Annotated in this window: 54 protein-coding genes; 30 read left to right on the top strand and 24 right to left on the bottom strand. The window is 32.3% G+C overall.

What is annotated here, in order from left to right; all coding sequences use genetic code 11:
- Positions 1–142: 142 nt before the first annotated feature.
- Positions 143–2290, bottom strand: coding sequence for an endonuclease MutS2 (locus CHRY9293_RS09550; protein ID WP_162032769.1), 2148 nt, complete (start codon positions 2288–2290; stop codon positions 143–145).
- Between the two features lie 59 nt (positions 2291–2349).
- Between CHRY9293_RS09550 and CHRY9293_RS09555 the strand changes: the two genes are divergently transcribed.
- Together CHRY9293_RS09555 and CHRY9293_RS09560 are read left to right on the top strand one after the other, a co-directional pair.
- Positions 2350–2856, top strand: coding sequence for a GNAT family N-acetyltransferase (locus CHRY9293_RS09555; RefSeq protein ID WP_228455505.1), 507 nt, complete (start codon positions 2350–2352; stop codon positions 2854–2856).
- A gap of 112 nt (positions 2857–2968) precedes the next feature.
- Complete coding sequence (locus CHRY9293_RS09560; RefSeq protein ID WP_162032770.1) at positions 2969–3610, top strand: uracil-DNA glycosylase; 642 nt, start codon at positions 2969–2971, stop codon at positions 3608–3610.
- On the opposite strand, the gene CHRY9293_RS09565 is transcribed toward CHRY9293_RS09560, so the two are convergent.
- Positions 3597–4076 (bottom strand): hypothetical protein, encoded by a 480-nt coding sequence (locus CHRY9293_RS09565; RefSeq protein ID WP_162032771.1) that lies wholly within the window; start codon positions 4074–4076, stop codon positions 3597–3599. The two genes, CHRY9293_RS09560 and CHRY9293_RS09565, sit on opposite strands and share 14 nt — an antisense overlap.
- A gap of 2 nt (positions 4077–4078) precedes the next feature.
- On the bottom strand, positions 4079–4570 hold the full coding sequence (locus tag CHRY9293_RS09570; RefSeq protein WP_162032772.1) for a DUF456 domain-containing protein: 492 nt from the start codon (positions 4568–4570) through the stop codon (positions 4079–4081).
- Positions 4571–4704: 134 nt separating this feature from the next.
- Between CHRY9293_RS09570 and CHRY9293_RS09575 the strand changes: the two genes are divergently transcribed.
- The 11 genes from CHRY9293_RS09575 to gloA2 all read left to right on the top strand — a co-directional run bounded on the left by CHRY9293_RS09575 (position 4705) and on the right by gloA2 (position 15233).
- Complete coding sequence (locus CHRY9293_RS09575; RefSeq protein WP_162032773.1) at positions 4705–5970, top strand: mechanosensitive ion channel family protein; 1266 nt, start codon at positions 4705–4707, stop codon at positions 5968–5970.
- A gap of 313 nt (positions 5971–6283) precedes the next feature.
- Complete coding sequence (locus CHRY9293_RS09580; protein WP_162032774.1) at positions 6284–7003, top strand: pyridoxine 5'-phosphate synthase; 720 nt, start codon at positions 6284–6286, stop codon at positions 7001–7003.
- Positions 7004–7022: 19 nt separating this feature from the next.
- Positions 7023–7805: an alpha/beta fold hydrolase gene (locus CHRY9293_RS09585; protein ID WP_162032775.1), complete on the top strand. Its 783-nt coding sequence runs from the start codon at positions 7023–7025 to the stop codon at positions 7803–7805.
- Between the two features lie 109 nt (positions 7806–7914).
- Positions 7915–8133: a microviridin/marinostatin family tricyclic proteinase inhibitor gene (locus CHRY9293_RS09590; protein ID WP_228455506.1), complete on the top strand. Its 219-nt coding sequence runs from the start codon at positions 7915–7917 to the stop codon at positions 8131–8133.
- A gap of 210 nt (positions 8134–8343) precedes the next feature.
- Positions 8344–8571, top strand: coding sequence for a microviridin/marinostatin family tricyclic proteinase inhibitor (locus tag CHRY9293_RS09595; protein ID WP_162032776.1), 228 nt, complete (start codon positions 8344–8346; stop codon positions 8569–8571).
- 85 nt (positions 8572–8656) lie between these two features.
- Positions 8657–9613, top strand: a complete 957-nt coding sequence (locus tag CHRY9293_RS09600) for an MvdC/MvdD family ATP grasp protein (protein WP_162032777.1) — start codon at positions 8657–8659, stop codon at positions 9611–9613.
- Positions 9606–10610, top strand: a complete 1005-nt coding sequence (locus CHRY9293_RS09605; protein WP_162032778.1) for an MvdC/MvdD family ATP grasp protein — start codon at positions 9606–9608, stop codon at positions 10608–10610. The genes CHRY9293_RS09600 and CHRY9293_RS09605 overlap by 8 nt, the downstream gene beginning before the upstream one ends.
- A 220-nt stretch (positions 10611–10830) precedes the next feature.
- Positions 10831–11847, top strand: a complete 1017-nt coding sequence (locus CHRY9293_RS09610; protein WP_162032779.1) for an NAD-dependent epimerase/dehydratase family protein — start codon at positions 10831–10833, stop codon at positions 11845–11847.
- Positions 11844–13613: an AMP-dependent synthetase/ligase gene (locus tag CHRY9293_RS09615; protein ID WP_162032780.1), complete on the top strand. Its 1770-nt coding sequence runs from the start codon at positions 11844–11846 to the stop codon at positions 13611–13613. The genes CHRY9293_RS09610 and CHRY9293_RS09615 overlap by 4 nt, the downstream gene beginning before the upstream one ends.
- A gap of 57 nt (positions 13614–13670) precedes the next feature.
- Positions 13671–14729 (top strand): diphosphomevalonate/mevalonate 3,5-bisphosphate decarboxylase family protein, encoded by a 1059-nt coding sequence (locus CHRY9293_RS09620; RefSeq protein ID WP_162032781.1) that lies wholly within the window; start codon positions 13671–13673, stop codon positions 14727–14729.
- Positions 14730–14855: 126 nt separating this feature from the next.
- Positions 14856–15233, top strand: a complete 378-nt coding sequence (gene gloA2, locus CHRY9293_RS09625; protein ID WP_162032782.1) for an SMU1112c/YaeR family gloxylase I-like metalloprotein — start codon at positions 14856–14858, stop codon at positions 15231–15233.
- Between the two features lie 10 nt (positions 15234–15243).
- Here the strand turns inward: gloA2 and CHRY9293_RS09630 are convergent, their stop codons facing one another.
- Both CHRY9293_RS09630 and CHRY9293_RS09635 read right to left on the bottom strand, forming a co-directional pair.
- Positions 15244–15627, bottom strand: coding sequence for a DUF1634 domain-containing protein (locus CHRY9293_RS09630; RefSeq protein ID WP_162032783.1), 384 nt, complete (start codon positions 15625–15627; stop codon positions 15244–15246).
- Entirely contained in the window at positions 15627–16457 is an 831-nt protein-coding gene (locus tag CHRY9293_RS09635; protein ID WP_122546659.1) for a sulfite exporter TauE/SafE family protein, read from the bottom strand. Before CHRY9293_RS09635 ends, CHRY9293_RS09630 begins: the two co-directional genes overlap by 1 nt.
- A gap of 71 nt (positions 16458–16528) precedes the next feature.
- On the opposite strand from CHRY9293_RS09635, the gene CHRY9293_RS09640 reads away from it, so the two are divergent.
- On the top strand, positions 16529–17092 hold the full coding sequence (locus tag CHRY9293_RS09640; RefSeq protein WP_228455507.1) for a DUF1543 domain-containing protein: 564 nt from the start codon (positions 16529–16531) through the stop codon (positions 17090–17092).
- 107 nt (positions 17093–17199) lie between these two features.
- Complete coding sequence (locus CHRY9293_RS09645; protein WP_162032784.1) at positions 17200–18315, top strand: 5-(carboxyamino)imidazole ribonucleotide synthase; 1116 nt, start codon at positions 17200–17202, stop codon at positions 18313–18315.
- Between the two features lie 16 nt (positions 18316–18331).
- On the opposite strand, the gene CHRY9293_RS09650 is transcribed toward CHRY9293_RS09645, so the two are convergent.
- Positions 18332–19255, bottom strand: coding sequence for a DMT family transporter (locus CHRY9293_RS09650; protein WP_162032838.1), 924 nt, complete (start codon positions 19253–19255; stop codon positions 18332–18334).
- 132 nt (positions 19256–19387) lie between these two features.
- On the opposite strand from CHRY9293_RS09650, the gene purE reads away from it, so the two are divergent.
- Positions 19388–19891 carry a 5-(carboxyamino)imidazole ribonucleotide mutase gene (purE, locus tag CHRY9293_RS09655; protein ID WP_122546661.1) on the top strand — a complete coding sequence of 168 codons (504 nt, stop codon included), beginning with the start codon at positions 19388–19390 and terminating at the stop codon, positions 19889–19891.
- Positions 19892–20023: 132 nt separating this feature from the next.
- On the opposite strand, the gene ahcY is transcribed toward purE, so the two are convergent.
- Complete coding sequence (ahcY, locus tag CHRY9293_RS09660; RefSeq protein ID WP_122546662.1) at positions 20024–21337, bottom strand: adenosylhomocysteinase; 1314 nt, start codon at positions 21335–21337, stop codon at positions 20024–20026.
- 185 nt (positions 21338–21522) lie between these two features.
- Between ahcY and CHRY9293_RS09665 the strand changes: the two genes are divergently transcribed.
- The gene (locus tag CHRY9293_RS09665; RefSeq protein ID WP_162032785.1) at positions 21523–22137 is read left to right on the top strand and encodes a 4'-phosphopantetheinyl transferase family protein; all 615 of its coding nucleotides are present in this window, start codon (positions 21523–21525) and stop codon (positions 22135–22137) included.
- On the opposite strand, the gene CHRY9293_RS09670 is transcribed toward CHRY9293_RS09665, so the two are convergent.
- From CHRY9293_RS09670 to porU, 3 genes are all read right to left on the bottom strand, one after another.
- A complete protein-coding gene (locus tag CHRY9293_RS09670; protein WP_162032786.1) occupies positions 22118–24382 on the bottom strand; it encodes an FUSC family protein in 2265 nt (754 codons plus the stop codon). The genes CHRY9293_RS09665 and CHRY9293_RS09670 overlap by 20 nt on opposite strands.
- Before the next feature lie 76 nt (positions 24383–24458).
- Positions 24459–25622, bottom strand: coding sequence for a type IX secretion system outer membrane channel protein PorV (gene porV, locus CHRY9293_RS09675; RefSeq protein WP_162032787.1), 1164 nt, complete (start codon positions 25620–25622; stop codon positions 24459–24461).
- A 59-nt stretch (positions 25623–25681) separates the two neighbouring features.
- Entirely contained in the window at positions 25682–29590 is a 3909-nt protein-coding gene (gene porU, locus CHRY9293_RS09680; protein ID WP_162032788.1) for a type IX secretion system sortase PorU, read from the bottom strand.
- Between the two features lie 163 nt (positions 29591–29753).
- Between porU and gldJ the strand changes: the two genes are divergently transcribed.
- Together gldJ and CHRY9293_RS09690 are read left to right on the top strand one after the other, a co-directional pair.
- Positions 29754–31355, top strand: coding sequence for a gliding motility lipoprotein GldJ (gene gldJ, locus CHRY9293_RS09685; protein WP_122636016.1), 1602 nt, complete (start codon positions 29754–29756; stop codon positions 31353–31355).
- A gap of 63 nt (positions 31356–31418) precedes the next feature.
- The gene (locus CHRY9293_RS09690) at positions 31419–32690 is read left to right on the top strand and encodes a UDP-N-acetylmuramoyl-tripeptide--D-alanyl-D-alanine ligase (protein WP_162032789.1); all 1272 of its coding nucleotides are present in this window, start codon (positions 31419–31421) and stop codon (positions 32688–32690) included.
- Here CHRY9293_RS09690 and CHRY9293_RS09695 read toward each other — a convergent pair.
- Complete coding sequence (locus tag CHRY9293_RS09695) at positions 32687–33295, bottom strand: NUDIX hydrolase (protein ID WP_122546669.1); 609 nt, start codon at positions 33293–33295, stop codon at positions 32687–32689. The genes CHRY9293_RS09690 and CHRY9293_RS09695 overlap by 4 nt on opposite strands.
- A gap of 36 nt (positions 33296–33331) precedes the next feature.
- Here CHRY9293_RS09695 and CHRY9293_RS09700 point away from each other — a divergent pair, with 36 nt between their 5' ends.
- Positions 33332–33721 carry an SRPBCC family protein gene (locus tag CHRY9293_RS09700; protein ID WP_122546670.1) on the top strand — a complete coding sequence of 130 codons (390 nt, stop codon included), beginning with the start codon at positions 33332–33334 and terminating at the stop codon, positions 33719–33721.
- A gap of 24 nt (positions 33722–33745) precedes the next feature.
- Here CHRY9293_RS09700 and CHRY9293_RS09705 read toward each other — a convergent pair whose 3' ends face one another.
- From CHRY9293_RS09705 to CHRY9293_RS09715, 3 genes are read right to left on the bottom strand one after another with little or no spacing between them, the layout of a single operon-like run.
- On the bottom strand, positions 33746–34789 hold the full coding sequence (locus tag CHRY9293_RS09705; RefSeq protein ID WP_162032790.1) for an anhydro-N-acetylmuramic acid kinase: 1044 nt from the start codon (positions 34787–34789) through the stop codon (positions 33746–33748).
- A gap of 5 nt (positions 34790–34794) precedes the next feature.
- Positions 34795–35388: an LPS export ABC transporter periplasmic protein LptC gene (gene lptC / locus CHRY9293_RS09710; RefSeq protein WP_162032791.1), complete on the bottom strand. Its 594-nt coding sequence runs from the start codon at positions 35386–35388 to the stop codon at positions 34795–34797.
- Between the two features lie 2 nt (positions 35389–35390).
- Complete coding sequence (locus tag CHRY9293_RS09715; RefSeq protein WP_162032792.1) at positions 35391–36677, bottom strand: hypothetical protein; 1287 nt, start codon at positions 36675–36677, stop codon at positions 35391–35393.
- A gap of 288 nt (positions 36678–36965) precedes the next feature.
- Between CHRY9293_RS09715 and CHRY9293_RS09720 the strand changes: the two genes are divergently transcribed.
- Complete coding sequence (locus CHRY9293_RS09720; RefSeq protein WP_162032793.1) at positions 36966–38081, top strand: DNA polymerase III subunit; 1116 nt, start codon at positions 36966–36968, stop codon at positions 38079–38081.
- 58 nt (positions 38082–38139) lie between these two features.
- On the opposite strand, the gene CHRY9293_RS09725 is transcribed toward CHRY9293_RS09720, so the two are convergent.
- Complete coding sequence (locus tag CHRY9293_RS09725; protein WP_162032794.1) at positions 38140–38649, bottom strand: ankyrin repeat domain-containing protein; 510 nt, start codon at positions 38647–38649, stop codon at positions 38140–38142.
- Positions 38650–38653: 4 nt separating this feature from the next.
- Positions 38654–40177: a catalase gene (locus tag CHRY9293_RS09730; RefSeq protein ID WP_162032795.1), complete on the bottom strand. Its 1524-nt coding sequence runs from the start codon at positions 40175–40177 to the stop codon at positions 38654–38656.
- Between the two features lie 273 nt (positions 40178–40450).
- On the opposite strand from CHRY9293_RS09730, the gene CHRY9293_RS09735 reads away from it, so the two are divergent.
- From CHRY9293_RS09735 to CHRY9293_RS09760, 6 genes are read left to right on the top strand one after another with little or no spacing between them, the layout of a single operon-like run.
- Positions 40451–41077, top strand: coding sequence for a TetR/AcrR family transcriptional regulator (locus CHRY9293_RS09735; protein ID WP_162032796.1), 627 nt, complete (start codon positions 40451–40453; stop codon positions 41075–41077).
- Positions 41061–42374, top strand: a complete 1314-nt coding sequence (locus CHRY9293_RS09740) for a TolC family protein (RefSeq protein ID WP_162032797.1) — start codon at positions 41061–41063, stop codon at positions 42372–42374. Before CHRY9293_RS09735 ends, CHRY9293_RS09740 begins: the two co-directional genes overlap by 17 nt.
- A 22-nt stretch (positions 42375–42396) precedes the next feature.
- A complete protein-coding gene (locus CHRY9293_RS09745; protein ID WP_162032798.1) occupies positions 42397–43500 on the top strand; it encodes an HlyD family secretion protein in 1104 nt (367 codons plus the stop codon).
- A gap of 40 nt (positions 43501–43540) precedes the next feature.
- On the top strand, positions 43541–45118 hold the full coding sequence (locus CHRY9293_RS09750) for a DHA2 family efflux MFS transporter permease subunit (RefSeq protein WP_162032799.1): 1578 nt from the start codon (positions 43541–43543) through the stop codon (positions 45116–45118).
- A gap of 52 nt (positions 45119–45170) precedes the next feature.
- Positions 45171–45581, top strand: coding sequence for a nucleoside triphosphate pyrophosphohydrolase family protein (locus CHRY9293_RS09755; RefSeq protein WP_228455508.1), 411 nt, complete (start codon positions 45171–45173; stop codon positions 45579–45581).
- On the top strand, positions 45578–46129 hold the full coding sequence (locus CHRY9293_RS09760) for a DNA-3-methyladenine glycosylase I (RefSeq protein WP_162032800.1): 552 nt from the start codon (positions 45578–45580) through the stop codon (positions 46127–46129). The genes CHRY9293_RS09755 and CHRY9293_RS09760 overlap by 4 nt, the downstream gene beginning before the upstream one ends.
- Positions 46130–46132: 3 nt before the next feature.
- Here CHRY9293_RS09760 and CHRY9293_RS09765 read toward each other — a convergent pair whose 3' ends face one another.
- The 5 genes from CHRY9293_RS09765 to CHRY9293_RS09785 form a co-directional block, all read right to left on the bottom strand.
- Positions 46133–46639 carry a hypothetical protein gene (locus CHRY9293_RS09765; protein ID WP_162032801.1) on the bottom strand — a complete coding sequence of 169 codons (507 nt, stop codon included), beginning with the start codon at positions 46637–46639 and terminating at the stop codon, positions 46133–46135.
- A 47-nt stretch (positions 46640–46686) separates the two neighbouring features.
- Entirely contained in the window at positions 46687–47154 is a 468-nt protein-coding gene (locus CHRY9293_RS09770; RefSeq protein WP_162032802.1) for a DinB family protein, read from the bottom strand.
- An 8-nt stretch (positions 47155–47162) separates the two neighbouring features.
- A complete protein-coding gene (locus tag CHRY9293_RS09775) occupies positions 47163–47669 on the bottom strand; it encodes a DUF2199 domain-containing protein (protein WP_228455509.1) in 507 nt (168 codons plus the stop codon).
- 27 nt (positions 47670–47696) lie between these two features.
- Positions 47697–49283, bottom strand: a complete 1587-nt coding sequence (locus CHRY9293_RS09780; protein ID WP_162032803.1) for a patatin-like phospholipase family protein — start codon at positions 49281–49283, stop codon at positions 47697–47699.
- 145 nt (positions 49284–49428) lie between these two features.
- Positions 49429–50328, bottom strand: coding sequence for a magnesium transporter CorA family protein (locus CHRY9293_RS09785; RefSeq protein ID WP_162032804.1), 900 nt, complete (start codon positions 50326–50328; stop codon positions 49429–49431).
- A 73-nt stretch (positions 50329–50401) separates the two neighbouring features.
- Here CHRY9293_RS09785 and CHRY9293_RS09790 point away from each other — a divergent pair, with 73 nt between their 5' ends.
- Positions 50402–51424 carry a 3-oxoacyl-ACP synthase III family protein gene (locus CHRY9293_RS09790; protein WP_162032805.1) on the top strand — a complete coding sequence of 341 codons (1023 nt, stop codon included), beginning with the start codon at positions 50402–50404 and terminating at the stop codon, positions 51422–51424.
- Between the two features lie 65 nt (positions 51425–51489).
- Here the strand turns inward: CHRY9293_RS09790 and CHRY9293_RS09795 are convergent, their stop codons facing one another.
- Entirely contained in the window at positions 51490–52650 is a 1161-nt protein-coding gene (locus CHRY9293_RS09795) for a thioredoxin family protein (RefSeq protein ID WP_162032806.1), read from the bottom strand.
- Positions 52651–52916: 266 nt separating this feature from the next.
- On the opposite strand from CHRY9293_RS09795, the gene CHRY9293_RS09800 reads away from it, so the two are divergent.
- Positions 52917–54512 carry a helix-turn-helix domain-containing protein gene (locus tag CHRY9293_RS09800; RefSeq protein ID WP_162032807.1) on the top strand — a complete coding sequence of 532 codons (1596 nt, stop codon included), beginning with the start codon at positions 52917–52919 and terminating at the stop codon, positions 54510–54512.
- Between the two features lie 326 nt (positions 54513–54838).
- Here the strand turns inward: CHRY9293_RS09800 and CHRY9293_RS09805 are convergent, their stop codons facing one another.
- Positions 54839–55048 carry a hypothetical protein gene (locus tag CHRY9293_RS09805; protein ID WP_162032808.1) on the bottom strand — a complete coding sequence of 70 codons (210 nt, stop codon included), beginning with the start codon at positions 55046–55048 and terminating at the stop codon, positions 54839–54841.
- Between the two features lie 130 nt (positions 55049–55178).
- Positions 55179–56804, bottom strand: a complete 1626-nt coding sequence (pruA, locus tag CHRY9293_RS09810; RefSeq protein WP_162032809.1) for an L-glutamate gamma-semialdehyde dehydrogenase — start codon at positions 56802–56804, stop codon at positions 55179–55181.
- Positions 56805–57199: 395 nt separating this feature from the next.
- Between pruA and CHRY9293_RS09815 the strand changes: the two genes are divergently transcribed.
- Positions 57200–57562 (top strand): hypothetical protein, encoded by a 363-nt coding sequence (locus CHRY9293_RS09815; protein ID WP_162032810.1) that lies wholly within the window; start codon positions 57200–57202, stop codon positions 57560–57562.
- The last annotated feature ends 109 nt before the right edge of the window (positions 57563–57671 follow it).

A 57671-nucleotide genomic window follows, 5' to 3' on the forward strand; every position in this document is an offset into this window, starting at 1 on the left:
TTGTCAATCATAACTATGTAATGGTTAAAAATAATAAAAAGTGAGTTCCGAAAAATTTCTTGAGCTGTAAGAGCTCTAAATTTTCCAGAATAACTTTTTAACTTACACAGTTAGTGAGACACTACCTTATAGGTATAAAGAATTATATTCTTTCTAATTCATCAGCGTCAATGGTCGTTTTGAATGTTCCGTAATTAACAATTACTTTATTTCTGGAAATCTTTTCAATTGTTCCCACACTGGTACTTCCAGATATACGAACGCGTTGTCCCACTTTCATCCAAAGAGAACGTTCTTCTTTACGTTTTTCTTCCAGTTTTTCATTGGTTTCTGCTATTTTTTCAATAACCTCCTCTTTTTTCAATTGTTGAGTAATCTTTCGCTTGACAACCTGAAGTCGTTTACTCTCGTCTTTATCGGCTCCAATTTTTCTGAATTTTTCTTGTTCTAATAATTTCACGAAATCTTTTACAACATCCTTTCTTGATTTCCCTTTGGTATAACTTTCGATAAAAGTTTCAATCTTATTTCCAAATTGAAGTTTACGGTGTTCTTCTTCATATAGTTTTTGGAAATTATATAATTTTTGTTGAAGTTGATCATTCAATTTTTGAAGATTTTCACGTTTATCTTCAACGGATTCTTTTCTTTCTACAAGATCAGATTTTAGTTTTTCAACTTCAAATTTTTCTTGTTGCAGCTTTACAATTGTTTTGTCAAGATTTACAATATCATGTTCTACTTTTTTCTTCGCAGAATGAATAATAAATCTCGGAATTTTATTTTTTTCTGCTACTTCAAAAGTGAATGAACTTCCTGCTTGGCCTACTTCTAATTTATACATAGGCTCCAATGTTTCTTCATTAAACAACATGGCTGCATTTTGAGCATTCGGAAGTTGTTCTACCACTAATTTTATATTGGTATAATGGGTAGTGATAATAGCAAAACTTTTTTTATCATAGAAAAATTCAAGAAAACTTTCGGCCAATGCACCTCCTAATTCCGGATCTGATCCGGTACCAAATTCATCAATCAGAAGAAGTGTATTGGCGTCAGATTCGCGAATAATTCCCGACATTTTTTTTAATCGAGATGAGTAGGTGGAAAGATGATTTTCAATAGATTGATTATCACCAATATCTGTCATTATTTTGTCAAAGAAAAACATTTCCGATTTGGGATGAGTAGGTACTAAAATTCCACTTTGAATCATTAATTGAAGTAGGCCAACTGTTTTTAATGTAATAGATTTTCCTCCTGCATTAGGGCCTGAAATACAGATGATTCTGTTGTGATCTGTTAAAGTAAGGGTTTGGGAGAAAATTGTTTTATTTTCCGCTTTATTTCTAAGCCATAGCAAAGGATGAAATGCTTCTTTTAATCTTAATGTTTTATGGCGATTAATTTTTGGTAATACACCATTAATCAATTCTGCAAATTTTGCTTTAGCTCGTGTAAAATCAAGATCAAAAATATATACTTGATATCTCCAAAGTTGAGGCTGAAATTCTGATAATTCTGCAGTAAGTTGTCTTAATATCTTATCAATTTCTTTTTTTTCCTCTTCTTCATTTTCCCGAAGTTTGAAATAATGCTTTACCACACTATCGGGCTGGATGTAAGTGATAGAACCTGTTTTTGAAAGGCCTAAAACTCGACCGGCAACTCTTTTTTTAAATCCTGATTTTACGGCTAAAACTCTTTGATCATCAATAATTGTTTCTCGAATATCGTCCAAAAAATCACTTTGGCTATAAGTAGTTAAGGCACGATTGAAATTTTCTTGAATCGCTTTTTTAGCATGCTGTATTTCAGTTCTTAATGTTTTTAAAACAGATGAAGCCTCACTTTTTACTTCACCAAAACGATTAAAGACTCTATCTATTTTATCAATGATTTCTTTTTTGAATTCCAAAATAGAAACTTCCTCCATCAAAGTCGGGAAAGTTTCCGGCATGGTAGGAAAAAATTTTTGTAGCTTTCCTATCTGTTCTGTAATGGTTTTGATTTTGATGAAAGCATTGTTTTCAAGACGATAATTTTCGATGAGCATCAATTTCAATTCACTTTCAATATCCTCATACTCATCAAAGGGGATCGCATTTGAACTTTCAAAACTTGATAAATATTCAGAAGTTTTTTTCAATGAAAGCTCTGCTTCGTCAATTTCCATTGGCCGAAGTTGAAGAATTTTCTCTCTTGTTTTTGGAGAATAGGCAAAGGGCGAAATCTCCGCTAATAATTGCGGAAACTCTAATTCGTTTAAATCTTCTTTATTTATATACACACTGCAAATTTAGTGAGAAAATGTGATTATTATGTATATTTGAGATATTTACAAAAATTATGATTGAAACTAGGCGTCTCATATTAAAAGAAATCAATGAAAGTCATGTTGAAGATATTCTAAAAATTAGGAGTAATGAAGTAATTAATCAATTTGTAAAAAGAAATTCTCCAAAAACAAATTATGATGCATTGGAATTTATCTTACAGATTAAGAAAAGAACGCAAAATGAGGAAACATTCTATTGGGGGATTTCTTGCAAAACTTTACCCCATATTATCGGAACCATTTGTTTGTGGAATTTTTCTGAAGATAGAAAAACGGCGGAAATGGGCTATGAATTACTCCCTCAATATCATAGAAAAGGAATTATGTCAGAGGCTATGAAATCAGTTTTAAATTTTAGTTTTAATACTTTACATTTGCAAGAAATTTTAGCTATTACAAATAAGTTCAATGAAAATTCTAAAGGTCTTCTTGTAAAACATAATTTTGTTTTACAAAACAATATAAAAGATGAAGGCTTTCCTGAAAATATTGTTTTTAGCTTGAAGAAAGAACATTAGTTTTATAATTTTTCCAAAAGAATAGCTAATAAAGTTGAGCATTAATGCAACTTATTAGTCTATTTCTAAATGATAAAACGAAATAAAATTTTAATTATATACCATCAAACCCATGACCTGGACGGAAATTTTAGCTCCAATAAAAAATACAGAATACTTTACTAACCTTTGGGAAAAGGTGAAAAAAGAATATGCAACTACTAAAGTTTTCCCGCCTAAAAATCAAATTTTTAGAGCTTTAGAAATTACTCCTTTTGAAGATATAGAAGTTGTAATTATTGGTCAAGACCCTTATCATAATGATTACCAAGCTAACGGTTTGTGTTTTTCTGTTTCTGAACAGGTGACAGCACCGCCTTCTCTTAAAAATATTTTCATAGAGTTAAAAGATGATTTGGGGATTGTAAGAACGTCAAAAGAGCTGGATGATTGGGGAAAGCAAGGAGTTCTTATGCTGAATGCTACCCTTACTGTTCGGGCACATTCTCCAAATTCTCATAAAGATTTGGGATGGGAAAAATTTACAGATTTTATCATTAAGGAAGTCTCAGATAAAAAAGAAAATGTTGTTTTCGTATTGTGGGGAGCTTTTGCACAGAAAAAATCGGAACTTATTGATGCCAATAAACATTTTATTTTAAAGTCCGCACATCCATCTCCGTTTTCTGTTCACAGAGGCTTTTTTGGAAGTAAGCCTTTTTCAAAAATTAATGCATATTTAGAATCAAAAGGAAAAAAGACTATTTCGTGGTAGGACTGTTTTCATCTTTATTGATAGTAATTCCGATTTTATATTGACCCTTTAATGATTTTACAGGATTTTGTGAGCTTGGATAAGGAGCCACTTCATGTAGTGATATGGAGTACCCATTGAATTCAGCAGAGTTATGATAGTTTTTTCCATCATTATTCGTCGTGGCAAGGGATATAGTTATAGGTCTTGTAGCTAGGCCCATTACTTCAATTTGTGCAATGGCAACACCAGCCCAAATGCAATTGACATCTTTGGGACATCGACTATCTTCACTAATACCTTTGAAAGTGACATTCATTTCATATTCTTTTAGGAATTTATTTTCTCCTTCCTTAAAATAAATGATATTTTCCTTTGTGCTGGATTCCATATTTTTTGTACGAAGGTCTGTCGCAGTACTTTTTTGAGCATTACAATTGAGAAGAAATAATAGACCCAAAGAAACTATAATGATCTTGTATTGCATATTTATATAATTTTAAGCATATCTAATATTACTACCAAAAACATAGCCACTCCTACAACGAGACTGAAACCTGTGCCATAAATAAATCCAATGAAAGCTCCTTTTGTTGATTTCAGTGCTTTATTCATGTCTTTACTGTCATGGAGTAGTTCACCAATAAAAACCCCGGCAAACATTCCTATCAAAAATCCTAAAGGAATAGGTAAAAACATTCCAATAATAGTTCCCACAATTGATCCTATGCTTCCCCATCGGGTTCCTCCGTATTTTCGGTTGGTTTTTGCGGGAATTACATAATTCAGCACTGCGGAAATGACGGTAAGAATTCCGAATGCCCAAACGTATATAATAGGAAGATCCGAGTCCGTTCCGAATTTATAAATAAGCAGACCACAAATACTTAATAATAATCCTGGTAGAATAGGTAAAAATGTTCCTAGAATTCCAAGAAATAGTAAAATAAGACAAAGTATATAAATGAGTGTCGTATCCATTATATTAAAATATAAATGCAAGATATAAAAAAGAATGTTTGATATGATATCTTATTCATTTTAATATGATAATTATTGACAAATTATGATGATAGCTTTCCATAAGTTGTTTGTAATTTTATAAATTTGCTGTAATGAATGATCAAATAACAGATACAAAAAATTTTTTCCAAGAGTTAAGTGAGCAACTATATATTTATATTAGTGGAATATCGCCGACGGGTCTAGACTGGATTTTTCATATTATAGTAAAATTACTTTTACTGGGGATTGTTTTTCTGGTGTTGGATCTTACGTTTAAATTTACTATTAATTATATTTTTCGTTTTTTCCAGAGTGAAGAAAAATATCCCATAATAAAATCTATTTATAATTCTAAAATTAGCAATTCAATTGCTCATTTTACCGCTTTATTATTTATTGGAGGGATACATGAATCTATATTTGTAGGAGCTTTACCCAAAACAACTGTATTTATTGTAAGAGCCGTTAATTTGGGCCTTGTCTTAATTCTCGCCGGAATGCTATATCGTACTTTAACCGCTTTTAGAAATTATTTTACTATTAAGCAGGATTTTTATAAAATCATGGCGTTAAATGCAATTTCAGAAACGGTGAAAATCTTAGGGGTTTTTATATTTTCTATTGTCGGAATTTGTGTCATATTTGGTATTAAAGGAACCACGATAGTTGGAAGTTTAGGAGCAATTACTGCTGTTTTGGTATTGGTTTTCCGTGATACTATTTTAGGTTTTGTAACAGGTATACACGTAGCAACTTCAAAAAATATGAAAGTAGGGGATTGGGTAAGTATTCCTAAATATAGTATTGAAGGAAATATTGCTGATATTAGTCTTTTGACGACGAAAATACATAATTTCGATAAGACTATTTCTACCATTCCTACTTATGATCTACTCACTACAGAAATTAAGAATATGCAGGTAATGTCTGAGTCCAACACACGAAGAATCAAAAAATCTATTTACTTCAATATCAATTCTTTTAAATTTCTAAGTGATGAGGATATTGAAAGATTAAAGGATATTAATTTAATTTCTGAGTATCTTAATAGGAAAAGTACGGAAATACGGAAAGAAAAAGAAAGTCTTAGTCATAGTGATAAAATGATTAATGGAAGGCAGCTTACCAATATTGGGGTTTTTAGATATTATGCTCAAAAGTATATCGAAAACGATCCTGATGTTGATGAAAATGGTGCAAAAATGGTTCGGCAGTTAGAGATTACGCCACAAGGTTTACCTTTGGAAATATACTGTTTTGCTAACGATTCCAAATGGGAAAACTTTGAACAAATTCAAGCAGATATTTTTGATCATCTATTAGTGGCCTCTAAAGAATTTGATTTACAGGTCATGCAGGTAAGTGTGAAAATCTAGTATAAGAATTTACTTTAATCAATATTACAGGAATGTAATAAGTGGTGATAATAGAATTAAATTATTTAATGCTTCTCTACAGTTTTTTGAACTGGTTTTCTAAAACTTGGGTAATAGGGTGGACTAGATCGCTAGAGGTAAAAAAGATGATTTTAGTATTTGGGATTTGGATTTTATCTATAGCTTTGTACCTGTATAATGATCAAACTGGACTGATGGTGCTTTTTGTTTTAAGCATGATGCATGTACTTGCTGAGTTTCCACTCAATGCTTTATCCATCAAGATGATATTTCAAAAAATTATTAAAAAAGAATGACAAAATTAAGCGTAAATATTAATAAAATTGCCACTTTAAGAAATGCGAGAGGTGGTGAAACGCCAAGTGTAACAGAAGCAGCAATAAAAATTCAGAAATTTGGCGGGCAGGGCATTACGATTCATCCTAGACCCGATGAAAGACATATTACAAGGAAAGATGTGTATGATCTTAAACCGTTGGTAACGACAGAATACAATATTGAAGGGAATCCACATAGACCATTTATTGATATGGTTTTAGAAGTTAAGCCGGAACAGGTTACGTTAGTGCCGGATGCTGACGATGCTATTACTTCTAATGCAGGTTGGGATACAAAGAAACATTTCGATTTTCTTACTGAAGTTATCCAAGAGTTTAAAAAAGCCGGAATCCGTACGTCTATATTTCTTGATCCTAAACCAGAACTTATTGAGTCAGCTGCTAAAACTGGGGCTGATAGAATAGAATTATATACAGAAGCATATGCTAAAGATTATACTTTAAATAAAGAGAAAGCCATACAACCCTATTATGAAACAGCATTAGTGGCTGCTGATTTTGGATTGGGACTCAATGCTGGACATGATTTAAGTTTGGATAATTTAAAATATTTTTCGGATACGATTCCTAATTTATTGGAAGTATCTATTGGTCATGCTCTTGTTTCGGAAGCCTTGTATATGGGGCTAGAAAATACTGTTCAAGCCTATTTGAAGAGATTGGCAAAGTGGTAATGTTATAATCAAGAATTGTATGGAAATTTTAAACTCAAAAATATTTGGCGAAAATTTATCGTCTACTCCTTTATTGGTATTTCATGGATTATTTGGTATGCTTGATAATTGGAGCACTTTTGGAAAAGACTTAGGGGAGAAGCTTCCTGTCCATCTCATTGATCTTAGAAATCATGGAAGGAGTTTTCACTCTGATAGTATGACGCATGATGATCTTGCTAATGACATTGCTGATTATATGAATCATTATGGGATTGAGAAAGCACATGTGTTAGGCCATTCTTTGGGAGGAAAAGCGGTTATGCAGTTTGCAATACAATATCCGGAAAAAGTAGATAAGCTTATTGTAGTTGATATTTCACCCAAAGCATATCCACCTCATCACCAAGGGATTATTAAGGCTTTAGAAGAGGTTGACTTTAATGTTGTTAACTCAAGGAATGAAGTAGAAGCAGTCTTAAGTCAATATATTCCGGAAAAATCTGTTATTCAGTTTTTGACAAAAAATTTATATTGGGATGATGATAAAAAGCTGGCATGGAGATTTAATCTTAAAACCTTGTCTGAAAAATATAATGAATTTGTATCTAATGCAATAAAGTTTGGGATTTTTGAAGGAGAAACTTTATTTATTGCCGGAGAAAAATCAAATTATATTTTACCACAGGATGAATTTGCGATCAAGCAACAATTTCCAAAAGCAAAAATCATAATAATAACAAAAGCAGGGCATTGGGTTCAAGCAGAAAATCCTATAGAGTTTATGGGGGTGGTAACGAAATTTCTGTTCCCTAATTCATAGGCTTAACTAATTCTTTTTTTTCAAAAAGAAAAACTTTTTATAATATATCACTATGTGTTGAATTTTTTTTGTACTTTCGCTGAGTCAAATTATTAAAATTTTTTTTATTATGAAAAAGAATTCAGGAAAAAAACCATTCTTTGCATCACTTTTAGAGAAACAAATCCAGGAGCCTAAAAACATAACAGGAGGTTCTGGTTCTCCTTCTACAGCATCACCTACAGATGCTGAATCTTCAAAATTACTTAACAGTATAACACGTCCCGGAAGTGACCATGTGACGTTAAAATATCCTTCAGATGGGGATGAAGACGTAAATGTAATGTAAATTTAAAAATAATCACTGCTTTTATATTCAAATCTTGAGACTTCCTTAGAAGTATTGATTATTGACTGAAATCAGATGTCGTGACGTTTCTACCAAAGATATCATCGCGACATCTTTTATTTTATCATAAAAATCTTAGTGATAGAAGGTATGCTCAAAATACCTCGAAAATGATGAGGTACAAGAATTAGATTCTTTATAATTTAAAATATGAAACTAAAAAACTCACACAAAACTCCTTTTTTTGCAACACTCTTAGAAAAACAATGTAAAGATTCCGAAACAATAAAAGGAGGTATCAATACTTCAACTCCCGAAAGAGATTTTGTTACGACTGAAATTGTAGAAACAATGGTTATTCAGGAAAAAATACTCGATTATACTATGAAATTTCCGTCTGATGGAGATGATGAAGCTTCTTTTAGTATTAGAGCATAATAGGCTAATGACTTAGCAAAAAATAGTAATGAAATTTCAGAGGAGGCTTACACTATAAGTTTCCTTTTTTAATAAATTAGTAATAATGATTCTTTGCATCACTCATTCTCAAGATTTTTATAACATCGATATATTTTTTAAATACCTGCAATCTAAAAATATTCCTTATTTCAGATTAAATTCTGATCATTTAAATCATTTATATAAAATTAGTATCAATGAAAATTCATTTGAATTGACAGATGATCAGGGAAATTCTGTACATTCGGATGATATTCAAGGAATATGGCATCGTAAAGCTTGGGAAATAACTATTCCTGAAGAGCTAGATGATGAATATAAAAAAATATTTCTTAATGAATACCGAAATCTTCGTTATAATATTTTAACCATTCTAGAGCATGTTCCATGGATTAACGCTTATGAAAATGAGAGAAAAATTGACGGAAATAAAATGCTACAGCTCAAAATTGCCAAAAAAAATAATCTCTCCATTCCTGAAACAATATTTTCAAATGAAGAGGAAAAGATTAAGACCTTTTTTAATGAATATGGTAAGGGAAAAGTCATTGCTAAACTCCACGGAGTCATGGCAAAAACAATGAATGGAGAAAATCTTTTCTCTACCACTATAATTGATGAAAGCACTTTAGAGCATATTTCAGACATTATATATTGTCCTATGATTTTCCAACCTTACATTCATAAAGAATATGAATTAAGGATAGTATATGTAGATGGAGAGTTTTTTACCGGAAGGATTAACAATAAAGAAAATGCAGATTGGCGTATTGCACAAGGAGATTATTTTTGGGAAGAATATGAGCTGCCTGAAAATGTGAAGGTAAGCTTAGATGCTATGATGAAGGAAATGGGATTGTATATGGGGGCTATTGATATGATAAAAGGAGAGGACGGGAATTATTATTTTTTGGAAGTCAATCCACAAGGAGAGTGGGGAATGCTACAGAAAGACTTGAATTTTCCTATTGCAGAAAGTATTGCAGATCATCTTATAAAAAGAATAAATACCAATGAATAAAATTTTAATTATTACGCATACAAAAGATAACTTTTCAATTGAAAAAGTAACTGAATATATAGAAAAAAATAGCTGTGAAGTAATTCGCTTCGATGTGGATTTATATCCTTTAGAAAATAAACTATCAACTGTTTTCCAAGATGGAAGTTGGATTAGCTTTCTAGAGACCTCCGAAAAAAAGTATCGATTAGATGATATTAAAGCAGTTTGGTACAGAAGAGCATATAATATGGGAAAGGGTTTAAAAGATGAATTAGATCCTAAATTTTATGGTGCAGCAATGGGAGAGGTTCGCAATACCCTTTTTGGTTTTTTAGAATCCATAGACGCTTACTCTTTAGGTAAGCCAAGTATATATCGAAGATTAGATAGTAAAGAAGAGCAGCTTAAAATAGCTGAAAAAATAGGATTTAACATTCCTGAAACATGTATTACCAATAGCCCGGAAATAGCTCGAAAATTTATAGTAAAGCATCAAAATGTTATAGGGAAAATGCAAACAGGTTTTGCTATCTATGAGGATGGAGTGGAAAATGTAGTTTTTACTAATGTTATTGATGAAGGAAAATTACAGGAATTAGATTCTTTAGTATATTGTCCGATGCAATTTCAAAGAAGAATTACGAAGAAAAAGGAATTAAGGGTGACAGTGGTTGGTCAGGATATTTATGCATTTGAAATTGATTCACAACAATCTGAAGAGGCATCTATAGATTGGAGAAAAGATGGGGTAAATCTTCTTGATAAATGGGTAAGAACAGAACTTCCTGCAGATATAGAAGAGAAAATAGAAGAATTATTAGATGTTTATAATGTAGATTATGGAGCAATCGATATTATAGTGTCTCCGGAAGATGAATATTACTTTATTGAAATCAACGCAGCAGGGGAGTTTTTCTGGTTAGATAACCTTACTCCAGATCATCTTATTTCTAAAAGTATTGCCGATATTTTATGTAATAAAGTACCCAGGAGAGATAATATGGTATTTGCTTAAAGAATGTTCGGGAAATTGTTTTTAAAACCTTTCATTGGAAAGGTTTTTGTTCTTATAATGGGCAATGAAATGAATATAATATAATTGAAATAAAATTGAGTTATGCATTAAAAGTCGCAAATTTGCATGACGTAATTTTTATGGTGTACTTATGAGAATGTAAATTGCCAGATAAAGAATATTATTATAATTTAGTCAACAACCAAATAAAGGATAATATATGGTTTTTGTAACAGGAGCGACCGGAATTTTGGGTAGAGTGATTGTTTTGGAACTTCTTAAAAGAGGTAAAAAAGTATATGCAGCCAAAAGAGCGGGAAGGAATTTGTATGATGTAAAAAATTCATATAAATTTTATACGGAGAATTCGAATGATTTCTTTAATAAAATAGAATGGGTAGATATAGATTTTGATGATATTAATTCATTACGAGATATTTTAAATAAAGGAATTGAGGAGGTCTACCATTGTGCTGCCAAAGTAAGCTTTGATCCTAAGGATGAAAAGGAAATGTATCAGACTAATTTGAAAGGTACAGAAAATTTATTATATGCTTGCGAAGAAGCAGGTATTAAAAAATTTCTCCACGTAAGTTCTATTGCTGTTCTAGATAATTTCAACGAGCATGGTGAGCTTGATGAAGAGTCTGATTTTAATCCTAAATGGGAACATTCTGCCTATTCCATTACAAAACATTTGTCTGAGATGGAAGTATGGAGAGCATCTGCAGAGGGATTAAATGTGGTGATCTTGAATCCGGGAATCATTATAGGAACAGGAAATTGGAACCAGAGCAGTGGTGAGATTTTTTCTACTTTTGAGAGAAATAGGGTTACCTTTTCTGGAGGTTCTGCCTATGTAGATGTAAGAGATGTGGCGAAAATCGCTATCGAACTCATGGAAAATAATATTTTTGGAGAACGTTTTATTATTGTTTCTGAGAATAAGAAATATTCTGAAATAGGAAAGCGGATTAGAAAAAAGCTAAAACTAACAGAAGCAATGATTCTTTCTGAAAAACAACTTAATATAGGATTGATTGCCAATAGACTTTTTGGATGGCTTATTCCTAAATTAAGAATGATCACAAAGTCTAATATAAGATCTATATCTTCTTTTAATATTATTTCTAATCAGAAAATTAAAGAAAAATTGAATTATCAATTCATTCCAATCAAAGAAAGTATTGATTTTCATCTTAATAATTATATTAACGATAAAAAGTTGAAAAAATGAATTTGGCAGAGGCTATTATCAGTAAAAATGTAGAAAAACATGCCATAAAATCAGCAATTGGTTTTAATAAAAAAGGAGAAACCTGGAAAGAATTGAGTTGGAAAAAATTTGGAGATATAGTTTTTAAAACAGCCAATGCACTTAAGAATATAGGGATTCAAGAAAATGATAAAGTCGCAATTTATTCGGATAATTCTTCTGAATGGATGATTTTTGACTTAGCTTCGTTGTCTTTAGGTGCAATTTCGGTTCCTATTTATTCAACTAATAATGGGGAACAGGCAGAATATATCATTAATGACTCCAATGCAAAGGTAATTTTAGTAGGTAATCAGTATCAATACGATAGTTGCCTTGAAATAATAAAAAAAGGAAATACTCAGCTTCATACTATCATTGTTTCCAAAAAAGCAGTTTGGATTAATAAAGAATTGAACAGCTTTTATCTTGAAGATTTTATTGCAAAGGCCTCTTCAAAATTAGATATTTGTAAAAAAGAATATGATGATATTGCTACCCTAATTTATACTTCCGGAACAACGGGAACACCAAAAGGGGTTATGTTAACTCATGGAAACTTTCTTAACGCGTTTGAAGCCCATTTTGAGTTTTTTCCCTTTGAAAAATTTGAAGAGGAACTTTCCTTAGCCTTTTTACCTTTAAGCCATGTGTTTGAAAGAAGCTGGAGCCTATTTTGTTTATACGGTGGAGCAAGGGTCTATTTTCTTGAAGATCCTAAAGATATAGTAAAAACCTTAAGTGAGGTAAAACCCACTATGATGTGTGCAGTTCCAAGATTTTTTCAAAAAGTATATGCAGGGGTATTGCAAAAAGCGGAAGAAGGATCACCTGTTAAAAAGAAAATATTTGATTGGGCATTGGAAATAGGATGGAAAGTTGCAGAATTAAAAAGAAATGAAAAGGTAATTCCTTTTAGTTTACGATTAAAAAATTCTGTTGCAGACATGTTGGTCTTCAGTAAGATAAAAGAAAGATTGGGCGGCAGGCTTTGGTTTTTACCTTGTGGGGGTGCTTCTTTATCTCCTGAAGTAACTCGATTTTTTGATTCTGTTGGAATTCATATTACGGTTGGGTATGGTCTCACGGAAACAACGGCCACTTTAACACTTTTCCCTTTAACCCATTTTGAGCATGGAAGTAGCGGACAACCTTTGCCTGGTGTTGAGGTTCGTATTGGAGAAAATGATGAAATCCAAGTAAAAGGAAATAGTATTATGAAAGGATATTATAACAAAATGGAGGAAACCCAAAAAGTTTTTACAGAAGATGGCTGGTTTAAAACGGGAGATGCTGGTAAATTTGACGATAAAGGAAACTTAATCATTACGGATCGGATTAAAGATTTGATGAAAACATCCAATGGGAAATACATTGCACCGCAACAAATTGAAAATATTTTAACCAATAATAATTATATTCAACAAATTGTATTAATAGCAGAAGGGAGACAATTTGTATCCGCATTAATTGTTCCTAATTTTGAATTTTTACACGATTTTATTACGAAAAATAATATTTCTTTTACCAATTGGGAGGAAACTGTAAAAAACGAGAAGATCATTAAATTGTATAAAGAAAAAATCAATGAATTACAAAGTCATTTGGCTGAGTTTGAAAAAGTGAAAAAGTTTACCTTAATGCCTTCTGAATTTGATATCAATACAGGTGAAATTACGCCAACATTAAAGGTTAAAAGAAATGTGGTTCTAAAAAAATATGAAAATATCATAGAGAAGATGTATTAAAAACTAGATTATCTTTTATAGCAATCAACATTAAGTTTTATCATTGCAAATTAAATTATGACAACACAGGAATTTCTAGGAAAAGAAAATTATAATATCAGTTCACAAACGGTTGCATCAAGTTGTCCTTCCAATATTGCTTTAATCAAGTATTGGGGGAAGTATGAAGATCAAATTCCGGCCAATCCAAGTATAAGCTATACTTTACATAATTGTAAGACCAATACCAGTATGGAGTTTTTAGCTAATGAACCCTTTTCTGTACAGACATTTCTGACAGGAATTGAAGAAGTGAAATTTGCCGAAAAAATTGAGAAATTTTTTAAAAATATTGAAAAATATCTTCCTTGGATATTGAAGGGAAAATACATTATCAAAACAGAAAATACATTTCCTCATAGCTCAGGAATTGCTAGTTCGGCTTCTGGATTTGGGGCGATAGCGAAATGTCTTATGGAATTGGAGGTAATCTTTACCGGCGAAAAATCAGAAACTGAATGGGTGAAGAAAGTTTCATTCTTAGCAAGGCTTGGTAGTGGGAGTGCATGTAGGAGTGTATATAATGGAATGGTGGTTTGGGGAGAATGCGATGAGGTTGAAGGAAGTTCAGACTTATTTGCTATTCAGTATCCTAATTCGGAAATTCATCAGGTTTTCAAAGATTTTAATGACTGGGTATTATTAATTCATGAAGGTCAGAAAAGTGTTTCTTCAACAGTTGGACACGGTTTAATGAAAACAAATCCTTATGCGGAAAGACGATTTCAAGAGGCTAAAGAAAACTTTGTCCCATTGAAAGAAATTCTTAAAAAAGGAGATTTAGAAGGTTTTATTAAACTAGTTGAGCATGAAGCGCTTACATTGCATGCAATGATGATGATGAGTGATCCTGCATTTATTCTAATGAAAACGGGTACATTAGAGGTGATCAATAAGATCTGGGATTTCAGAAAAGAAACAAGCTTACCTCTATTCTTTACTCTGGATGCTGGGGCGAATGTTCATCTGTTATTCCCAAATAATGGGGAAGAAGAAAAAATTAAATCCTTCATTGAGATGGAATTATTACAGTATACTCAAAAAAATGGAGTTGTTAAAGATATAATGGTATTTTAATTATTTATATACAAGAAAGCGAGCCTATTAGCTCGTTTTTTTATGATATGATTTAAAAAATTAGAAGAATAACCTGATTAAAGAAACATATCGGGACTCTCTATAATAACCAAAAATAATTTACAAATGAAAATTCACCATATTGCTATAATTTGCTCAGATTATGAAGTTTCTAAAAAATTCTATACCGAAGTTTTAGGACTCACTATTCTCCGGGAAGTATACCGCGAAGAAAGAAAATCATATAAACTTGATCTTGCTATTGGAGATCATTATGTAATAGAGTTATTTTCATTTCCAGATCCTCCTAAAAGACCCTCCAGACCTGAAGCATGTGGGCTAAGACATTTGGCGTTTGCTGTAGATAATATATCTCAGAAAAGAGCAGATTTGATTGATAAAGGAATAGAATGTGAAGAAATCCGAATAGATGAGTTTACAGAAAAAGAGTTCTTTTTCCTACAAGATCCGGATCAATTGCCTTTAGAATTTTATGAAATCTAGGAGAAATTAATTAATGTGCATACCCAGTAAAGAAGCTTATGGCCATAATAACCAAAACAATAGATGAAATAACAACATATACGTAGTCTTTTTCTTTTAAATATCCTACTAAAGCGAAAATGATCCGCATTAAGGGAGTGAAAATTAAAAGAAGAATTCCTAATTGAATAATAGCCATTCCTTCACCTTTGCATAATGAATTCCAGAAATGTCCCCATACTTTTTCAGAAGATGAACCGATATTCAGTAAGGAGTATTTTTTAGGCATTTTAAAACCTTCTAAGAATAATTTAATAAATCCTATCAGGGAAGTTGTAACAGATAAAACAACTCCTAATCTTAAGAGATTTCCCACGGAACGATTCAAATCAACATCTGTGAAGTTCTTTTTCATTATCTGAAACTTTTATTAATACCGTTATACATCATATAAATTGATAGAATAGTGATGACAATTGCAAAGAAGGTCTTCAATTTCTTTGTTTTAGAAACCATTAATGTTTTAGAACCAATGAAACTTCCTACCACAACTCCTATTAATACCGGAGCCACAATTACTGGAATAATTTCACCTCTTTGAAAATAGATTAAGGCACTTGCTACTGCGGTTACCCCGATCATGAAATTACTTGTTGTTGTTGAAACTTTAAAAGGCAGTTTCATCATATTGTCCATTGCGAGTACCTTCAATGCTCCAGAGCCAATTCCTAATAATCCGGACATAGCACCAGCAAACATCATCATTAAAAAGCCAGGTACAGTATTTCTTGCAGAATAACTTTTCAATACTCCTTTATCAGGAAAGGTTCCATATAATTTAAGTTTATCTTCAAGACTTCCTTTGATAAGCGGTTCTTGATGGTCTGGCTTTCCTTTAAGGTTTAAGATAACTGTTAAAAGAAGGATACTGGCAAAAATAATTCCGATAGTGTTGGGGTTAAGCATTCCCGAAACCAATGCTCCCATAATAGCACCGGCGGTGGTACCAATTTCTAAAAACATTCCAATTCTCATATTGGTAAAGCCCTCTTTAACAAAAGCTACTGCCGCTCCAGACGAAGTTCCAATTACTGAAATTAATGAGGCACCAATAGCATAATGCATAGGAACACCAAAGCCTAATGTTAATAAAGGAATGATAATAACGCCCCCTCCCAAACCAGTAAGTGAACCTAGAAGTCCTGCCGATATAGCTCCAAGGAAGAGAATAATGATTTCTGACATGATACAAATATAAAACTATTGTGTTAGTTGGCCAAACGTTGAAAAATATAAATTTACCGTATTTTTGTATTATGAAAAATGAAGTGAAATTATTTTATATTGTTCTCGGTGCAACCCCTAAAGGCAGAAATATCGAACAACACGATGTTTTCTTTGGAATTGCAGAAAACCTTAAAGACTTAGTTCCGGATATAAAAAATTTTTGGAAAGAAGCTGAAGAAAAGATTCATATCGATTGTCATCAAGAAGTAAAATTTGCTGATGGGTATGAAGTGAAAATTGTAGAAAAAGGGAATGGATCTTCTGAAAACCAATTATACTTTATTAATTTAGGAGGGTATAAGAAGGGTTTTTTTAAGGAGTTTCATGAACAACATTTGATGGTTGGTAAATCGATGGGGGAAATCATTAAAAAGGCAAAAGAGACTGCGTTTTATAAGACAATGGGGTTTGATAGTGCAGTAAGCCATATTGATGATAAGCATGGAGTAGATATTGACGATATATTTAATGTAAATGATATTTTACCTAAGCACATGAAAGAAAAGTATTCTATTATTTTGGAAAAAACGGATGTGGTAACTCCGAATAGTCCAATGGGGTTAGGATATTTAAAACTTGATAAAATACAATAAATAGGGAAAGGCTGGTCAGGTATGACTTTACTTTAATGGTATTGCAAACTTGGCGGGTTTATATTTTATTATTGAAGTATAAAAAAAGTAAATCTAAAAAATAAAAAATGAAAATAGGAATTTTAGGAGGTGGTCAATTGGGAAGAATGCTGATTCAGAATGCATTGAAATATGATGACGAGTTTTATACCTTAGATCCTGCTGCTGATGCACCTTGTCATAATATTTCACACTTTACTCAAGGGAGCTTTAATGATTATGAGACCGTTTTACATTTTGGTAAAGATAAAGATGTAGTAACAATAGAGATAGAGCATGTAAATGCGGATGCTTTGGCAGAACTTGAAACCAGCGGTATTAAAGTTGTTCCTAATTCTAAAATTGTAAAAGTTATTCAACAAAAAATTCTTCAAAAAGAATTTTATCAAAAGAATGATATACCCAGTCCTGAATTCCAGGCAGTTTGGAATAATGATGAGGAAATTACTATGCCTACTCCTTTTGTTCAAAAAATGAATACAGGAGGATATGATGGCAAGGGTGTACAAGTGATTAAAACTCCTGAAGATTTACAAAATATATGGAAAGAACCTTCTGTAATTGAAAAATTGGTTGATATAGAAAAAGAATTATCCGTGATTGTTGCAAGAAATGAAAATGGTGAAACAAAAACATTTCCGGTTACTGAAATGGTGGCAGATCCTAAATTAAACCTGTTAGATTTTAATATTTGCCCGGTAATGATTACGGATGATACACAACGACAGATTGATTCTATTACTGAGAAATTTTTAAATGCTATCCATTCTCCCGGACTTTTTGCTATTGAATTATTTTTAGATACAGCAGGAAAAATATGGGTTAATGAAACAGCTCCAAGATTACATAATTCCGGACATCAAAGCCAAGAAGGAAATAGTAATTCACAATTTGAACAAATGTATAGAGTGGTGAAAAATTTACCTCTAGCAGATACAGATCCTTTGACGTATAGTGGAATGCTAAATTTGGTTGGTGCTGATGGATATACAGGAAAAGTATTGTATGAAGGGATGGAAGAGGTTCTTAAGTTACCGAAAACGTATGTCCATCTTTATGGAAAGACGGAAACAAAGCCTGGAAGAAAAATGGGGCATATTAATGTACTTGCAGATTCTAGAGAAGAATTACTGGAAAAGTTAGTGAAAGTAAAAAGTATGGTAAGCGTAAAAGCTTATATATAATTTAAAGACCGGTTTATTATAGACCGGTTTTTTCATTTCTTACTTTTTGGCTTTTAAACATTTCTTTATTATAATTGATAATAAATACTCCTAAGATAATTAAAAAAGCTGCCATAATAAACTTAAAGGTAATTTCTTCATTTAGAATTAGCCAGCTTAATAAAATAGAAATGATGGTATTGACATAAATGAGAATAGAAATTTGAACTGGAGAAACTTTAGTAAGAGCATAATAAAATGCTAAAAATGTAATTACAGAACCAAAAATAGCCAAGTAAAACACTGCAGAGATACTTCTAATATTCCAGTTTTCAAAATTATAATTTTCAGCAAATAAGAATGCGAAAATAATCTGTACAATTCCAGCAAAAGCAAATTGATAGAAAAGGTTTAGGATTATATTATCACTTTTAATATTTAATTTTTTAGTATAAATTGTACCTGCTGCCCAACCTATGATTGCAATGAGTAAATAAAAAATTCCTGTTGCATAGTCTGGATTTTTTAGGTCAACAAGTCCATCTCCAAAAATAATAAGAATACCACTAAAGCAAAGACCAACTCCAACTAAAGCTTTTGCACTGAACTTTTGGATTCCAAGCGCAACACTTCCTAAAAATACAAGAATAGGAGAACAGGATGTAATTAATGATGCTAAGCTACTTGTGACATGTTCTTCTGCAACCGTTGTCATTCCATTGGCTGTAATTAGCATTAAAGAAGAAATCACCATTTGATAGGTTAAATTTTTTCGCCCAATCCATTTGAATTGCTTTTTATAAATAAGTATCAGAAGCATTATAATGGCAGCAAGAGATTGACGGATTCCTGCAACAAACCATCCAGGCATGGTTTCTACAGCAATTCTTATTGATAAAAAGGTAGTTCCCCAAACAATGGCAACAGTGAGAATTGCTAATATAAGTTTATAATCTTTCAACATTTATCCTAAGCGATATTAATATAACGATACTGATTTTTGAGCAAAAGTAATAGTATTTTTTTGTTTTTTCACATTTTTGTATTTTACCTTTTTAATTTTTTATCTTTGAGGAGCTAATAAAATAAGAAGATGGTAGGAATTATTATGGGAAGTCAAAGTGACTTGCCAATTATGGAACAAGCCGCAAATTTTTTAAAAAGTTTAGATATTTCTTATGAGTTGACCGTGGTTTCTGCACATAGAACTCCCGAGAGAATGTTTGATTATGCTAAAATAGCGAAAGATAGAGGTTTGAAGGTCATTATTGCAGGAGCAGGAGGGGCAGCACACCTGCCGGGAATGGTGGCAAGTTGTACAACATTGCCTGTCATTGGTGTTCCGATTTTATCAAGCAACTCTATTGATGGCTGGGATTCTGTTCTTTCCATTCTTCAAATGCCTGGTGGAATTCCTGTAGCAACAGTTGCCTTAAACGGAGCCTTGAATGCCGGAATTTTAGCCGCAAAAATTTTGGGAAGTCATGAACCTAAGGTGGCTCATCAACTCCAGAAATATCAAGATTCTTTAAAAGATAAGGTATTAGGAACAGTTGATGATATCAAAGCGAAGCATCCTAATGGATATGATCAATAAAAAATAGTAGAGCCTTACAAAATCAGTAAGGCTTTTTTATGATCATCAAATGAAGATTTTATTTCTAGAAGACATACTTAATAAAAAACTCTCCAAATTTTGGAGAGTTTTGATATTTAATAGTAATAAATATTAGTATCTGTAGTATTCAGGTTTGTAAGGACCATCAACCGTTACTCCAATATATTTTGCCTGTTCATCGGTAAGAGTTTCCAACTCTACACCTAATTTTTTTAAGTGTAATGCTGCTACTTTTTCATCCAAATGCTTAGGTAAGGTATATACCTTATTTTCATATTTGTTGGAATTTTTCCAAAGTTCGATTTGTGCCAACGTTTGGTTAGAGAAAGAGTTTGACATTACGAAACTTGGATGTCCAGTAGCACAGCCTAAGTTAACTAATCTCCCCTCTGCTAAGATGATGATTTCGTTTCCATCTACATTATAAACGTCTACTTGAGGTTTAACTTCATATTTAGTGGCCCCATAGTTTTCGTTTAACCATGCCATATCAATTTCATTATCGAAGTGCCCAATATTACAAACGATCGTTTTATCTTTCATTTTTCTGAAGTGAGAACCTTGAACGATATTAAAATTACCCGTTGTTGTAATGATAATATCCGCATTTTCAATTACACTATCAAGTTTTTTAACCTCGTAACCTTCCATTGCAGCTTGTAATGCACAAATTGGGTCAATTTCTGTAACAGTAACAATTGAACCAGCACCTCTGAAAGAAGCTGCAGTACCTTTACCAACATCTCCAAAACCACATACTACGACTCTTTTTCCCGCTAACATTAAATCAGTTGCTCTTCTGATAGCATCTACTGCAGATTCTCTACATCCATATTTGTTATCAAATTTAGATTTAGTAACAGAATCATTTACATTGATTGCCGGCATTACTAATGTACCATTTTGCATTCTTTCGTAAAGTCTGTGAACACCTGTAGTCGTTTCTTCAGAAAGTCCTTTAATATCTTTTGTTAATTCCGGATATTTATCAAAAACCATATTGGTAAGATCACCACCATCATCTAAAATCATATTGAGTGGTTTTCTGTCTTCACCGAAGAACAGAGTTTGTTCAATACACCAGTCAAACTCCTCAGCGTTCATACCTTTCCAAGCATATACTGGAATTCCTGCAGCAGCGATTGCAGCAGCAGCATGATCTTGTGTAGAGAATATATTACAAGAAGACCAAGTTACCTCAGCACCTAAAGCTACTAAAGTTTCAATAAGCACAGCTGTTTGGATAGTCATATGAAGACATCCTGCGATTCTTGCACCTTTTAGTGGTTGAGAAGGACCATATTCTTCACGGATGGCCATTAATCCTGGCATTTCTGCTTCCGCAAGAGTAATTTCTTTTCTGCCCCATTCTGCTAGGGAAATATCCTTAACTTTATAAGGAATGTATTGTGTTGTAGTACTCATATGTAATGAATAAGTTTAAATTCAGTTAATGAAACACAAAATTACAATTAATAATTAAGATAAAAAAACCAGACTTTAAGTTCCTTTATATAGCTTGATACATCAGTATATATGTTACTTAAAGCATACTATATTGGGGTTTTAAAATAAATATCTTTTTACTACTTTTAGGGAATAAAAAAACAATGCCCCTTTACCGAGATTTTTCTGATGAAACTGCCACAATTCTTGTCTGGAAATATGATGAGGATGAAGATTTGAATATAGATGACCTTTTAGAACCTGAAAATGCAGAGAAAGTAAAAGATTACCATCCTAAAAAACTATTGGAAGTATTAATGGTAAGAAGGCTTCTGAAAGATTTAAAACCGAATTCTAAAATTTTATATAAAGAGAGAGAACCTTTTCTATGTCCCAAAGACGCAGAAATTTCAATCACTCATTCTTTTCCATTTGCAGCGATTGCCATTTCCAAAAATAAAATTGGAATTGATATCGAAAAATTTAATCCTAAAATCATGAGGGTTATTGATAAATTCACCTATGAAAATGAACGGGGGTTTATTCCCAAAGAGAAAGCCGATACTTTTTATACGATTATCTGGAGTGTAAAAGAAAGTATGTATAAGATTCATCATTCTAAATACTGGTCACTAAAAAAAAATTATGAAGTAAAACCTTTTGAATTAAAGCATTTACATCATATACAATGTCGCGTTTATGATGAGGTTTTTTCAGATGAATTTAAAGCCAGAGTGGAATTTTTTGATGATTATTGTTTTACGATTGTAGAGGAGTAGATGTTGTTTCATTTCTATATTTTTCAATGACCTTTTTTTGTTCTTTAGCTACATCATAGATAAGCTCTAATACATCGTGTATGTTTTTTAATTCTGTTAAATGAGATATTTTATCGGGATCTCGTCTGTCTAAGACCTCATTTTCTTCAATTTCATTTTTTCTTTGAAGAAGAAGTTCTTCTAACTCATCATCTGGTTTCAATCGACTATCCATTCTTAATGTCTCAGTTACTTTTTCTCCATTCAAAAGAGCTGATATTTGGTGCATTTCTGCTTCAATTTTTTTACTCCAGCTTTCTACATCTATTTCTGGATATTTTTCATTTTTTTTCACATATTGAGAAAGAGACGCTGTATATGCTGTCATTAGATGAGATGTGGCAACAAACTGATGGATTACTTCCAATTTTTTCTGTTGGTTTTTAGGTTCGGAAAGCATCCTTTGAAAATTATCAGAAAGATTGGCTAAAGCAATGATGGCATTTTTACGTTTTATTTTATAATCTTCAATCGTAAAACCTGCATCCAAAAATTTGGAAATGACACTTTCAAAGTATTGAAGGTTGGATTCTGCCGATTTTTTCATAAGATCCAAATTTTGTGTATGTTCCCAAACAGGAAGAATAAGATAGGATACAGTAAAGGCAATAATTCCTGCAATTATGGTATCGAAAATTCGATCTTTAAAAATGACATCAATATTTCCGGGGCTTAAAAAATTAAAGCTTAAAAAAATATAGATGGTCATAAACAAAACAGCCCAAAAATAGCGTCCTTTTAGTAAGCTAAAGCATAAAATCATGCTGAATAGAAGTATGCTAAATAATAGACTATTTATATGGATAAAATATAATATAACATAGGCAATGATAGCGCCACTAACAGTTCCGTAAAGACGTAATAAATTTCGTTGTTTCGTAATAGAGTAGGCGGGTTTTAAAATGGCTACAACCGTAATTAATATCCAATATGTATGACCAATGCCTAAGAAATGGAATAATGAAAATAAGTAACCTATTAATAAAGCTATAGTTATTCTTACAGCATGACGGAAATGTAGAGAAGAGAAAGAGAGATTGTTGCGAAGAACCTGAACATTCATTTTTTCCTCAGTTGGCATGAATTTTTTCAAATCCAATGCTGTTGAAAGACTTTTTGCCAATTTTACATTTTGCGTAAATATTTTATAAATATCATTGACTTCTTTAGTAATTTCATTAATACGCATTAAAATCTGTCGGAGAATCATGAAATTTTCCAGATTGTTAGGCGTTATTTGCTTGTTTCGAAGATCGAAATAATAAGCATTTACACTTGCTAGCTCCGATTCGAGGTTAAATAAAGGCTTTGCCTTAGTTCCAATTTGAAGAGAGATCCCAATATTGGTAATTTCTTCGGCCAGTACATTTAAATAGTCATGAATTTTTACCAAAATAGTACTATTTTCAAAACTTTGCTGAAGCTTTTGATAGTCACTTTCGGAGGTCATTAATTTTTCATGAAGGTCCATTGAATTAAGAAACATCAACATGAGAAGGCGACTTGTCGTAGTGGACTCATTTACAATTGTACGGGTCTTAAGAACAGTTTCTCTAGTTTCTTCTTGCAGGTTTTTAATTTCAATTTGCTTTGCAATAACTTGGGACGTTAGTTTAGCAAAATCTGGATTTTTCTGATAATAATTGGCTTTGATTTTTAAGAATTCAGCAAGTTGGAGATAATTTTCTCCAATCATTTGACTTGAAAGTTTATAAGGTTGGATGGTGGTTACAACTAAAAAAATTAATAGAAACCATGCACAACCAGAAGCAAAGATGAGTAAACTTTTTAAAATATTATCCCCTGTAAGATGGCCGTCAATAAAAATAGCCAGAACAACTAAGGATAAAGAACCTACTGCAGCAAGTCTTTGTCCATATACTCCGATTAAGGAGAAAAACATTCCAAAAATAATAATTTCCGCAACGACCAAGCTTTTAATATTCATTACCATACTCGCAATAAGAGCAATGAGAATGAAACAAATAATAGCAAATGCTAATGCATTTCTTCTTCGAATGAAAGGTCCTGGTTGATCCGTAAGAGCTACAAATGCAGTTCCTAAAGGAAAAAGAAAATATTCTTTTAGAAGACCGAAATGAGCGAGAACTAAACACGGCAAAACAGTAGCCAGTGTAATTCTGATAGCAGAATATACGTACTGACTTGTTATAAACTTTTTAAATTCTGCAGAATAGTTCTTCATATTACAAAAATAATTATTGGCAACAAAAAAAGCCTCATAAAAATGAGACTTTTATAAACTTATTTTGTATTTACTTTTAGTAATCAACATTAGAAGTATCTTCACCGATGTTCCATGTCAAGCCAAAACGTAAGGTATTATCCAACGCAGTATTAATTTTTGACATATTAATCAAATAAGAGATATCAAGTCCAAAAGAACGGTATTTTAAACCAACACCGGCAGTCGCAAATTGTCTTGCTCCCTGCACTTCACTTTCATGGAAATATCCACCTCTTACAGAGAAAGCATTGTCATATGAATATTCTACTGCCCCACTATACATGATACTGTTAGGGTTTTTGAATGACTTTCCTATTCCGGACATTACCCCTACATTAGGGACAGCATAAATCGGATTTCTTGTATTAGGATCTGTACCTACAAGTTCGGATCCGGGAACTAATAGTTTAGAACCTTCAACACTTATCCCAACTCTGTTCATATCATCAAGATACATATCGTAACCAACACCTAATCTTGCCATTGTAGGAAGATAAGATCGTGATTCTTCATTTCCTGTATAGTCTAGTTTAGGACCAAGATTTTGGATCGCAAAACCAGCATTAACTTTACCATCATATCCTCCAAAACTAGAGAATCTTGGAGAAGTATAGTATCCTGAAACGTCTACCGCAAAAGAGTTTGCTGCTTTAAGAGTAGTATCTGTATTAAATCCACCGGCTAAATCAGAACGGATAAATCTACCTGTAACTGCCATGGAATATGAATCTGAAAGTTTAAGTCCGTAGGCAACATCAATGGAGAATTCGTTTGGTTTTGATGTTCCCATTGAAGTTACTTCATTACCTACTAATTGGGTAAGGTCTACTTCTCCCATATTGAAATAATAAATACTCGCAGAGATGGTGGATCTTTCTTCCTGTCCTAAGAATTTATGGAACGCTCCATATAATAAAAATACGTCATTGGTAAGCTTACCCATATAAGGTGTATAGTTAACCCCTAATGAAGAGCTTGTTTTGCTGAAAGGATATTTTGCAGCATTCCAGAATTGAGAAAATGCATCCGGAGAAGTAACAACTCCTTGGTCTCCCATACCTCCGGCTCTTGCGTCTGGCGCAATTCTTAAAAAAGGAGCCCCGGTTAATACAGGCCTTACGAGGCTTAGATCTTGGGAATATCCCAGAAAGCTAGCCCCCAACCCAATTCCAAAAAGCAGTTTAGTAGTTAATTTCATATGTTGTCTTTTATATATTGTCAGTTTTTTATTAATACTATTGACTTTTTATTTTAAAACTATTTTAAAAGCACCATTTTTTCTACTGCAGTGGCGCTACCTTTGCATTTTTCTTGATTTTGACTTTTTGCAAATATCTTAAAAATATATGTACCTTTTGCAACCGTTGAGCCAAAATCATCTTTTCCATCCCATTCTATAGCCTGACGAGGCGTTCGGAAACCTTGGAGAAAGGGCTCAGCAATAACTGCTTGAGATATTGTTTTTACTAATTTTCCTGTTATGGTATATATCTGAACATTTACATCAAGTATATCATCACAATTATGTTCAAATTGAACATACGTTTTGTTGGTAAAAGGATTAGGCCAATTTAATGGTCTGTTAATGATCAGATGTTGGTCTGCTTCATCCTTAACCTCAAAATTTAACGTAGCAGTTGTAGAATTATTGTTTATATCCCAAACTTTAAATGAAAGTTGATGTTGCCCGATTGCTAAATTTCTGAAAGGATAGGTTACGTTTCCTTTTTGATAATCTGCTAATGAAGGGTTTAGACATCCATTTCCTTCTCCAGAAGAATAAAAATCATTTAGAACAATTGTGTTGATAATCTGACCGTCCAAATAAGTGGTAATATCATGACCAATACCGGATCCTGTAGAATTAATACCTGTATCATCCGTTATACAAGCAAGTAAAATAGGACTCTGGTTGGTAATACCTCCATCTGCAAAATTAGTATTGTTCATATAGAGTTTTACTTTTGGAGGTTCATTATCATTAAGACCATTTGGATTGATATCTCCAACTTGTACTGCCTGATTATTGAATACATCCATAGATTTGTTGTCTGCATATCCTAAAATTCTACCTTGTCCTACCGCATAATTGATATCTTTAGGGACATAGAATTCTACTGTGAAAACTCCGTTTACAGCAGTTCCTGAAGCTTTTACAATAGCACTGCCTTCTTCCGTATAATTAAGTACTGTGAGATCTCCGTCATTATTTAACGTTTTTTTGTTTAATCTTTTATCAAAAATATTAATAACAACTCTTCCATTAAAACTAGTATTGACCGTTCCATTAGGATTATTAATATGTCCGGTTACTTTAATAAAATCCAATCCTCTAATTAATCCTGGTACAGGAGTCTCTATATTATCAATGACCAATAACCTTTGAGGTCTACTCATTTTCATTGCCGGATCACCCAGAAAGTTAACCTTCATATGGTTGGTGTTGGCTCCTTTCAGTTTTTTTGCATTTAAATGAGCATTCCCCAGTGTTTCAAAATCATCACCTACTAACTTGAATATTTCTTGGGTATACAGATTGGTAAAATCAATACCATATCCAATTCCGACCGCGCGGCTAGAAGTGATCATGGTTGCGACTCCTCCTTGTTTCAGTTTGATGAATTGTTCACCGGCTGAAAAGGTACTCGGTTCATCCCATAAGGTGAATTCACATGTAATAGTAGATACAAAAGGAAATCTGCTATATACATTCGAGAAATTATTTGAATTTTGAATTTCATCTATTGTTAACACTCTTTCTTGTGCCCATCCATTGATTCCTCCATGTCCAAAATAGAAAAGATACAAACTATTACCAATATCATTTGAAATAGCTTGATTTACTTGGGGATACCTTTGTCCACCAGCTGTACTTTGTGCCTGGAAAGCATCAAGGTATAACTTTCTTACATTGTATTCTTTAAGTTGCGTCCCTGATTCAAAAACATTAACTAAAGAATTGTTCATAGTGGTATGGAAAGGAACAGGTGTACTGAATGTATTTTCATCATGATCGTCATCTACAACGAAATCAAGCTTCATACGCCATTCACCAAAAGGAGTGGATTGACCAGGTAAACTATTATAGTATGCCAATACTTTATCCATCATATTCATTGCTTCGGAAACATTGGCTGCGGGAATCCTACCTACAGGTAAATCAGGAAGGTTACCAAGAATACTTTGAGAGGTTTGTAGCTTTGTCATAACGATATAGTCGTCTGTGACATAAGAATTTATAAAGTCAGCAGAATTTTCACTCTCATAGCTTGAAACAACATTAGAATTATTGGAAATCCTATTTTTGTAATCGTAAGATGCATCTCCTAATATGAATACATATTTAAGACTACCAAGAGGTGTATTGAGCTTAGTGACAAAATCTCTTATAGCTGTAAGATCTTTACTACCACTTCCAAATTCATTGTAAATTTTTTCAGTGTCAACAATTTGTACATTATAATTGTTTTTGGTTTGATGATAATTGGCTATTCTTTGTGCTTGTCCCATCATTTCAGGAACAGTAATAATTAAATAATTTACGTTTTGTAAACCAGATAAATCTTGATTATTAATTCTACCCACAAATTGTGGTGAAAATGCTGCATCATTTCTGAAGGCAACAAATTCATTATTAAAATTTTGATCTGCCGCAAAATATCCAAAATTGAAAGTCGCATTTCCAGTGGCTTTATTTACTCTTCCAGTGGCATTGGTGATATCAGTTACATCCCATACTTGTTCCATATTGGAAGCATTTGAAATACTGAATCCATAGTTGGTATTACTACCACTTACTAGAGAAAAATCTCTGAAATTCATTTGAGATCCATTGAAAGAAAGATTCTCTTTATATTGTACTTCTACATAATCTAGATAAAAAGATCCATTAGGATTCAATGAAATATTAGGATTGTATTTAAATGTAATTTGATTGCCACTTAAATTGGATATGTTGCCAAAATATTTGGCGGGATAAAAATCATAAATAATATTTTGACCATTAGCCGGAATAGGTATAGTGGACAGATTCTGATTGTTAATCGTAAAACTTAGCGTATTCTGTTGTGAAGTATAGCCTATAGCTTGTGTTCTGTATTTTATGATATCTGTTCCTTGAATGGGAGACCTCGTATTGAAGGTAACTGTTTTCTCGGTAGTAAAGGGGCTATCTTCTACCCATATTCTTCCCGTCTTCATTAAGTTTTTTTGATCATTGTTGATGACTTGGTAATCATCATATCGGGTGATTAATGGGGTAGATGGTAAATCTACATTCATGGGTTGTACTCTTTTTCCCGCTCCTTTATCAAAATTTATAAAATAGTAGGAATAATCATCATAGATATTTTTCAAATTATTACTATTATCTCCACGAGTTTCAATTCTTTTGAATCCATTTCCATTGGAAAGGTCATATAAATTATATCCATTGGGTCCTTGAGCATAAAATAAAGCATAATCATTATCATTCCATACTCCATCATCTTCACCTATAACTTGGATGGAATTTTCCTGTAAGGCACTATATTTTGCATCTTGATTATTTTCAGAAAGCATCAGGCCTCCATTTCCATAAATTCTGAAATTTTTTGGATTTACAGATGATGGATTGATTCCATTATCCTTTAAAAACTGTGTTGTTATTTTAAAAATACCGGATTTATCAACTTTGATTTTATAGAAAGTACCACTTGATAAAGGATTATTAGTTGTACCTACTTTAGCGGCCATTCGAGCACTATTATTAGAAACTGATGTTTCGGAAATTTCAAATGAGGAAAGACGTTGGGCTTTACCTTTTACATTTTTAAATAAAGATACCATAATGCTTGCATATCTTTCACCGTTAATGTAATAGTAAGTAACGTTGGTTACATCATTTTCTTGTAGCAGACCATTATCCAGTTCAAAAAGGTCTTTGTTGGAAATACTTTCCCATACAGGATTGGATATTTTTAATTGCTTTTCTCCAATTTTTTGTTGGACTGTGATAAAAATGTTATTTTGACCGTAGGAAAATCCTTCATTTTTGAAATTAGGAAGATTTAATTTGGTACTGCCAAAGTCCTGAATTTTGGATCCATTCCACTCAACGGTGATACGTTGTGCCCAAATGGTTGATACGAAGATTGTTAGAAATAGAAGCGTTATTTTTCGTTTCATATTTAATATTGAAATTTCTGAATTACAAAATAAATGAAAATTTATAATTAAATTGTGATACAATAAAATTAATTTGTTACCGTTTTTCAAAAAAAATCAAATCTTTATTTGATTTATTGAATAATTTATTTTTCTTTGTACTTTGAAAATATTTATATCGACTATGAAAAAACTAAAGTTGTTTTCATTAATAGCATTAAGTTCTACACTTGCATTAACCAGCTGTGGAGGGTCAGGTACCAGAAAAGGAGGTGGTACTAAAAAATTTGTCAGTAAGACAGGTTGGAAACCAAACGAAAAACAAGGTTGGTTTTTTGCAGGAAAGCAACAAAAGCAGAAAGGTTGGCCGGGGATGGTATATGTAGAAGGTGGGACTTTTACAATGGGATTAGTGAAAGATGATGTAATGCACGATTGGAATAACTCTCCTCGCAGAATGCAGGTAAGTTCTTTCTTTATCGGTGAAACTGAGATTACTAATTATGAATACCGTGAATACCTGACATGGTTGAAATATGTATTTCCTCCAAGTGATCCTAGTTTTAGAGAAATCTATAACGGTGCATTACCAGATACCTTATTATGGGATAACAAGCTATCTAGAAACGATTATAATGAAACGTATTTCCGGTCTCCTGAATTTGACTACTATCCTGTAGTTGGGGTTTCATGGACACAAGCTAATAGATATTGCGAATGGTTAACTGACAGAGCTAATGAAAAGGCTTTGATGCAATCAGGAGTTATCGCAAAGGATCTATATATGAATGAATCAAATAATCAAGGAGGTACAGCCTTCAATATGGATAAATTCAAATCTAACGATCCGGAGATACAAGGATATATTAACGAAAAAAGAATGCAGCAAAAAATTGGTATGAAAACAACCAATCAAAGACTTCTTGCTGCAAACAGAGCGCCTAATGCTGCTATGGTTCAGAAATTTCGACTTCCTACTGAAGTAGAATGGGAATATGCGGCTTTAGGAATGGCGAAAAATAGAGAGTATAACCAATATTTAGGTAAAAAGCCTGAAATTGAAAGATTAAGAGGTACTAAAGGAAGAGATAAAGGAATGTTCCTTGAAAACTTCAAAATGGGAAGAGGAGATTATTCCGGGCTTCCAGGTTGGAAGAATGATGGTTCTGCAAGAACTTCAGATGTAAGAGACTATCCATCTAACGATTTAGGAATCTATGGAATGTATGGAAATGTTGCAGAATGGACAGCAGATGTGTACAGACCTATCATTGATGAAGACTTTAGTGATTTCAATTATTATAGAGGGAATATGCCTCAGGCTATTGTGAAAAATGGAGATGGTACCTATAAAATGATTGATGATAGTAACATTAAGTATGATACTTTGGCTGATGGAAGATTGGTATACAAGAACTTACCTGGTCAATTTGAAAGAGAGACTATAGCAGATTATAGAAACTATAGAGATGGAGATAGACAATCTTCATTGGATAGCTATAGAGGTTCAGACTCTGCAGCGGCTTACAATATGTATAACTCTCCACAAACTCGGTTTATCGTAGATGCAGGAGGTAGAGTAGTTTTACAAAAAGACTCTAAAGAAAGAACATCTTCAATTACTAATGAAATTAGAGTTGTTAAAGGAGGTTCTTGGCAAGATACGGCTTATTGGTTAGATCCGGGACAAAGAAGATATAAAGGTCAAGGAAAAGCTGCTGGATGGATTGGGTTCCGTGTGGCGCAAGATGCTAGAGCAAACGATAAAAATAGAACAAGAAGATAATATTTCTCAAAAATATTTATAAAAAACCTTCCAAAATTTTGGAAGGTTTTTTATTTTTGAATTATGAATATAGAACAATTTTATCCATTATTTTTACAATCAAATAAGGTAACTATTGATAGTCGAAAAATAGAAAAAAATGATATCTTTTTTGCTTTTTCTGGCGATAATTTTAATGCGGCTACATTAGCTGAAAAAGCCATTAATGAGGGGGCTTTGGCTGTGATAGTGGAACAGCAAATTTTTGAAAATAATGATAAGAATATATTCTACGTTCAGTCTACATTAACTTTTCTCCAGGAGCTCGCTATTTATCATAGAAAACAAATCAATATTCCTATAATTGGACTCACAGGAAGTAATGGAAAGACGACGACAAAAGAACTTATCCATGTTGTCCTTTCAAAAAAATTCAATGTACAATACACTTTGGGAAACCTCAATAACCATATTGGAGTTCCTTTAACTATATTATCGATTAAGAAGGAGCATGAGATGGCAGTTATTGAAATGGGAGCCAATCATCAAAAGGAAATTGAATTTCTGTGTACTATTTCTCAACCAGATATTGGATATATTACCAATTTTGGAAAAGCGCATTTAGAAGGTTTTGGAGGCTTTGAAGGAGTTATTAAAGGAAAATCTGAATTGTATGATTATTTAAAACAGCACCATAAAACTATTCTTGTCAACGAGAACGATGCGATTCAGGTAGAGAAAATTCAAGATTATTCACCTGTTATTTCCTTTGGTAAGGAATCTTCGGATTATCAATTTATACCTTTCACAAAAGAACATTTTGTAGGGATATTATATGACAATACTAACGTTTTATCAAAACTTACAGGAGAATATAATTTCACCAATCTTTGTGCTGCAGTGAGTCTGGGACTATACTTCAATATTGATTTTGAAAAAATAAAACAGGCGATTGAAGAGTATACTCCGACTAATATGCGTTCACAAATTGTTCAAAAAGAAGACAAAATACTCGTTTTGGATACATATAATGCTAATCCTAGCTCAATGGCGGCTTCCTTGAAAAATTTTATTACTTTTAACGGAAGCAAGACGATCATAATTGGAGATATGCTGGAGCTAGGGGAGGAGAGTATGAAGGAGCACCAAAATATTTTAAAAATGGCCCAAGATCTGGGATTTAATGAAATAATTACGGTAGGTCAACATTTCAAAAAAGTTAACCTATTGAAAGGGGCTTTTGAAAACACAGGCGAATTAATAGAATATTTAAAACTGAATAAAATTCAATCTGAAAATATCCTACTTAAGGCTTCAAGGGGTGTTTCTTTGGAAAAATTAATAGATTTTATCTAGTTTTTTGTATTCCAAAAATCATTTATAATGAGTTTAATATTTTTGAAGGTGCTTGGGAAAACTTCATTTTCAATTTGATGTTTATTTTTCCAAGCTACTTCAGTAATGCCTTCTTCTATTTGTGGTTTAGAGGTGTCTTTTCCATTGAAATTCATCTCAAACCAATAAGTGCATTTTAATATCTTTTCTCCATTCCTTTCCACATAAATGTGATAGGTGGTATTAATAAATGTAAGTAATTCAACATTTTTAAGCCCTGTTTCCTCTTCTATTTCTCTAATAGCGGACTCTTCACGAGATTCATTCTTTTCCATTTTTCCTTTAGGAAGATCCCATTTACCTAGCCTTTTGATGAAAAGAATATCTTTATTTTCATTATTGACGATACCGCCAGCTGCTTCTATAATTTTGAAAAGCTTTTGAAATTCTGTCCATATTTCATCAATATTTTCGCCAAATACATTTAATTCCTTCACAGATGTATTTTCTAGAAGGTCTATGGCCATTTCTAAAGTTGTGAAATTTTCATAGCTAAGCTGTTTTTCTAGTTTTTCAGGCTGCTTAGATAGTAATAATTTTTTTTCGTTCACAAAAACTTTATACATTTGTAAGAATTAAGAATTTAAATACAAAAATAAAAAATGAATTTAGAAGGACGAAAGATTATTGTCAATAAATCATCCAAAGAACTAACCGAGTTATTGAAATCTCCTGAAAATTATAAAGATTTTATGCCGGATGGTCTCCAAAAATTTGAAATAAGAGACAATGGGTTTAAATTTGGATTGCAAGGAATGCCAGAGATCGCTTTAAAAATAGATGAAGTAAATGATCAAAAAGCTATTTTAAAGTCAGCAAGTTCTAGTTTAGATTTTTCTCTAACAGCAACATTGAATCCAATTAATGAAAATCAAACGGAAGTGCAGATGCTTTTTGAAGGTAAGTTTAATCCTTTTATCAAAATGATGGTAGAAAAGCCTTTACAAAACTTCATCAATACATTGACAGATAAGATAGAAGCTTACAAATAAAACCTTCAATATTGAAGGTTTTTTTTATGCTATAATTCCAGAACTGTGGTCTCGTGCACTGCCCGTCGCAGATGCTAGGACGTTGATCTCTTGATTAAAACGTAAAATACCCATAAAAGCAAATATCAAGGCTTCTTTATAGTCTATAATCTGACTTTCGGGGATGACAATTTCTCCTGTTGTTTTACTCTTTATTTTTTCAATAAGATATTGATTATAGGTTCCTCCTCCTGTAAAAAGAATGTTTTTTAATGTATATTGATTGATAACATTTGAAATCTGTTGGGCAATATGTTCTGTAAAAGTTGCTAGTATATCAAGCGTTGCAAAGCTATTAAATAAAGGAAATATGTTTTTATGGCACCATTCAACTCCTAATGATTTCGGATGACTTTTGTTATAGAAATCTAATGAATTGAGGGTGTGTAATAATTCATTATTTATTTTACCTTCCTTTGCCAGATCTCCATTTTTATCAAAGTCTTTATTGAACTTTTGTGCTAATTTATTTAAAACAATATTGACAGGAACAATATCAAAAGCGATACGTTCATTATTTACTTTTAGAGAAATATTAGAAAAGCCCCCTAGATTAAGACATGCATCGTATTCTGAAAAAAGGAGTTCATCACCTATTGGAACCAGTGGAGCACCATTTCCTCCCATTAAAACATCCTGAGTACGGAAATCATAAATGGTGGGCAGATTGGTTGCAATTTTGATGGCTCTTCCGTCTCCAATTTGTAGGGTGAATTTTTTGTGAGGTTGATGGAAGATAGTGTGGCCATGAGAGGAAATAAGACTGATATCTTTTATATCATATTGATGAATAAAATTATCTACTAATTTTCCTAAATAAAAACCATATTCTGAGTTTAATTCTAATAACTGTTCTGTATTAGCATATATAGCATTTTTGAGCTTATCTTCCCACTCTTTAGGATAGGAAATGGTTTCAGCTTTTATGATTTGAAAACTCCATTGGTCTTTTCTCTGGAACTTTGCTAAACAGATATCCAATCCGTCTAAGCTTGTTCCAGACATAAGTCCGATAGCATGTATGGTCATATTTTTTATTGTTTAGACTGAGAAATTTTTGCAGTACTAAAATCTCCTGTATTTTTATAAAAAGTATATTCGGAAAAATCATCCTTAGCGGTCATTCCGTTCGCTCCAATAAGAGTGGAGCCATCTTCCATTGTTACATACACTGTATCTCGTGTATATATACGCTTTTTTTTCTGATCCCAATAAATACTTTGCATAGCAAATCTTTGGCCTTCATTGGTGGTAATTCTTACATCACCTTTTGCCTCATAGAATTTCTTATATTCAAAAATTCGGGCATATTTTGCACTTAGTTTTCCGGGAATTTTAGGTTTTTTCTTATCAAAGAATTCTATATTAATTCCTTTTCTAGCTACAATGTAAGGACTATCTATTAATTCGTATTTTTCAATGATACGAGCTTTGGCTCTTAGGGTAACAAATCCTGAGTCTCTTTGAATAATATTAGCATTATTGATAATTTGTGAAGGAAAATTTTTACTTTGGTTCTTTCCTGCTTTTGTAAGATCTTCTTCACAGGCTGTAAACATAAAAAATATAGCACAACTAAAAAGGTATGCTATATTTTTTTTTAATGGTATGTTTTTGAACAAGATCATTTTTAGTTATATAAAGATTTTCTAAACCATTTATCGGCAAAGTTAAATCCAACTTTTAGGTTTATAAAATTTTGGTTGATCAGATTATTCTTAAGAGTTCCTCTTTTTCCTGCTTCGATACCAATTTCTAACCCGCTCATTCTTGTAATACTGCTATTTTTGAATGGAAGCATTACCCCTGCAGAAATTCCCATTTTGTTGATGTTTGTTCCTCCAATTTGTAGACTTCCTTTTTCGTAGAATGCACCATATCTATATACAACTCTTGAAAAATAGTTTCTAAAGTTGTTATAATTAGGTAAATACCAGCCTCCTGCAGAGATTCTATATGAATCTTGTAGATCGAGTTTATTACCAAAATAGGTGATGCTTTCTCCTTTTTTATAATCGATTTGACCAGATAAAAACCATTTATTCTCTTCTCCATATCCTACCCCTAATGAGGCTTGTAATGGTAGCAGGTTTTTAGAGCTTGTACTCTTTTGGTCAATAATACTTTCATAGCTTTTTACAGTTCCTGCTAAATCAGAGTAAAAGTAGGTACTATTTGTATATTCTGTAACCATATTACTGGTATTACCAAAAGTTGCTGTAGCACCTATTGTGAGTTTTCTATCTGTACGTGAATTTAGTTTTTGATAGCTGGTTCCTAATGTGAAATTAAAGTTCTTGATACTATTTTTTGTTTCATATCCATTGATTAACTCAGCATTGGGAAGTGCTAATTCGTTGGTATCGAATAGATTTCCAAAATAATAATTTCCTTTTAATCCCAATGAAAATTGATCCGTTACTTTATAAGATACGGCAATCTGTGCTATATTTAAGGTTCCACTTCCTTTGAATCTATTGGATCTAATAATAGTTCCATCAGATGCTGTTTCTGTGTTAATAACATCATAGCTTTTTGAGCTATAAGGTTGATAAGCAAGTCCCATTTTTATTTTAGAAGAAATAGGAAATGCTAATGCTATATTCGATAGATAGGTAGAATGTTTTGTCGACTTAGTATCTTTATAGTTGGTTTTGAAATAATTATTTTCATTGGTGGCTTCCAGTCTTATACTAGTAAGTTCAAAGTTTGCATTGTTTGCGGGATTAGCAAAATTAAAGCTGCTGGTAAAGTCACTTATAAAAGCGGTAGATATACCACCCATTGAGGATGTCTCAATCGTATTATCAAATTTTTGATCCCCAATTCCATAAGTTGCATAAGGAGAGTTACTTAAACTCTGTGCGTTTAGGAAATAGCCAACCGATATAAATGATACTACAAAGATTTTTTTCATTCTTTATTTTTAATAACAATGCGCAAATATCTTAAATATTAATGAATTGTAAAAATTTCATGAGGTTAAAGTTTGTTAAGGATGATATCCGTTCAGTAATGATAAATCCACTTTTTAGTCAATTTTCAATTATTTTCTTTTTTTGCCTATTAATTTGTATGATAAAATAATTAATTGATGATATAATTGCAAATTAATTAATGAAAACTATAGTCATTAATTTACCAACTTGCTTACAATTCAAAAATTTTACAGATGATTGTTCTGTAGATTTTTTATCTTTGAGACATGAATTGGGAGAATATTGTAGGACAGGCTTATTTGAAAAAACTTTTACAAGAAAGTATATCAGAAAATAGGATAAGCCATGCTCAACTTTTTGTGGGAAAAGAAGGATATGGAACTTTTCCTATGGTATTGGCATATGCAAGAGAAATCTTAAGTCAAGAGAATGATCATGCTGCTTCAAAAGTGGAGCACTTGAATCATTTGGATCTCCATTTTAGTTTTCCGGTTTTTACGGATAATAAAAATTCTTTAAGTAAAAATAAGTTTGATGAGTTCCGAGAGATGATGATGGCTTCTCCTTATGCAAGTTATGATGATTGGACCACATTTTTGGAGTCAGAAAACAAACAGCTTTTTATTTCTGCGGATGAAATCGATGATCAAAATCAAAAGTTTTCTTTAAAAAGTTTTGAAGGGGGAACTAAGATTTTAATTGTTTGGAGAGCTGATAAAATGAATGTTGCAGCATCCAATAAGTTTTTGAAATTTTTAGAAGAGCCGCCTGCTAAAACGGTTATTCTGTTGACCGCTGAAAATACCAATGACATTCTTCCCACAATTCTTTCCAGAACACAGATTGTTGAGCTTACTAGAATTAATGACGAGGATTTAACTCTATATTTGAAAAAGAATAGTTCCGCTTCGGATGATAAAATAAAAGAAATAGTTCATGAAGCTCAAGGAGATCTCAATGATGCAATCAAGCTTTTGAAATCAACCAATAAAAATGAAGAGTTTGAAAGATTATTTGTTCAATGGGTAAGAGATGCTTTTATGGTTAAAAAGAAACCTGAATTTCTTAAAAGTATTATTTTTTGGGCGAGAGAGATTGCAGGATGGAATAGAGAGAAACAGAAGAATTTTTTGAATTATAGCTCGGAAATTTTTAGACTCGCTTTGCTTCAAAATTATCAATCTACTGATTTGGTCTATAAAAAAATTAATGCCAATGGATTTAATTGGGTGGGATTTTCTCAGTTTATCAGTGGGGCTAATATTGAAAATATTTTAGAAGAGATTAATACCGCTGATTTACATCTGACCCGAAATGGAAATCCTAAGATTGTATGGACTGATTTAGGAATTAAATTATCAAGATATATTCATAAAAGCTAAGACTTGCAAATACGGCAAGCCTTAACTCATTATTAAACTTATTTTAGAAAATTTTTTTTCATTGTAATAATGCAATGGCTTCTGTGTTGCCTTGCAATGTCGCGTGCTCTAAAGCAGTTTTTCCTCTATTATCTTTAATGTTTTTATCAGCACCATTCTCAATCAATAATTTAATCATTTCTGATTTACCAAAAACAGCGGCAAAGATAAGTGAAGTTGCTTCATTATAATTCTTAATATTAGGATTTGCCTTATAAGAAAGAAGTAATTGAGCCATTTCCGGATATCCTTTAAATATTGCTCCCATTAATGCTGTGTTTCCATTATTATCTTGGGAATCAGGATTCGCGCCATTTTCTAAAAGCCATTTTGCAGCTTTATCACTATTGTTGTAGACTGCTAAAATTAACGGGGTATAGCCTTGATCGTTTTTATTGTTTATTTCTGACTTAAACTTTGTAAGCTCAGTTACATCATTTGATCTTGCATAAGAAAAAATATCTTGCCCTTTTAGCTGGTTTATGGATAATGCTAATAATACCCATATTAGAGATAGAGAAGTTTTCATACGGTTATTTAGCGTTTATTAATGATTCTAGTTCATTACGATCCATTTTTACAAAGGCTGCTAAACGCTTTCCGTAGTCTGCATCTGCTTGATAGAAATAGGAAATCATTTTGGCTACCGTTTTTTTATCTCTTACAGAATTTAGGGTATTTCCAAGATTTTTGATTAGATTATCCTGATCCTTTTTAGAGAATGAACGGTACAGTTCTCCTGCTTGTTTAAAGTTATTTTCTTTATCAATTTTACCTTGTGTAATTGTTGTTCCGGAAGGTAATATGGTTTGTGAATACTTGAATTTTTTATTATCTACTACTTGAGGCTTGCTAGCAGAAGGCTGGTAATTTACATCACCAGTTTGTGGTCTTACCGACATATATCCATTTTGATTATAGGTAAGAACATTATTTTTTGATGCATTTACAGGAATCTGTTGAAAGTTTCCTCCAAGTCTGTGACGTTGAGTATCAAAATAGGAAAATAGTCTTCCTTGTAATAATTTATCTTCTGAAGGCTCAATACCCGGAACGAGTGATCCTGGTGAAAATGCAGCTTGCTCAACTTCTTGGAAATAGTTAGCAGGATTTTGATTAAGAGTCATTGTTCCTACTTTAACAGATTTTGCTATTGATTCCGGCCATACTTTTGTTACATCTACAGGATTGAAGTCTAGTGCATCAAAGTCTTCTTTTTTCAGCATTTGTACATACAAGTCCCATTTAGGGAAGTTTTTATCCTGAATAGCTTTATATAAATCTAATGTTGCATGCTCAGTTTGAGTTGATTGTATTTTGTCAGCTTCTTCTTGAGTAAGGTTTCTTTCTCCTTGTTTAGATATCCATTTATATTTTACGTAAGTAACTTCTCCTTTATCATTTACCCACTTGAAAGCATGTACACCGTTTCCATTCATTTCTCTATAGTTAGCCGGTATACCATAATCAGAGAATAACCATGTTAGCATATGAGTTCCTTCTGGAACGTTAGCGAAGAAATCAAAAACTCGATTGGCATCAGATGCTCCGTTGGTTACAGGAGATGGTTTAAATGCATGTACCATATCTGGGAACTTGATTGCATCTCGGATAAAAAATACGGGTAAATTGTTACCGACAAGATCATAATTTCCTTGTTCGGTATAGAATTTTACGGCAAATCCACGAGGATCTCTATAGCTTTCTGGTGATCCCTGTTGATGAACTACCGTTGAAAATCTTACAGTTACAGGAGTCTTTTTTCCTGCTTTAGATAAAAAGTCTGCACTGGTTACCTCAGAAAAATCTGCATCGGCTACAAATTCTCCCATTGCTCCTGCTCCTCTGGCATGTACTACTCTTTCTGGAATCCTTTCTCTGTCAAATGCAGCCAGTTTTTCAATAAGATGGATGTCTTCTAATAATACTGGACCATTGTTGCCAACGGTTTTAGAATTTTGATTATCTCCTACCGGTGTTCCTGTGTTTGTTGTTAGTTGTTGAGCCTGTAATATTGAAGTAATTAAAAGCCCTAAAATGATACAGTTTTTTTTCATATTTTAAGTTTGGAACAAAAGTATAAATAATTTGTATTCATCACAATAAGTTAAAATCGATATCGCTTATTAATAGATTCTATGAATTGATTTTTTTAATATATATTGATTTTATAGATTGAATTTCCATTGCATACTTGTTTTTTTTTAGATTATACTCAATCAATATATGAAGGGGATGTGTTTTAAATTTATTTTAATAAAAAAAACCAATCAATCGTTTGATTTTATCTAAATCTTATGTATATTTGCGGCTTGAAAAACCCATAATAGATGATATCCAAAGAAGAAAATATATTATTTGCAGCAGAAAAGCTCTTTGCAGAAAAGGGATTTGAAGGGACTTCAACGAGAGAAATTGCTAAAACAGCAAATGTAAATATCTCTATGATTTCCTATTATTTTGGATCTAAGGAAAAACTTTATGAAAAATTAGTTGAATATAGAATGAATGAAGGGCAATTTTTTTCAAAAGATATTTTGGAAAGAACAGATATGAATGAATGGGAAAAAATGAAAAAAATTGTTGATCAATTTTCGGAAAGAGTTAGACATCAAAAATGCTTCTATAGAATAATGCAACGTGAGCAACTGCATACAAAAAATCCTCAGATTATAGCTTTTCTGAAACAAACTAAAATGGGATTCCTTTCTATGTATTCACAAATTCTTGAAAGTGGATTAAAGAAAAAGATTTTCACTAAAAATCCTCCTATTTATTTATTGCATTCTACAATAAGTGGAACTCTCTTTTATGCATCCAATGCAAAGGAAATGTATAAAGAGTTTCTCAATGATCTTGAGGAGGAGGATAGTTTTGAAGAGAGATATTATACAGAACTTAATATTCATATAAAATATTTACTAAAAGACCTTTTAGGTTATGAAGAGAATCAATAATTCAGTCTTTGTACTGCCCTTACTGATAGGGATTATACACATTAATGCTCAAGAGAAAAAGACAATTACTCTTGATGAAGCAGTTCAGCTAGGCATTCAAAATAGTAAAAATCTTAAGATCGATGCGGCTAAGATTGAAGAAGCTACTGCAGACCTTTTAGAGGCCAAAAATAGACAGCTTCCGGAGTTTAAGATATCGGGAAGTTATATGTATCTTCCCATAGAACCTACTATTGATATAAAGCTTCCTGGAGTTTCTACTGCGGGTGGTCCGAAAGTACATCAAGTTCTTTATGGGTCTGCTAATCTTAGTGTACCTATTTATAGCGGAGGAAGAATAAAATATGGGATACAATCAGCAAAATATCTAGTAGAGGCTTCAAAACTGAGTACAGAAAATGATAAGGTTGCGATTGCTTATAATGTTGCTGAAGCTTACAATAATTTATTCAAAGCTAATCAGTCTATTAAAGTTTTAGAGGAAAATCTTAGCGCTTCTCAAAAAAGAGATGAGACTTTTTTGAAAATGGAGAATAATGGGATCATTGCCAGAAATGATAGATTAAAAGCTAACCTTCAAACGTCAAATATTGAACTGCAATTACTAGAAGCAAAAAATAACTACAATATTGCTAATATTAATATGGACTTGTTATTAGGGCTTCCTGAAAATACTGAAATTGAGGTTGATCAAAATTATATTGAAGAAGGAGAGGATGCAAAACCTGTGGAGTTCTACGTTAATGAAGCTAAAGATAATCGCAAAGACTTACAAGCGTTGGCTCAGCAAAGAAAGGCAGCAGAATTAGGAACAAAATCAGCAAAAGCTGAAAATTATCCTTCAATAGCATTTACAGGAGGATACGTGGCGGCAGATATTCCAAAATTTCTTACTATATATAATGCTGTGAATGTAGGTGTAGGAGTTCAGTATAATTTATCCAATCTTTGGAAGAAAAATTCATCATTACAGAAATCTCAGGCTGTAGAAAAACAATTGGAAGCTACTAATGAGTTATTAGATGATACCATTAAACTGCAGGTAAACAAAGAATATCAGAATACAGATTATTCAAAAAAGAGAATTGCTGTTTTCGAAAAATCGGCTGAGCAAGCGAATGAAAATTACAGAATTACTAAAAATAAATTTGATAATGGTCTTGCCACTATGACAGAATTACTTGATGCAGATGCAGCCCAAATTTCAGCGAATGTGGGAGTAATCAATGCAAAAGCAGATGCTGCATTAGCATATAGAAAATTATTACAAACTACAGGAACTTTAACAATTAAATAATATTAAGAAAGATATACCCAAAATGGAAAATAATAATACTCAAGCAACAGAACCTAAAAAGAAGAAAAGTCTAGTTTTTCCAATCATTTTAGCCGTTGTTTTAATAGGTGGAGGAATCTATGGTTATAGTACATATACTTATAGACAATTTCATGAGGAAACTGATGATGCTCAAATTTCCTCCAATATGTCACCTGTAATTTCTAAAATTTCTGGATATGTTACTGAAATTAAAGTGAAAGATAACCAGTTTGTTAAAAAAGGAGATACCCTTGTTATTTTAGATAATAGAGATCAGAAAATGGCTTTAGAACAAGCTCAGGCAGCATTGAGTACAGCAAAATCCAACATTTCGAATGCACAAGCGACTACCACAGCGACTTCCAAGAATATAAATACTTCAGAAGCAGCAGTAACGACAGCGAATGCACAGATTGAAGCAGCAAAAGTAAATGTGTGGAAAACTTCTCAGGATTTAAAAAGATATGCCAATCTTGTAAAGGACCATTCAATTACAGAGCAACAATATGAGCAAGCTTTGGCTGCGAAACAATCTGCAGATAGACAATTACAGGTTTTAGTTGATCAAAGAAATCAGATTGCCCAGCAGACTACAGTGGCATCTTCTCAAACGGCTGCAAGTTCTCAACAAATAAGTGTGGCAAGTTCTGTTGCCAAACAAAGAGAGGTAGACGTAGAAAATGCTAAGTTAAATTTGTCATATACTATAATTGTGGCTCCCGAAGATGGATATGTGGGAAAAGTTCCTATTCAAGCCGGACAATTCCTACAAGCTGGATCCCAACTTTTTGCATTGGTTAAAAATGATCAAAAGTGGGTAGTTGCTAATTTTAAAGAAACTCAAGTTGATAAAATGGTGGAAGGACAGAAAGTGAAAATAGAAATAGATGCTTTTCCTGATAAAGAATTTGAAGGAATACTAAGTTCATTTTCCCCTGCCACAGGAGCTACTTTTTCACTTCTTCCCCCAGATAATGCGAGTGGTAACTTTGTAAAAGTAGTTCAGAGGCTTCCTGTAAAAGTTGACTTTGTGAACTTGGATAAAAATATTGCAAAAAAATTGAGAACAGGGATGAATGTAAAAGTGGAAGTTTCTTTGAAATAATATATCTCACTCATCTTTTATAGATACTTATTAAAAATTTATGCAAGATTCATTAGTAGAATATGGAGCCCGAAGAGTAATCATTACGGTTACGGCAATTCTTTGTGCTCTACTTGAGATAGTAGACTCCACGATTGTGAATGTGGCTTTGAACGAGATGAAAGGAAATCTTGGAGCAACCCTTTCTGAAGTGGGATGGGTAATTACGGCATATGCCATCGGGAATGTTATTATTGTTCCCATGACGAGCTGGCTCTCGCAACAGTTTGGACGCAGAAATTATTTTGCAGCTTCTATTATCATATTTACGGTATTTTCCTTTTTGTGTGGAAATGCGACAAATATTTGGGAGCTTGTATTTTTCAGATTGATGCAAGGGATTGGAGGAGGAGCTTTATTAGTAACTTCACAGACCATTATTACGGAATCTTATCCGCTTGAAAAAAGAAGTATGGCTCAAGCTATTTATGGTTTAGGAGTAATTATTGGACCTACGTTAGGGCCACCATTGGGAGGTTATATTGTAGATAATTATAGCTGGCCTTATATCTTTTATATCAATATTCCTATCGGAATTGCGGCTACTTTGATGACCTTGCAATTTGTGAGAAGCCCTAAATATGCTGAAAAACGTAAAGTGTCAGATGTTGACTGGCTCGGAATTGCTTTATTAGCAGTTACAGTAGGGTCGTTACAATTTATTTTGGAAAGAGGTCATGAAGAAGATTGGTTTCAAAGCGGAATGATTGTAGCATTTACGACAGCAGCTGTTTTAGGATTTATATTATTCCTTTGGAGAGAGCTTACCTTTAAATATCCGATTGTTGAATTGAGGGTATTAAAGAATGGAAATTTAAGAATAGGAACCTTTATGTCATTTGTTTTAGGATTTGGTTTATATGGGTCTACTTTTATTGTTCCCTTGTATACGCAGAGTATTTTAGGTTGGACTGCGCTTCAGTCCGGGGCCTTAATGATTCCGGCAGCCCTTACTACGGCTTTTATGATGCCAATTATTGGACGACTATTAACTAAAGGTGCTAAACAGCAGATACTTGTTTCCTTAGGATTGTTTATTTTCTTTGTATATAGCTTTTGGGGATATAAAATATTAACGCCCGATACGAGTAAAGAAGCTTTCTTCTGGATGCTCATAGTGAGAGGTGCGGGGTTAGGACTTTTGTTTATTCCTGTTACATCATTATCATTGAGTACATTAAAAGGTCAAGAAATTGGCCAAGGAGCGGCTTTTACAGGGATGATGAGACAGTTGGGTGGGTCTTTTGGGATTGCAGCAATTACTACTTTCATTGCTAATGAAAGTCAAAAATATCGGCTTAGTCTAATTTCTCACCTTGATGTTAATGATTTGGATGTCCAGCAAAGAGTAAATACATTAAAAGCGAGTTTTGTGGCTAAAGGAATGACTCCTGATGGAGCACTCAATGCGGCCTATAAAATGCTTGATTTATCAGTAACAAAACAAGCAACAGTGCTTTCTTACATGGATGTTTTCTTATATTTAGGAGTTATATTTTTGATATGTATTCCGTTTATTCTATTCATTAAAGAAAGAAAAAGTAAAGAAAAAATAGATTTGAGTGAAGCTATGCACTAATTAATATAAAAACCTCTGAAGAACTTCGGAGGTTTTTTTATAGGGCTCCGCCTTGAAAATAATTTTTACATATATTAATAAACCTCATGACAGACAGTTGTCACAATCAGTCTATATCTTTACCTATATTTTTAGATGTACCATGAATCAAAATAATTTAGATATTCTTATAGAACGATCTTTAGAGATCAGAAAAAAGTATCATCAATTGGAAATTCAGCATCATAACGATGAATGGACTTTGGAAGAAGATACTCTTGCTTATCTTACTGATGCAGGTTTGGTGGGTAGAAATATTATGTCACATCAAAAAAGATGGATGAAAAAAGATTCAGCAGTTGAACTTGAACATAAATTAGCAGAAAATATCTGGTGGCTTATTGTTTTAGCCGATCGAACTGGTGTAGATATTAAAGATAGTTTAGAAAAATTTTTAACAAAAACAGAAGATATACTAAAATGAGTTATTGCTTAGCTATTAATGGAATGCAGCCTGAAAGTAGAAAAGAGCTACATAAAAATTATCATGATAATCATTATGGTTTTCCAATCCATGATGATAATGAATTATTTGGTAGGTTGATTATGGAAATCAATCAAGCAGGCCTAAGTTGGGAAACTATTTTGAAAAAGGAAAAAAGTTTTAGAGAGGCTTATGATAATTTTGATATACATAAAATTGCAGCTTATACTGAAAAAGATCGTGAAAGACTCCTCGATGATCCTGGAATTATCAGAAATAAACTAAAAGTCAATGCGGCTATTGAGAATGCCAGAACAATTATTGAGCTGCAAGAAAAATTTGGTTCATTTGAAAAATGGTTAGAATATCACCACCCCAAAACATTATCCGAATGGATGAAGCTTTTTAAAAAGACCTTTAAATTTACCGGAGGAGAAATTGTCAACGAGTTTTTGATGAGCATTGGCTATTTGGAAGGGGCACATTCCGAAAATTGTTCTGTGTATAATAATGTTTTAAAGCATGATCCGATGTGGAAAAAAGTATAATATTTACCTAAGGCTTCTTACATTTACATCAGGCTTTTCTCCTTGGGGAACAATGAATATGGCATTATCATTAATGGTATCTCCCGGATCAAAATAATAACTTCCTGTAATAGGAATAACATTGGTGGTGAACTTTCCTGATTTATCATATGCAGAATAAGATACATTAATCATTTGAGATTTCATTTTTAATTGAATCTTTTTGGATGTCAGCTTGGTACCGGTAGCGTTGAGGCAGTCTAATTCTACAAGGCCAATGTTATCAATGATTTGTGGAAATGAAGATAGTCGTATGTTGTAGGATTTGTCTGAGGTATTTTTTATGGAAGCTGAAACTTTATAACGGTCGAATGGTTTTCCTCCAACTTCAATACTCTCTTTATTTAAGATATTAAAAGTTAGATTCATACCATTAATATCTAGAGATTGCCCCTCCGAAATTTTCTGAGCATTTATAAAGATTCCAAAATGTATGAAAATATAAAATAATAGTAAAGTGGAATTTTTCATAGGATTATTTTGTAATTATCTAAAATTACGAAAAATAATTCAGATTATTAATCCCAAATAAAAGGTCTAGGGATGTTCATTGTTCTTAAATAAGATAAAAACTGTCCCGCGTGTACAGATTCATGATAGCCAATTCTCAATAAATAATCTCCTAAAAGCTTTTTTGTTCCATTCCCTGGATGAATAATTAGGGTTTCCGAAAGCTGTTTCTCAGAGAAATTTTTAATGCTTTGTAGGAATGTTTGTCCATAAGGTTCTGCAAATTCTAATTCATCTTCTACGTTTATGAACGGGTGATTTTCCCAAGGTGTTTTGTAATGGCTCATATCACTTTGATGGATAATCATATTCCATCCATAATCGGCTTGAAGAACATGTCTTATCATTTCAATAGCAGTCATTGCTTCATCATCAGGTTTCCAATAATAAAATTCTTGGGGAAGCCCTCTCCACAGAAGGATGCTGCGTCTTCGAATTTCGTTAAGATAATTGAGAATAAAGGTATTTTGTGTCATAAGATGTTCTATTTATGGTTTAAAACTCTATTAATTCTTCTCTCTGCTTCTTCCTTTGAAATACCATTGTGAAAATCTTCTACAAAAGGATGATCACAACTTTGATGAGGGTAAATATAAGGCCTACCTATTGTATTATCAACCACAACATTGGTGGGGATACTATTTTCAAATTCATAATCCGGAAAATAATTTTCAAGCCATCCGAAATAGGTTGCTTCAAAGTTTTTGTTGTTATAATTTTCTACATACTCCCTAAAGCTTTTGTCACTTAAGGAAACCCAAACACCATATTCAAGATTTTGGCAATTATCATTTACTTCCTGAACCAATACGGCTCTTATAAAGTAGCAGGTTTCATCAGAATATTTAATAGTACATAGGTCAGAAGTAAGTTCGGAGTTTTTTAGTTCTTCTTCTGATAAGTTCATATAAAGACTAGGTGAAGAATAGGCTAGAGCAGGCCAGCTTTCTTGTTCTTTGCCACAACATTTACAAGTGTATTTCATTTCCATATTTCATTGTTTTAAAATTCAAGGAGACTATCCCACAGTTGGGGTATCTTCTTCTTTTAATATTTTTTTTTCTTTCATTGAGAGTATCATTCTTTCGCATTTATATTTTTCCCAATCAAAATTGTTTAAAAAATCAAGGGCAGCCTGAAATCCTCTGTTAAAAAGCTCTTCTTTTTCTTCTTTTTTCATGAAGAAATTGAGCCAATTACTCGCTCCGCAATTTACGGTTTGTATACTGAATTTATGATAAAAAGTATGTTTAGTAAGAAAGGATTTATCATTGAACCCTTTTAGTGTACTAATGATATTACCGGCATAAGTTAGAGGGGATTTTAAGATTTGTTGGCTTGTTTTACCTTTGTCGTGAAGAATATCAGTATCGTTAGTTAATTGAACTCCGAATAAGGGCATTCGTGGGTAGAAAATGTCTGTAGAATGAAAAAGATCAATGGGAAAATTAGAAATACTACCACCATCGATGAAAACGCCCACGGGATTAATATTTTCTTCTTTGGTATTCATCCAATATTTCCAGGCATATTTTATAGAATCATCGCTCTTATCAATTATTTTTTGGACGGGTTCAAAAAAGAACGGAACAGACATGGAGGCTCGAACAAATTCTGCCGGGCTGATACGTTTGAGTTCTTCTTCAGACCAATATAGGTTGGCCATGGTAGGAAGCTCAACCTTTATTTTAGCATTAATATCTGTAGTGATGACAATATATTCTGATTTCAGTAAATAAAAAGGATCTTTTTTATAGTATTCATTATTTAAGGCACTATCATAAAAGATTTTATATTTAATATGGTCTATGTGATCGGAATTATTTACTTTAATTTCTTCAATACTGTTTAAAGCAATTACATAATATTCCATGCCGTTTCCGTAACGATAGTTGAGGTTTAATTTTTCACCGGCTTGCACAAATTTTTCATTCAAGGCTGCTACTGTTTTTATCTCTAATTTTTCCAGAGCTTCCTTCATTTGATTTAAAAAGGCATTTCCCGGGTTAAGTCCTGAATTTCTTTTCTTAAGGTCCGAATAAAGTTTTGATAAAAATAGGCCACTGATGATAACAAGAAATAAAGGAATGGCAAAAAGTATTTTTGTTTCCCAAGTAGCTTTTGTGGGTAAAACAAAGGCTAAAGTTCCGAAAAATAATAATATAGTAACAGCAATGTAAAAATTATTTTTTAGAAAATATTTGTTATTCAACATGGCATGAATGGTTGTTTTTACATAGGTTTTACCATCCATGAAATCTGCAAAATTCCAATTAAAAAGAATTTCTTTAATCACATCACTTTTAATTTCTTCTTTTGTTTTGCAAGCTGCAATTAACATGGTATTAATAGCTCCTGCACTTGTTCCGGCAATTTTTAGGAAGCGAATACCAAAAATTTCAAGACCATAGAGGTAGCCTACTAATGCAGTACCCCAGACACCACCTCCTTCTTGCACAAATTCGACATATTGATTTCCCTGAGAATCTAATAAATCTGAAAATTCTTTAGAGGATATGCTTCCGTGTAGTGCTTTAAGTTTTTGTTTAGATTGTGGGCTAAGGATTTCTTCCTCCAGAATTTGATCAAGGGTGTGGGTGTTCATGGTTTTATTTGGTGTTTGGTGTTTTTTTTCTAAAAGATCAATTATAAATTAATCTTTTCTATTTTATAATAATCATGTGGGAAGTGTATATATTTGTTTTTATATTCATTAATATTGAAAATCTTGGAGTATAGTGATGGATTCATTACCATTGTTTTCTTCGGGCATAAATGAAAGTGATAATAACAATTAAGGCCATGAGTCCCAATGTGAAATAATAGCCATGTTTGTGATGGAGCTCAGGCATGACATCAAAGTTCATCCCATATACTCCCGCGATAAAAGTGATCGGTAAGAAATAGACTGAATAGATGGCTAAAACTTTCATCACTTGGTTTGCTTTTTGGTCAGAAAGTGCTAAAAACATGGAAATAAGGTTGGTGATTTGTATATTAAGATGGTCAAAGTCGGCGACAACATCTTTATGTTTATCTTTTAAATCTACAAATTCTGAATCGGGTAATGCTAATAATTTAAATTTGTCAATAGCGTCTGTAGAAATGGTAAGAACTCGGGAGTTTAACCCTGATTTTCTCTTTAATTTATATAATCTTCGGATCTGATTAGTATGGTTGGTATTTTTAAGAAAAATTTCATTTTCAATATTATCCATTGTTTCTAAGAGGCTTACAGATTCATCATCAAAACTTTTCATGATGAGAAGTGCAATCATTAATGCTATTTTTTCCGGACTTGCATCTTCTTTTAAGGTGGATAGTTTCCTTTTAGTTTCGCCAATACTATTGGTTTTCATTCTGTGAACAGTAATGATCGTATGATTGATGAGAAAAATTCCGATTTTGGTACTGATATCACTAATGGTGTTGAGATTCTTTCTTTCCAATTCAGTGCTTTCACGTAGGAGAAAAAATTTTACATTTCCGTCTTCTTCATATTTAGGTAAGTGATTGGGATCTAAAGTATCTTCTAGGAGAAGGTTATTGATCTCATATCTTTCATGAAGAAATTGTAAGTCTTCCTGCGTTGGGGATTCCACGTCTACCCACTCACATTGTGAGTCTCTATATATGGTATTTATTGACATAGAGTAAAAATACTAATATTTTAGAAAACGATAAATTAAATAAATTTTATCTTTGTCAAAATTAAAAAACTATATGATTAAAAGTACAATAAAGGGAATTGGATTTTATGTTCCAGATAATGTTGTTACCAATGATGATCTAGCTGAGTTAATGACCACCAATGATGAGTGGATCACAGAAAGAACAGGTATTAAAGAAAGAAGACATAGAAAAAATAGAAATGATTCTCAGGAAACGACTGCTTATTTAGCTTATAAAGCATCAGAAATTGCTTTAGCAAAAGCGGGGCTCACGGCAAAGGATATAGATTATATTGTTTTTGCGACTCTTTCTCCAGATTATTATTTCCCTGGATGTGGAGTATTACTTCAGGAGATGCTAGGGTGTGATACCATTGGAGCTCTTGATGTAAGAAATCAGTGTTCAGGATTTGTATATGCTATGAGTGTGGCTAATGCATTCATTAAAGCAGGAACTTATAAAAATATTTTAGTGGTGGGAGCTGAAGTCCATTCTTTTGGATTGGATTTTTCGGATGAAGGTAGAGGAGTATCTGTCATTTTTGGAGATGGAGCCGGAGCAATAATTCTTTCTGCTAGTGAAGATGCCAGTGCAGGGGATATTTTAGCCACCAATATGCACTCTGAAGGTAAATTTGCAGATGAATTATGTACTCAGTTTCCAGGATCTAAATATGGATGGAGTGATAGAATGAGAAAGGAGCCTGAAAATGTTACGAGTAAGGAAGTATATCCAATTATGAATGGAAATTTTGTGTTTAAACATGCTGTAACAAGATTTCCGGAAACAATGCAAGAAGCTTTGGAAAAAGCAGGAAAAACAATTGAGGATGTGGATATGTTTATTCCGCATCAAGCCAACTTAAGAATAGCTCAGTTTGTTCAACAGAAGTTCGGATTACCAGATGAGAAAATTCATAACAATATTCAGAAATATGGTAATACAACTGCGGCTTCTATTCCTATTGCATTAAGTGAGGCAATAGAAAAAGGTAAAGTAAAGAGAGGTGATTTGGTACTTCTTTCCGCATTTGGAAGTGGGTTCACTTGGGGAAGTGTGTTGTTTGAATACTAATTATATTCACTGTAAAAATAAAAAATCCGCAAATATTTTTTGCGGATTTTTTTGTATTGTTTATTTTAAAGTGTTTTTAATAGATTTTCAGTATCTGAAAAGTCTTCTCCTGTTTTTTTTGCTAGTTCAATTGACTTTTCAGCCCAACGTTTAGCATTTATTTTATCTCCGGTCTTATTATAAAGATTGGCTAATGTATCGGTATTAGCATAGTTTTCATTTTTCTTTACAGACTCTTGTGCCCAAGCTATCGCTTTTTCTAAAGAAGATTTTGTATTGACATTTTCAAAAAAGTTCCATGCCATAGAGTTGAGTTCTTCAGCACCTATTGTAGAATAATCTTTATATAATTCTAGGCTCAGTTTCTCGTATGTGGTAATATCTTTATTTTTTAAAGCTTTGGTTATTTTGGCTCTTTTTAAAATTTTATCAGCCTCTTCTCTACTTAAGAATTTTTGAGTTTCTGCCATAAAATAATTATCGTTCCAAGTCTTTGTATCAGCATTATATGATTTTTTAATGATGGTATTTAAGATGGTGTTTTTATCAAAGAATTCATATCGATCTGCTGATATTATTTTGATGATGTCTTCTTTTTTCGTTTGGAAAATTTTATACAATGGACTATCCGTACTCTGAAGTCCCATTAATAAAATTTGTACATCTTCTTGATCCATTGTTGGTTTTTCCTGAAAATAGCGATCTAAAACTTTACCGGAAAATTCGACATCGTTATAAACGGTAAGGGAAGCAAGGTTTTTTAAAAATTCAGGATCTTTTTCACCATTTTCAAATTTCTGTTTTAATGAGGCAAGTCTTTTATTGGGATCTTCTGCATCTTTTGCAAACTGAATGAAATCGTTTTCTTCCACATAGCCTAATGTCCTATGTATTTCTTCACCGTCTCCATTAATAAATAAATAAGTAGGGAAGGCCTTTACATTGTATTTTTTTGCTAAGTCAAGTCCTTCTCCTTTCTCCATATCTATTTTTGTGTTAATGAAATGAGAATTATAATAATCACCAACATTTTGGAGTGGGAAAATATTTTTCACCATTAACTTACAAGGCCCGCACCATGAAGCATAGGCATCAATAAAAATAAGTTTATTTTCTTTTTTGGCCTTGGCAAGAATACTTGCAAACTTTCCTTCATCAAATTGTATTCCCTGTGCAAATATGAATGTGCCCATGAACAAAGAGGAAAATAAGATTAGTTTTTTCATAATTTTTTTGTTGAGTTACAAATGTACTCATTAAGTTATCAAATAGGTTATGCATTTAACAATAATTTTATGAGGTTTTATTTTGAAAAGTCAATTGATTTTGAGATCTATTGTTTAATAATTTATTTGTTTGTGGCTATTTGTAAGAAATAAAATAACATGTTGTACCTAATAAAAATAAAATATCATTATTTTTGGAGAAACAAAAAGACACCACTACCAAAATGATGAATTATTATAAAAATAACGTAATAATTTATTGACGCATGTCCAAAAGTCTGTTGAAAATTGTCTTTTTGTTTGTAATGATTCTGCTTCCAGCCCAAGAAAAGAATATTTTTGATCAGGTTTACGAAAAAAGTATAAGTGAAATCCATAAAAAGGAAGCTTCTCAACTAATAAAGAGGGCCGATTCATTATATATATCGGCACAAATGCCTTTAGATAAAGTAAAGGTACTTATGACCTCTGCGAATGCTTATCAACAACTTGGAGATATTAAAAAGTCAATTTGTTATGCAGAAAAAGCAAATATGGGGATAAATCATGTTGACAATCCTGAATGGGGAGCAAGAATACAGTTATTTTTAGCTCAAAAATACCGGTTAGTAGGTCTTTATGAAAGATCGAAAAAATATACTTCTGAAGGATTCCAGCGTACGAAAGCAATAGAAGATTCTGCAATTTATTATCAATTATTAGGAGAGTTATATCAGGAAATGGCTTACTATGAATCAAATGTTGGAAATCATGAAAAAGCTATATATAATCTCAAACAATCCTTATGGGCTTTCGAAAAAGTTAATGATCCTACGATTGTTTATCATATCGCTAATTCATATCAGTTGTTAGGTGGAATCTTTTCAAAACAGCAAAATTATGAACTTTCTGAAAAGCATTATATTAGAGCTGATAGCTTATTACAAGGGTCTTCATTTCTGTCAGGATGGATTTATAATGGTCTAGGAGAAATTAGGTTGAAGCAAAAAAAATGGGCTGAGGCTAAATTGTATTTGGATAAAGCAGAGCATATTGCAGAAAATTTCACTCATTTTGATCTAAAAAAAGCAGTATATGCTAATATCAATGATTACTATGAAGGAATCAATGATTCGTATAAAGCATCTTTATATACCAAAAAATATGTGAAAGTTTATGATGAATCGAATATTAAAAATCCTATTTTTTCAAGAGATGTAACCACAACGAGTAAAAGAATGGTGCATATCAGTATTGTCAAAAATATTATGATTATTGCTTTATGTATGATATTGATTTCATTAATTATTTTTTTCAAAGTAAGACAGAAACAACAACATATAAAATTTAAAAGTATCATCAGGAAGCAAAAGAAACAAAATCAAGATCAGGATGTAGTAGAATTATTTCATATTGGAGATGTATCTCGGATGAATACTGAGTATATAAATGATAATGTAATCAAAAAACGTAATGAGTCTCTTATGACTTCCGAAACGGAAGCGAAACTTTTAGAACTTCTTGATGATTTTGAAAAAGGACATCTATATAATAATAAAAATATGTCTCTTCCTTTTCTGGCAGGAGAACTGAATACCAATACAAAATATTTGTCTTACGTAATCAATCAACATAAAAGTGTAGATTTTAAGACGTATATTAATCGTTTAAGGATACATTATATTGTTGATAAACTTGTACATGATGAAAGATATAGACAATATAAGATTAGTATTCTTGCTGAGGAATGTGGGTTTTCTTCTCATAGCAAATTTGCGTCTGTTTTTAAAATAGTAACCAATTTTTCACCTTCTGTATATATAAAATTATTAGAATCTGGGAATAATCAGGAAAATAATATTCATTTTCCTGAAAACAATTAAATAATATACGAATAAGGGGTATCCGTCCTTTTCATTTTCAGGAAAACGGATAATCATTTGTTATAAACGAGGAAGCTGCTTTCCTATATTTGCAGCGGTTTTAGAGTTAAGGGGTTCACGCAATGATTGACCATATCTAAAACTAATTTACTCATTAGGGTAAAAACTAATATCACACCATGAATCCTTAATAAAACTTAGCATGAGTACCTTTTACTGCATTGGAAATAACTATTTTTTCTATACAATAATTGGGGTGATTACCCCAAGGTTTTCAGTCAAGTTTTTTTAAGTACAAAACCGCAGAATTCCTGCGGTTTTGTTATTTATTTATTTTTAGGAGTGTCTTTTTGTACATGTATGGTATCGGGAACGGTTTGTACAGGTTCTGAGTGAGCAACAGCACTATCTCCAAGATTGTTTCGTAAAGCTTCTTTATTATGTTCTTCTTTGAACTCTTCTCTATTTTGTTTTTTATCTGCACAGCTGGTTAAAAATACTAAGCTTACTATAGGAATTACTAATAAGTTCTTCATAATTATTTTTTTAATGTTTGGTTATTTTCAAATATAAAGAATGTTTTCTTAATGTAATGTTTTCAAACAAAAAATCCGCAGATTAAAACTCTACGGATTTTTATTATTTTTAAAATGGTGAGATTCTTTCTTATCCCAAATATGGATATTTATAATCTTTTGGAGACACAAAAGTTTCTTTGATACTTCTTACAGATGTCCATCTTAGTAAGTTCATTTTAGAACCTGCTTTATCATTGGTTCCTGATGCTCTACCTCCTCCGAAAGGCTGTTGACCTACTACGGCACCTGTTGGCTTATCATTGATATAGAAGTTTCCGGATGCATTTTCTAATGCTTTAAATGCTTCATTAATAGCATAACGATCTTGTGCAAAAACAGAACCTGTTAATGAATATGGAGAAGAAGAATCTACTAATTCAAGGGTTTCTTTCCAGTCTTTATCTTCATAAACATACACAGATAAAATAGGACCGAAAATTTCTTCTACCATACTTTCGTATTGTGGATTTGTTGTTTCGATTACGGTAGGATTCACAAACCATCCTTTAGAATCATCTACTTTTCCACCAATAGCTATCTTGGCTTCACCTGATGTGCTAGCTCTGTCAATATATCCTTTACATTTATCAAAAGAATTTTTGTCGATTACCGCGTTGACAAAATTTGAAGGATCCTCAGGAGAACCAATTTTAATAGAAGCAATCTGAGTTTCCATCACTTTTTTCACATCAGCCCAAAGAGACTGAGGAATATAGGCTCTTGAAGCTGCAGAACACTTTTGCCCTTGATATTCGAAAGCACCTCTTACTAAAGCGGTAGCTACTGCTTCTACATTAGCAGACGGATGAGCAATTACAAAGTCTTTTCCTCCAGTTTCACCCACAATTCTTGGATATGTTCTATAATTATGAATATTGTCACCGATCATTTTCCACATTCCTTGGAATACTTTGGTAGAACCAGTAAAATGAAGTCCAGCAAAATCTTTGTGAGCTAATACTTTTTCTGCAGTATCTTTTCCATCTGTGAAGATCATGTTGATTACTCCTTTTGGAAGACCAGCTTCAGTTAAAACATCCATGATTACTTTTGCAGAATAAATTTGTTTATCCGAGGGTTTCCATACCACGACATTTCCAAGCATTGCCATACATGTCGGAAGATTTCCTGAAATGGCTGTAAAATTAAAAGGAGTTACTGCAAAACAAAAACCTTCAAGAGGTCTGTATTCTACACGATTCCAGATTCCTGCGTCAGAAACTGGTTGTTCAGAATACATTTCTGTCATGAACTCAACATTGAATCTTAAAAAATCGATAAATTCACATGCAGAGTCAATCTCGGCCTGATGTACATTTTTAGATTGTCCTATCATCGTTGCAGCGTTGATTACATCTCTGTAAGGTCCTGCGAGTAGATCAGCTGCTTTTAAGAAAATAGCAGCACGATGTTCCCAACCTAATTCATTCCATTCTTTTTTTGCTGCTAATGCTGCATTAATGGCTTCATCAACATGTTGCATAGTACCTTTATAGTAAAAACCAAAATCATGAGCATGATCCTGAGGAGACTGAAGCTGAACTTTTTCATCTGTTTTTACTTCTTTACCGTTGATGATCATAGGAATTTCTATCTTCTCGGCCCACATTTTTTTGTATTGAGCTATAAGGCTTTTTACTTCTGAAGAACCTGGAACATACGAATTTACGGGTTCATTTACGGCAAATGGTACTTGCGAAATTGCTTTTGACATATTATGTTGTATTATTTTAAATTGCTTAAGGATATTAAGTATACAAATTTACGATAATTAGAGAAAAGAAAAAATAGGATCTATTTTTGTAGTCGGTGATGTGATATTTTCCTATTTATAGAAATGTCATTTTTCGAAACATAAAAGATAAAATGATTTCATTTTTCTGGTATATAAAGTAAAAATATTTCACTTTACTTATGGCTATTATACTTTAAATATAGAGTATTAAGATGGTTTATTTGTTATTTGTATGTGTTTAAATATGAGTTGATTATTGTGTGTGTTGAGATAAAAGGTATTCTAACTTGTTGTGATTTTGAACATTTTAAATAACCTTTTTGATAGCGTGTGTTTTTTTTATGTTTTACTTTTACATAACACTTATGAAAGGTATGAAAAAAAAGATATTACTATTTTCTGTCGTGCTATTTTGTACGATCTTATGTGCCAGTTTTGGGGTATATAAGAAAGATAGTATAGATTCTTCTCAGCCTTCCTTAAAAGATCACTTTTCACAAAAAACTAATAAAAATATACAGTCAGAAATATCTAACGTATTTTTTATTGATGATTTATCAGATGTTAATGATGTCGAGAAAGTAAAATTTGATTATTCGATTGTAGGACAGCAATGGTTAGACTACTTTTTTGAAAATTTTTCTTTTGATACTCCTATTTTGACACTTAGCAGCTATGTTCACATCTTGGCTCCTCGATACATATTGTATCATTCTTTCAAAATTGCCGACTGCTAATCTTTTTTCGTATTCTATTGATCTTTACGATTTGTATCTAGATACAGATCTGTAAGACTCATTCCCTTTTTTTGATTTTATCTGTATTCCCATTTGTCTTTTCAAAAGA

The sequence above is a fragment of the Chryseobacterium potabilaquae genome (genome assembly GCF_902728265.1).
Lineage (GTDB): Bacteria > Bacteroidota > Bacteroidia > Flavobacteriales > Weeksellaceae > Chryseobacterium > Chryseobacterium potabilaquae.

Bases quoted from the DNA above. Each gene is read 5' to 3' on its own strand.
- CHRY9293_RS09555 (WP_228455505.1), top strand. From the start codon at position 2,350: ATGATTGAAACTAGGCGTCTCATATTAAAAGAAATCAATGAAAGTCAT.
- CHRY9293_RS09560 (WP_162032770.1), top strand. From the start codon at position 2,969: ATGACCTGGACGGAAATTTTAGCTCCAATAAAAAATACAGAATACTTT.
- CHRY9293_RS09565 (WP_162032771.1), bottom strand. From the start codon at position 4,076: ATGCAATACAAGATCATTATAGTTTCTTTGGGTCTATTATTTCTTCTC.
- CHRY9293_RS09570 (WP_162032772.1), bottom strand. From the start codon at position 4,570: ATGGATACGACACTCATTTATATACTTTGTCTTATTTTACTATTTCTT.
- CHRY9293_RS09575 (WP_162032773.1), top strand. From the start codon at position 4,705: ATGAATGATCAAATAACAGATACAAAAAATTTTTTCCAAGAGTTAAGT.
- CHRY9293_RS09580 (WP_162032774.1), top strand. From the start codon at position 6,284: ATGACAAAATTAAGCGTAAATATTAATAAAATTGCCACTTTAAGAAAT.
- CHRY9293_RS09585 (WP_162032775.1), top strand. From the start codon at position 7,023: ATGGAAATTTTAAACTCAAAAATATTTGGCGAAAATTTATCGTCTACT.
- CHRY9293_RS09590 (WP_228455506.1), top strand. From the start codon at position 7,915: ATGAAAAAGAATTCAGGAAAAAAACCATTCTTTGCATCACTTTTAGAG.
- CHRY9293_RS09595 (WP_162032776.1), top strand. From the start codon at position 8,344: ATGAAACTAAAAAACTCACACAAAACTCCTTTTTTTGCAACACTCTTA.
- CHRY9293_RS09600 (WP_162032777.1), top strand. From the start codon at position 8,657: ATGATTCTTTGCATCACTCATTCTCAAGATTTTTATAACATCGATATA.
- CHRY9293_RS09605 (WP_162032778.1), top strand. From the start codon at position 9,606: ATGAATAAAATTTTAATTATTACGCATACAAAAGATAACTTTTCAATT.
- CHRY9293_RS09610 (WP_162032779.1), top strand. From the start codon at position 10,831: ATGGTTTTTGTAACAGGAGCGACCGGAATTTTGGGTAGAGTGATTGTT.
- CHRY9293_RS09615 (WP_162032780.1), top strand. From the start codon at position 11,844: ATGAATTTGGCAGAGGCTATTATCAGTAAAAATGTAGAAAAACATGCC.
- CHRY9293_RS09620 (WP_162032781.1), top strand. From the start codon at position 13,671: ATGACAACACAGGAATTTCTAGGAAAAGAAAATTATAATATCAGTTCA.
- gloA2 (WP_162032782.1), top strand. From the start codon at position 14,856: ATGAAAATTCACCATATTGCTATAATTTGCTCAGATTATGAAGTTTCT.
- CHRY9293_RS09630 (WP_162032783.1), bottom strand. From the start codon at position 15,627: ATGAAAAAGAACTTCACAGATGTTGATTTGAATCGTTCCGTGGGAAAT.
- CHRY9293_RS09635 (WP_122546659.1), bottom strand. From the start codon at position 16,457: ATGTCAGAAATCATTATTCTCTTCCTTGGAGCTATATCGGCAGGACTT.
- CHRY9293_RS09640 (WP_228455507.1), top strand. From the start codon at position 16,529: ATGAAAAATGAAGTGAAATTATTTTATATTGTTCTCGGTGCAACCCCT.
- CHRY9293_RS09645 (WP_162032784.1), top strand. From the start codon at position 17,200: ATGAAAATAGGAATTTTAGGAGGTGGTCAATTGGGAAGAATGCTGATT.
- purE (WP_122546661.1), top strand. From the start codon at position 19,388: ATGGTAGGAATTATTATGGGAAGTCAAAGTGACTTGCCAATTATGGAA.
- ahcY (WP_122546662.1), bottom strand. From the start codon at position 21,337: ATGAGTACTACAACACAATACATTCCTTATAAAGTTAAGGATATTTCC.
- CHRY9293_RS09665 (WP_162032785.1), top strand. From the start codon at position 21,523: ATGCCCCTTTACCGAGATTTTTCTGATGAAACTGCCACAATTCTTGTC.
- CHRY9293_RS09670 (WP_162032786.1), bottom strand. From the start codon at position 24,382: ATGAAGAACTATTCTGCAGAATTTAAAAAGTTTATAACAAGTCAGTAC.
- porV (WP_162032787.1), bottom strand. From the start codon at position 25,622: ATGAAATTAACTACTAAACTGCTTTTTGGAATTGGGTTGGGGGCTAGC.
- porU (WP_162032788.1), bottom strand. From the start codon at position 29,590: ATGAAACGAAAAATAACGCTTCTATTTCTAACAATCTTCGTATCAACC.
- gldJ (WP_122636016.1), top strand. From the start codon at position 29,754: ATGAAAAAACTAAAGTTGTTTTCATTAATAGCATTAAGTTCTACACTT.
- CHRY9293_RS09690 (WP_162032789.1), top strand. From the start codon at position 31,419: ATGAATATAGAACAATTTTATCCATTATTTTTACAATCAAATAAGGTA.
- CHRY9293_RS09695 (WP_122546669.1), bottom strand. From the start codon at position 33,295: ATGTATAAAGTTTTTGTGAACGAAAAAAAATTATTACTATCTAAGCAG.
- CHRY9293_RS09700 (WP_122546670.1), top strand. From the start codon at position 33,332: ATGAATTTAGAAGGACGAAAGATTATTGTCAATAAATCATCCAAAGAA.
- CHRY9293_RS09705 (WP_162032790.1), bottom strand. From the start codon at position 34,789: ATGACCATACATGCTATCGGACTTATGTCTGGAACAAGCTTAGACGGA.
- lptC (WP_162032791.1), bottom strand. From the start codon at position 35,388: ATGATCTTGTTCAAAAACATACCATTAAAAAAAAATATAGCATACCTT.
- CHRY9293_RS09715 (WP_162032792.1), bottom strand. From the start codon at position 36,677: ATGAAAAAAATCTTTGTAGTATCATTTATATCGGTTGGCTATTTCCTA.
- CHRY9293_RS09720 (WP_162032793.1), top strand. From the start codon at position 36,966: ATGAATTGGGAGAATATTGTAGGACAGGCTTATTTGAAAAAACTTTTA.
- CHRY9293_RS09725 (WP_162032794.1), bottom strand. From the start codon at position 38,649: ATGAAAACTTCTCTATCTCTAATATGGGTATTATTAGCATTATCCATA.
- CHRY9293_RS09730 (WP_162032795.1), bottom strand. From the start codon at position 40,177: ATGAAAAAAAACTGTATCATTTTAGGGCTTTTAATTACTTCAATATTA.
- CHRY9293_RS09735 (WP_162032796.1), top strand. From the start codon at position 40,451: ATGATATCCAAAGAAGAAAATATATTATTTGCAGCAGAAAAGCTCTTT.
- CHRY9293_RS09740 (WP_162032797.1), top strand. From the start codon at position 41,061: ATGAAGAGAATCAATAATTCAGTCTTTGTACTGCCCTTACTGATAGGG.
- CHRY9293_RS09745 (WP_162032798.1), top strand. From the start codon at position 42,397: ATGGAAAATAATAATACTCAAGCAACAGAACCTAAAAAGAAGAAAAGT.
- CHRY9293_RS09750 (WP_162032799.1), top strand. From the start codon at position 43,541: ATGCAAGATTCATTAGTAGAATATGGAGCCCGAAGAGTAATCATTACG.
- CHRY9293_RS09760 (WP_162032800.1), top strand. From the start codon at position 45,578: ATGAGTTATTGCTTAGCTATTAATGGAATGCAGCCTGAAAGTAGAAAA.
- CHRY9293_RS09765 (WP_162032801.1), bottom strand. From the start codon at position 46,639: ATGAAAAATTCCACTTTACTATTATTTTATATTTTCATACATTTTGGA.
- CHRY9293_RS09770 (WP_162032802.1), bottom strand. From the start codon at position 47,154: ATGACACAAAATACCTTTATTCTCAATTATCTTAACGAAATTCGAAGA.
- CHRY9293_RS09775 (WP_228455509.1), bottom strand. From the start codon at position 47,669: ATGGAAATGAAATACACTTGTAAATGTTGTGGCAAAGAACAAGAAAGC.
- CHRY9293_RS09780 (WP_162032803.1), bottom strand. From the start codon at position 49,283: ATGAACACCCACACCCTTGATCAAATTCTGGAGGAAGAAATCCTTAGC.
- CHRY9293_RS09785 (WP_162032804.1), bottom strand. From the start codon at position 50,328: ATGTCAATAAATACCATATATAGAGACTCACAATGTGAGTGGGTAGAC.
- CHRY9293_RS09790 (WP_162032805.1), top strand. From the start codon at position 50,402: ATGATTAAAAGTACAATAAAGGGAATTGGATTTTATGTTCCAGATAAT.
- CHRY9293_RS09795 (WP_162032806.1), bottom strand. From the start codon at position 52,650: ATGAAAAAACTAATCTTATTTTCCTCTTTGTTCATGGGCACATTCATA.
- CHRY9293_RS09800 (WP_162032807.1), top strand. From the start codon at position 52,917: ATGTCCAAAAGTCTGTTGAAAATTGTCTTTTTGTTTGTAATGATTCTG.
- CHRY9293_RS09805 (WP_162032808.1), bottom strand. From the start codon at position 55,048: ATGAAGAACTTATTAGTAATTCCTATAGTAAGCTTAGTATTTTTAACC.
- pruA (WP_162032809.1), bottom strand. From the start codon at position 56,804: ATGTCAAAAGCAATTTCGCAAGTACCATTTGCCGTAAATGAACCCGTA.
- CHRY9293_RS09815 (WP_162032810.1), top strand. From the start codon at position 57,200: ATGAAAAAAAAGATATTACTATTTTCTGTCGTGCTATTTTGTACGATC.